Genomic DNA, 57,671 nt, shown 5'->3' on the forward strand with positions numbered 1-57,671 from the left:
CGTGCTGGAAGAAGGCAACAAGGACGATTGGTTCTCCTCCCCCTTCATCGTCAAGCTCAGCATTGTCGCCTTTGTTTTTCTGGGAGCCTTTATCTTTATCGAGCTCAAGGTGAAGAAGCCGCTCGTGAAGCTCCGGCTGCTGACGCAGCGTAATTTTGGCATCGGTGTGCTCGTCAACGTCCTGGTCGGCGTTGCACTCTTCGGCACTGTCTACATCCTCCCGCAATATCTTGGACAAGTGCAGCGCTACAACGCCGAGCAGATCGGTAATGTGCTTGCCTGGACCGGTTTACCGCAACTCTTGCTCATCCCGCTGGTGCCAGTCCTGATGAAGCGCTTCGATGCCCGCTATATCGGCTTTCTCGGTATCTCGATCTTCGCCATCAGTTGCTTCATGAATGTCATGCTTTCGGCCGACAATGCCGGTGACCAGTTCTGGGTACCCAATATCGTGCGCGCCATCGGCCAGGCTCTCGTCTTGACACCGATTACCGCCATTACGACGGCCGGTATCGCTGCCGCGGACGCTGCCGCCGCCTCGGGCCTCACCAACATGCTGCGCAACCTTGGGGGCGCTGTCGGAACGGCCTCTCTTGGCACGATCCTGACCAAGCGCGAGCAATTTCACTCCAACATCATCGGTCAGTCGGTCACTCTTGCTCGCGATGAAGTTCGTGATCGCATTACGACCTTGACCGGCTACTTCATCCAGCACGGTGTTGCCGATCCCACTGTTGCGACCCACAAGGCGGTCATTGCACTTGGCCAGATCGTCCGACGGCAGGCTCTCATTCTCGGCTTCGGTGATACTTTCGCCGTGATCGGCATCGTTCTTTCCGCCGCAGCGGTCGCGCTGCTCTTTACGCGCAAACCGCAAGCCGGCGGTGGTGCAGGCGCCCATTGATCGCGCGCGTCCATCTGGTCGCCACGCTATCCCCTTCAATACGCTCACCGATCCCCTATCGGTGAGCGTTTCGGGCTCTTTCATCCAATAGATCTCGTTCCGCTTGCCGGCAGGGCTGCGCCCCGACTTCGTCGTGCCATCCGACCAACGTGCGGGAGAGCCGGCCGGTGCGGGATGACGTTTTGAGAGGCTGACTATCGTTTTCGATAACTCCCGCCTGTGCAGCGACCATCCTAGATTCGCATCTGTGGCCGGACGCGAGTGAGCGTCCTCCAGAGCGATTAGGAGTAACGACAATGACGAATACCAAGGGAACTGCCGTCGTCACGGGCGCGTCGACCGGCATTGGAGCTGTTTATGCAGAGCGCCTTGCGACGCGCGGCTATGATCTCGTTCTGGTCGCACGAAGTGCGGATAAGCTCGGCCAGGTCGCTGATCGAATTCGCGCCAGGACAGGCCGACAGGTGGATATCCTTCCCGCCGATCTTGCCGATACCGCAGACCTCGCGAATGTCGAGGATTTCTTGAAGACGACGCCGGATATTACCTTGCTGGTCAACAATGCCGGTCTTGGCGGCGCCTTGCGGCTTGTCGAGTCCGATATCGAACAGATGACCGCGATGATCTCGCTTAATGTGACGGCGTTGACGCGATTGACTTACGCGATCGTGCCGGAATTCATCGCGCGAGGATCAGGCACGATCATCAACATTGCGTCGATCGTCGCAGTCAATCCCGAACTGCTCAACGGCGTCTATGGCGGCACGAAAGCGTTTGTTGTCGCCTTCAGCCAAAATCTCCGGCACGAGCTGCAAGGGACAGGTGTTCATGTTCAGGTGGTCCTTCCAGGCGCGACCGCCACCGACTTCTGGGCGATCGCCGGCCGTCCGGTCGAATTGCTTCCAAGTGCGATCGTCATGAGCGGTGAAGATCTGGTCGATGCGGCACTCGTCGGGCTTGATCGCGGCGAGTTTGCTACCATCCCCTCGCTTCAGGAGGGCGAGCTGTTCGATGCTTACGAGGCGGCGCGCCAAGCCATGGCCGGCAAGCTGTCCACCTCCAAGCCGGCAGCCCGCTATCGCGTCTCAACCCCATAGTTGATGGCGTGGCGAAAAGCGCGGAAGGGGCGTCGACGCATCAAGGCGCCGTGAAGTTGGCAAATCTGCCTGCAATGATCGAAGCTCCAGAAATGGGGTCTTCTGTCCCTCCTGCCCCGAAGGGGTTATTGTAAGCGAGTGGGGCTTCATGGGGGATAGCATGGACCGTCTTGATGCGATGCAAGTGCTGCTGGCAGTCGTTGACGCCGGCAGCCTTTCTGCGGGAAGCCGAAAGCTCAACGCACCGCTGCCAAGCGTGAGCCGTAAGGTAGCGGAGCTTGAGCGCTTTCTCGGTACGAACTTGTTGATCCGCACCAGCCGGAATATTCAGTTGACCGATGCGGGCCGTGACTATGTGGAGGCGGCCCGGCAGATCGTGGCCCAGATCAAGGAAGCCGAGCTTCGAGCCTCGGGCGAATATGAGGTTCCGAGAGGCGAGCTTGCGATCACGATGCCGTTGCTCTTCGGCCAGCAACAGGTAATGCCGCTCGCGCTCGATTTTCTTTGCGAGCACCCTGAAATCACACTGAATGTCCTGTCCGTCGATCGTGTAGTTCATCTCGTGGATGAGCATGTCGATATCGGTGTCCGCCTGGGCCGCCTCGTCGATAGTTCGTTCTATGCGGTCAAGGTAGGTGACTTTCGTCTCGTGACCTATGCCAGCCCCTCCTACCTCGCTCGCAAAGGTCTACCCAGAAAGCCCGAAGATCTTGCCAGTCACGACGCTGCCGTGTTTGGTGCAATCGAGACAGCATCGTGGATCTATGATCTTGACGGGCGAAAGGTCCAGGCAGCGCCGAATATCCGAATCCGTGCCAATACCAGTACGGCTGCCATCGAGGCTGCTGTGCGTGGTATTGGTATTGCGCGGGCGCCGAGCTATCAAGCACTGGACGAACTACGAACCGGCGCATTGGTTCGCATCCTGGACGATCACGACAACAAGACCTTTCCGGTGCATCTGGTCTATGCGCGCCAAGGTCTGCTCCCATTGAAGGTGCGGGCCTTTCTGGACTGGATGGTCCCCCGCATGCGTGAGGCGTTGCGGCAGCTCGAGGATATCAAGCCGGTGGGGAGAGAGTGAATTCCTGTCGCCCATATGCGTTGTTGCATGGCACGACCGTGCAGAGCCATCGTCACCGCACGTGAGGCAAAGCAGACAAGCCTGCGATCGCAATGACCGCAGGCCTGATATTGTACTATGGTTCGGATTTCTAGCTGGTATCAGCGCAGCGATCGGAAGGCAGCGCGCATTTCGCTCGTGAACGCGGCCGGTTGTTCCCAGGCGGCGAAGTGGCCACCCTTGTCGAGGCGATTGTAGTGGATGAGGTTCGGGTAGGCGCGTTCGGCCCAGCTTCTAGGCGCTGGATAGAGTTCATCTGGGAAGACGCTCACCGCGACCGGCAGCGTGACGCCTTTGGGCGCGAAGAAGGCGAGCTTGCTTTCCCAGTAGAGGCGTGCCGATGAAATGGCAGTTCCGGTCAACCAATAGAGCGACACATTGTCGATCAGGTCTTCCTTCGAAAGTCCCTCCTGGCCGCCGTCGAAGACGCGAGTGATCAATTCCATGCTGCGCGCATCATGGTCGAACATCCACGAGGCAAGCCCGATCGGCGAATCGGCGAGTGCGTAGAGCGTCTGCGGACGCTTTGCCATCTCGATGGCATAGCCCAGGCCATTCTTGTAGAAATAGTCGAGCTGGTTATAGGCCTGGAGCTCTTCCGACGAAATGTCATCCGGCGCACCAGCGCCTGCAGCGAGCGCCTTGGCAATATCGTCCGGCACTGTTGCCGGCATGTTCGTGTGGATGGCGATCAGGCCGGAAGGCTTGAGCAGCGCCAGTTGTTCGGTCACCGCATTGCCCCAATCACCGCCTTGAGCAACGTAACGCGTATAGCCGAGGCGCTCCATCAGGACGGACCATGCCTTGGCGATGCGGATTGGATCCCAGCCAAGTTCGGTCGGTTTGCCCGAAAAGCCGTGTCCCGGCAAAGAGGGGATCACCACGTCGAAGGCGTCGGCTCCGGTGCCGCCATGGCGGGTAGGATCGGCCAGTGGGTCGATGACCTTGAGCTGTTCGAAAATCGACCCTGGCCAACCATGCGTGATGATCATCGGCAATGCGTTCGGGTGTTTCGATCTCACATGGATGAAGTGGATGTCGACACCATCGATCTCGGTGATGAAATTGGGCAGCTTGTTCAGAGAGTCTTCGGCCTTGCGCCAATCGTATTCATTCGCCCAATAATCGGCGACTGCTTTCATGGTCGCAAGCTTTAGACCTTGCGACGTATCGTCGACCGTCTCGCGGTCGGGCCAGCGCATTGCCTTTACGCGTTGCTTCATATCCGCAAGCGCAGCCTCGGATATGGCGACTTTAAACGGGCGCACCGCCGAATTGTCCGGGGCGATAGTGCTGGTTGCCGACGCAATACGAGGAAGGCTAAGGGCGGCAGCGCCGATCAGCGACGCGGCAACGAACTTGCGTCGGCCGACCTCTGTGCTGATGATTGACATCTTATTTCTCCTTTCAGGCGACCGTGACATGGGCATCAATGCCGCCCCGTGTCATTTTCGAGTAAGGGCAGATCGCATCAGCCGAGCTGACGAGTGATTGAGCCACGTCCGGATGGAGGCCGGGCAGGCTTACGTTGAGCCTTGCGACGAGATGGAAGCCTTCTCTGTCATCGAGGTTCAAATCGACTTCGGCGTCTACTGCTGTGCCATCCGGCAGTTCAATGCCAGCCTGGCTGGCAGCGCGCGCCAATGCCCCCTCGAAGCAGGCCGACCAACCGGCTGCGAAAAGTTGCTCGGGATTGGTGCCGGGGCGTTTGGTACCCGGGGTTGCGAGTTCGACCTCGAGTTGGCCATCCGAGCTTCGGGCTGCCCCGTCGCGGCCGCCGATTGTGTGAACGTAAGCAGTGTAAAGGGTCTTGCTGGTCATCGTTTCAATCCTCACTTGAGTTGCCGTGTTCCGGCCGACATCGACGCGCTTTTGTATGCACAGGGCTACATCGGACCTCGTGGTGATATCGGCCTGCTTCAATGCGATAAGCCTCTCAACTCGGATTTGACCGGCGGGCATCGCATCGATGTCAATCTAAGCGCTCCCAAATGCTGTAATCAGACCACAAGACTGGGAGGTTACATCTCATTTTCAGAGAGGATATTGATCTCGAATGAGGGCGGTTCGAAATAAATTGTCATGCGGCAAGCATAACAGTTGCGATTGACGCTAACCGTGCAGAGGTAGGCTGTTGGCCGTTGCGGGACAGTTTATTTCATCTTGGGCCAGGTAGGCATTGCTCTCATCTGCTGGCGGAGATCGGGTCCATTCGAAATTCGCAGCCATCGGCTTGCGGCGTTCGATCTCAAAGCACGTCGTGGACGCTAAATGAGGAGAGCGATGTTCCACGCGGAATGCAATGCCACGGCAATGACCCCCGCGAGGATCAGCACGGTGGCGAATACCAGGAAGCGGATGGGAGCAATTCTGTTACCAATGGTCATTGTGGCAAGGCCCGATCAAACCGAAGAAGGTTCGGCGTCTTTGTCGGTGGTTTTCGTGCAGGGCGGCATAGAAGCGGTCGACAGACAATCAGCTTTTAGATCCACGTGGCGGGCCGCCACGAGACACTGCGACTTTTGCCGGCCTGAGGGGACGGGTTCCTATGGTGTAGCCAGGCTCGGCCACCATCGTGACTGTGCCGTGGGGAATGCTCGGATCTTCCGTTTCGAACATTGCTTCGTGAAAATTGGGATCAAATGCTTCGCCGGCGGGACTAAGCTTGATGACGCCGTGCTTTTCCAGCGTGCGCAACAGCTCCTTTTCGGTAAGTTCAACGCCTTCTATCAGCGTCCGTACAGGCCCATTACCGTGACCAATTTCCTCTGGAATGCTGCTGATTGCACGCTCGAGGTTGTCGGCCACCTTTGTGATGTCGCGGGCGAATTGGGTGACAGCATATTGCCGCGCATCGTTTACATCGCGTTCGGCACGTCGGCGCACATTTTCCGTCTCCGCCAAAGCACGAAGAAGGCGATCTTGAAGGCTTTTATTATCTGCCTCCAGACGTTCCAGTTTTTCGGACATGGCCATTCCGAGGGGCGGTTCGTCGGTAGCAGCAGCCTCCTGGCTGTTGTTTCCTTCGACGGGGTTGTTCGGCGAATGCGGGTCTTTCGAGGCATTTGCCGATTTTTCGTGAGGTTGCCGTTTCTCGTTGCTCATCTCGATGTCCTGTCACGATTTGTCACTGGAGGCTGGGAACGAAACATGCGCCTTGAATGTAGGGATGGGAGAACTCATGGTACTGTTCCGAGCTGACAGGCAAAGCCGATCAGTGTCATGCCCTGGAACATCAGGTCGATCGCCAAAAGCAAGCCAAGGAGCCAGATACTGTTGACGGGCCACCCGACCAGGAAAATCAATCCTGCAAGGGCAGTCACCGCACCGGATGCGATGATCCAGCCCCAGCCTTTTGTCCACCTCGCGCGAATGCCAATAAGCAGTCGGAGCGCGCCAGACGATAAGGTGAGCACCGCAAGCAGCAAGGTGAGGATCACGGAGGCGAGCGCAGGATTGGCGAAGGCGGTTGCACCGGCTATTGCATAGAATAAGCCACTGATGAGCCACAGCAAAAAACCACCCCACGTCCTGACGCTGAAAGCATGCAGAACCTGCAATGTCCCAGCCATGGTCATAAGGATGCCGACGTAGAAGACAGCGGTAATCGTTGCATAGAACAGGTTGCCGGCAGCAATGGCGCCGAGGGCGACAAAGACGACACCGAGGAAGAGGAACCAGCCCCACTTCCTGTGCGCATTGGCAAATGTCTCCCGCCGGGCGGGAATCACGTTGATCGACGTCATCTGCAGCCTCCTTCGCCCGACTCGGCGGCAAGGATTTCGAATCCGGCTCCAGGTTGCCGAGCGAGCATTCTTCCGAGCTCATATTGGAAGAAGGCAATGAGCGTGCCAATTGGAATGACGTTTAAAAACAGTACGTTGCTTCAGCGACACAGAACGCAATGGACATATTGTCCGAACTTGCGGGGACAACATGTCGTATAAACCAATGGTAATAATCAGGATGAAGTTCTCGGTGGCGATCGAAGGAGATGGTTGATCTGGGCATCCCAGCCCTATGGCGGCGTAGCTGAAAACAGGTAATTGCCGAACCGTTTCCTGCGAGCTCTTTCGAATTGCTCAAGCGTCTGCGGTTTGACAAATAAAGCAACGACCTCGGGATGTGCTAAGCGGACCTTTTCCTCGATCGAAGCTACGCATTCCTCAATCTGCTCGGTGAATAAAGTAGGATCGAATTCAATACTCAGTGCCACCATCGCCTGATCGGGAGCGAGCTGGGCCGTCAGTGCGCTGTTTGCGTGCACAACGCCACGTTGTTCCTGTGCAATATTGCAAATGGCCTCGACCAGCGCCGGGGTTGCCCGTTCTCCTATGAGCAGGCTTTTGCTCTCGATCGCCAAAAGGATCGCCGTTATCGCCAGAACAATGCCGATCAGAATAGATGCTACTCCATCCAGCACCGGCATTTGAAGCTTTTCGGCCGCGGCAATCCCGGTCATGGCAATGGCAATACCGATCAGGGCGGCGCTGTCTTCGAACAGCACCATAAATGCAGGTGGATCCTTGCTTTGGCGGAATGCTTTCCAGAAGCCGAGGTTGCCGCGGGCCTTTGCGAAGGCCCGCCAGCCGACAACCCAGGACGCGCTCTCGAACATGAAAGAAAGGGCCAGAACGATGTAGCTGATCTGTGCATGTTCAATTGGTTGCGGATCCAGCACATGCCGTATGCCTTGGTAGATCGAAACGCCTGCGCCTAACGCAAACAGCAGCAGTGCGACAATGAAACTCCAGAAATAGAGTTCACGGCCGAAGCCGAGGGGATGGACGAGGTCTGGCCTTCGAACGGCACGATGATATCCATAGAGAATAAGCCCTTCGTTTCCGCAATCGACGACTGAGTGCACAGCCTCGCTGAACATCGCGGCGCTGCCGGTCGCTACGGCAGCAACGAGCTTCGTTATTGCGACTGCGATGTTGCCTGCCAATGCGGCATATACGGCTGTTCGGGCGGTATGTCGCCCCTGCACGCGCGGATCGGAAATCGCTGCGGACACCGCCGTCTCCTATGAAAAAGTTGACGCCAGCAAAATCACATTAACCGATCGAATGGCATTAATCCATGTCACGGAATGCATGTCCGGCTGCGGCTACCCCTTCGATGACACTCGGCGGCAGAAGATCCGCCGCGTCGGTGCCGTCAAAAATCCACTCCTTTGGATCGGCAAAGTCTGGAAGACTTGCTCCGGCGCGCACGTAGAGGCCGATGGCAGGCTTTTTTTCGTTGATGTAAAGATCGTATTCTTGCATGGGGAATCTCCTCTGCAACCCAACTCAGAACTCACGCAAATCTGCTCCCGGCCTAAATCTTGCCAATGGTAAAGAGTAGTGTCGGCCAAGTAGATTGTGCAACGAGACTGAAGCAACGGTCGTGCCAGTTCTAAAAGGTCAGCATAACCAATCGGCTATGACTACAAGAGCTTTGACTCCCGACATTATGTCGGTTGGATTTTGGACAAAATGTCCACGCCGGCGAGCATGTTTGTAAGATTGTTCTCGTTTATCCGGAGTGTTGGATTGGAAGCCGGTCTCTTTTCCAATTCAATGCACGCGATGGGGTCGTGACGATTGCAAGATGCCGGTGTGATGACGGACATTTTGTCCGATCGGTGCAAGACATCCTGTCTGAGAAGTTCGTCAAATTTCCTATAAGTAATTGATATTTATGAATATCGAAAACTGGCACGACGGTTGCAGCTGCCTTTCGGCAGTACCAGTTCGTTGCCCGATGTCATGGCGGTGGCAGGGTCCCTTCCGGACGGTCGCCGTTGCTTCTTGAGGAATGGTGGCATGGGCGAGCTGGCACAGGGGTGATCCCGGACGGATGCTGTGCGGGGCGCGAACATCAAATCCGCGAAGGAAACAGAGGAGTAATACGGTGAGTAAAGTTATCGGAATCGATCTGGGTACGACCAACTCCTGCGTTGCTGTGATGGACGGCAAGAACACGCGAATTATCGAGAACTCGGAAGGTGCGCGAACGACGCCCTCGATCGTTGCCTTCACTAGCGATGGCGAACGCCTGGTTGGCCAGCCTGCGCGCAGACAAGCGGTCACCAACCCCACAAACACGATTTTCGCCGTGAAGCGTCTCATCGGTCGTCGTTACGATGACCCGACGGTCGAAAAGGATAAGGGCCTTGTTCCTTATAAGATCGTCAAGGCGGGCAATGGCGACGCTTGGGTCGAGGCGGAAGGCAAGAGCTACTCACCGTCCCAGATTTCGGCCTTCATCCTGCAGAAAATGAAGGAAACCGCCGAAGCGAACCTCGGAGAGAAGGTGACGCAGGCGGTCATCACGGTTCCTGCCTATTTCAATGATGCGCAACGGCAGGCCACCAAGGATGCCGGCAAAATCGCGGGGCTTGAGGTTCTGCGTATCATCAACGAGCCGACAGCCGCAGCGCTAGCATATGGGCTTGAGAAGAAGAAGCAAGCGAAGATTGCTGTCTATGACCTTGGCGGCGGCACCTTCGACATTTCGATCCTCGACATCGGAGATGGCGTCTTCGAGGTGAAGTCGACGAATGGCGACACGTTCCTCGGCGGCGAAGATTTCGATATGCGTCTTGTCGAATATCTCTGCTCGGAGTTCAAGAAAGAGCAGGGCATCGACCTGAAGACCGACAAGCTCGCGCTGCAGCGTCTGAAAGAGGCTGCCGAAAAGGCGAAGATCGAACTTTCGACGACAACTCAGACCGAAATCAACCTTCCTTTCATCACCGCCGACGCCACCGGACCCAAGCATCTGCAGGTCAAAATTACGCGCGCCAAGTTCGAGTCCCTGGTTGAAGATCTCGTGCAGCGAACAATCGAACCATGCCTCAGCGCCCTGAAAGACGCCGGTCTGACGGCGAAGGAAGTGAGCGAGGTTGTGCTGGTCGGCGGCATGACCAGAATGCCGAAAATCCAGGAGGTCGTCGAAAAGATCTTCGGCAAGGAGCCTCATAAGGGCGTGAACCCTGATGAGGTGGTCGCCGTCGGTGCCGCGATTCAGGCGGGTGTGTTGCAGGGTGACGTCAAGGACGTCCTGCTTCTCGACGTCACGCCACTGTCGCTCGGGCTGGAAACCTTGGGCGGCGTCTTTACGCGTCTCATCGAGCGCAACACGACCGTCCCCGCGCGCAAGAGCCAGATATTCTCCACCGCTGAGGACAACCAGAACGCGGTGACGATCCGCGTTTTCCAGGGGGAGCGGGAACTGGCTGCCGACAACAAGCTCCTCGGCCAGTTCGATCTGATGGGAATCCCGCCGGCACCGCGTGGCACTCCTCAGATCGAGGTCACCTTCGATATCGATGCCAACGGTATCGTCAACGTCTCAGCCAAGGATAAGGGGACCGGCAAGGAACAGAACATCCAGATCCAAGCCTCCGGCGGTCTTTCCGAAGCCGATATCGAAAGAATGGTCAAGGATGCCGAAACCCATGCGAGCGAGGACAAGAAGCGCCGGGAAACCATCGAGGCCAAAAATGCCGGCGATGCTCTTATTCACGAAACGGAGAAAACTTTGGCCGAGCACGGCGCAAAGATTGCGGATGCCGATCGCCGGACGATCGAAGATGCCGTGTCGAATCTCCGTGAAGCATTGAAAGGCAATGACGGCGACGCGATAACAGCCAAGGTCAATGCGCTTCAGCAGGCCAGCATGAAATTAGCCGAGGCGGTTTATTCGCAACCTCAGCAATCTGAAACAGCTTCACCGGCTTCGGGAAATGATGATGTCGTCGATGCTGAATTCACCGAGCTCGACGACGATCAGAAGAAAGCGAATTGAGATCGATGGGGCGGAGCTTGGCAATCCGTCCCCCGATCGTCTCGCGCATAATCGCGGGCGAGATCCGGCCATCAGGTGCTGCGTCTGGCCGGACTTGCAGTGATTTTCCCGCGGGGGATGACTGGGGCCGTCTCTTCTTCATTCCTGTTCCGCCTCGCGTGAGGCAGCATGGATGTCCGACGGAACTCTCAGTCGAAAAAATGGGCAACTCAATCATATCCGGAGTAAGACGTGAAAAATCCTTATGAGGTTCTTGGGGTCAGTCCCACCGCCTCCGCATCGGATATTCAGTCCGCATATCGCAAGCTTGCAAAAAAGCTGCATCCTGACCTGAACCCCGGCGATAAATCTGCGGAAGACAAGTTCAAGGAAGTTGCCGCCGCTTATGATCTGGTCGGTGATGCGGACAAGCGAAAGCGCTTCGATGCCGGCGAGATCGATGAGAGCGGTGCGGAACGGCCGCAACATCATTATTACAGGGATTTCGCGCATTCCGACGATGGTCACCCCTATATGAATACATCCGGCTTTGCGGACTTCATGGAGTCCGACGATGCTTTCGCGGACCTGCTGAGGCGCAGTCAACGCAGCCGGGCAAACCGCCGCGGCGAAGATCTACATTACACGCTGCCCATATCGTTCGTTGAATCGATCACTGGCGCTAGCAAGCGCCTAACGCTGCCGGGCGAGGGCACCCTTGATGTCACCATCCCGGCTGGCCTCGTCGACGGCAAGATCCTTCGTCTCAAGGGCAAAGGTGCTCCCGGCGCGGGGAAGGGCGGGCCTGGCGACGCTCTCATTCAGGTCGAAGTTCTACCCGATCCCCGCTTCGAGCGCGATGGGGACAACATATCGATAGAATTGCCGATTTCGCTCAACGAGGCCGTGCTCGGCGGGAAGATACGCGTGCCGACACCAACCGGCGACGTGTCCATGTCGATCCCAAAAGGATCGAACACGGGGACAACGCTGCGCCTTCGCGGCAAGGGTGCTCCGCAGCGGGGAGGAGGACATGGCGATGAATTCGTCAAGCTCAAGATTGTCCTACCCAAGCACACTGATCCAGAGCTTGAGACCTTCGTGTCGAACTGGTCGGGCGGAAGAGACTTCAACCCACGCGAGGACAGGTCATGATCATCACGAAGACGGAGTTTCTCACACAGTCGGGTCTCAAAGTGAAAACACTGGAACTATGGATCGAGCAGGAATGGGTCATACCACAGGACACACCGTCCGGGCCGGGTTTCTCGGATGCCGATATCGCCCGGGTCCATCTCATTCGCGACCTGACGGAAAAGGTCGGCGCGAACGATGCTGGGGTCGACGTCATCCTGCATCTGCTCGACCAGCTACACGGCATGCGGCGTGCTTTTGAACAGTTGCAATCTAATCTGAAGGATACACTACCCTGAGGCGTGGGTTGAAACAGTTGACAGCCCCTCCAGAGCGAGATGCTTTAGTGGCATGGCAATGCGCAATCGTCGATACAATAGCATCCAGGAGTGACGGTGATGTCTGAGCAAGAGTCCAACGATATATCGGAACGCGTCAAGAATCCCGAGTTCGGACCGTGGCTCGCTCAAGCTTCGATCCTCGTCGTCGACGACGAACCGGGCATGAGAAATTTCCTGCTCAAGACCCTTGGTCCTCGCTGCAAGATTATTGAAGAGGCTGCGAATGCGGCCGAAGCGTCCCACAAGCTCGACCAGCAGCATTTCGATGTCGTGATCCTCGACAACATCATGCCGAACATGAACGGCCTCGACTGGCTGGCCGAACAGCGCGCCGCTGGTTTCTTCGCAGATGTTATTCTGATGACGGCTTACGCTGATCTCGACACGGCCATAAATGCGGTTCGCGTCGGCGTGGTCGATTTCGTTCTGAAACCTTTCAGATCGAACCAGTTGTTAAATTCGATTGCCCGTTGCCTCGATCGCAGCCGGTTGCAGCGCGAGAATGACGTTTTGCGGCATCAACTGAATTTTTCGGCCCATCAAGTCTATCTTCGAAACAATATTATCGGGCAATCGCCCGCCATCGAGAAAGTGCGGGCGATGATTGCCCGAGTTGCTCCAATATCGACGTCAGTCCTGCTGACTGGACCGTCCGGGACTGGCAAGGAAGTGGCTGCACGTTCCATACATTCCCTTTCAGATCGTACCGACAAGCTGTTCGTACCGATCAATTGCGGGGCCATTCCAGCCGACATGATCGAGAGCGAACTGTTCGGCCATTTGAAGGGAGCGTTTACAAGTGCCAACCGCACGCGCGAGGGCCTGTTCATGCATGCACAAGGCGGCACGATCTTCCTCGACGAAATCGCCGAGATGCCATACTTGCTCCAGAGCAAGTTGCTGCGGGTATTGGAAGATCGGCGCGTTCGACCGATTGGCTCGGAGCGCGAGCTTCCGTTCGACGCCAGGTTTATCTTCGCAACGAATGCCGATTTGGAGAGCCGCGTTGCAGCGGGTGCCTTCCGTGCGGACCTTTATTTCCGCATCAACGTCGTCCAGATTCAACTGCCGCCGTTGAAGGACCGCGGCAATGACGTTTTGGAACTGGCAGGGCTGTTCATGCGCGAAGTCGCACAGCAGGTCGGTATGCCGGCAGTGGAGATCGATGAACACGTTCGATCCTATCTTTTGAGATATGATTGGCCGGGCAACATAAGAGAGCTACGGAACTTCATCGAAAGGGCCGTTATTCTCGGGAGTTTTCCCGAGGAGGCGGAAAGGTCTCCTTTGGTCCCTGCACGAGCCGGTGGGCAGAGCTTGGCGGAAATCGAAAAGCGTCATATTCTGGCTGTGCTGCGAGAGGTTGGCGGCGATCGCGAAGAGGCCGCTCGACGGCTTGGGATTTCTCGCAAGACGATCGATCGGAAATGCGTAAGCTGGAATGGGTGAGGGAACGAGCGAGATTTCAAACCGCAAGGCATCGGTCCGTTATCGCCTTCTGGCAATCGCCCTCGTGCCGATGCTTGTTATCCTGCCCATATTGCTGGGCATCACAATCTATCGCTGGAACGAACGATTTGACGCGTTGGCGATCTCCAAGGTCAATGATGACCTGACGATCGCCCATTTTTACATCGACAGAATGCTGGCGGTGACGGAAGAGCGTCTTGCCGCAGTCAGCCAATCTGCACGCTTTCGGGATCTCACCGCAGGTGGACATGTCTCTACTAGTGATCTCAATGCTTTCCTGAATGAGACAGCCAATGATCGCGGCCTGGATTTCCTTTATCTCATCGACAACTCGGGCAATGTCGTCGCCAGTAGCCGTCCGCTCGCCAATGCCTTGCCTCGCTGGGACTGGCCCGTCGTCAAGGCAGCTCTTGATGGCAAGTCATCAGCCGGTTTCGATGTCTTCGACCAGAATGAACTCTCCGCGCTGACACCAGAGCTTGCCGAGCGGGCGCGGATCGCGCTTGTGCAACCGGGTTCCGATTCCGCTATTCAACAGGAAAGCCGGGGTCTTGTTCTTCATTCCGCCACTGAGGCGACCTGGGAGAATGGGAAGCGTGGCGCATTGGTTGCCGGCGTGCTTCTGAACAAGAACACCTCGTTTATCGATACCATCAACAGATTGATTTATAACGAAGCCAGCCTGCCCGTGGACAGCCGCGGGACTGCGACCGTGTTCCTTTCGGATGTCCGGATCAGCACCAATGTGGATCTTTTCGAAGGACGACGCGCGATCGGAACCCGCGTTTCGCCGGAGGTAGGCGAAGCGGTCCTCAAATACGGGAAGACCTGGAGAGAACAGGCCTTTGTCGTCAATGACTGGTATATCTCAGCCTATCAACCGTTGCTGGATACCTACAATCGTCGCGTTGGGATGCTCTATGTCGGTTTCCTGCAGAAGCCGTTTACCGATGCGAAAAGAGAAACGCTGATCGCGATCGTCATCGCCTTCGGCGTGGCGGTCGCAGCGACCGTACCCTTGTTCCTTGTCTGGACGACCAACATCTTCCGACCGCTGGAGCGCATGACCCGGACGATCAGCGCGGTCGAAACCGGCGACCTTACCGCGCGAACTGGCCTGCCGAAAATGAAAGACGAAATCGGTCAGGTCGCATCGGAACTGGACCGATTGCTCGATCAGGTTCAGGAGCGTGATGCGGAATTGCGGCTATGGAACACGGAACTCAATCAGCGTGTAGAAGAGCGCGCCCGCGCACTGCAGATGGCGAACGAGCAGCTCGAGACGACAACAAAGCAGCTGATCATGTCGGAAAAGCTCGCAGCGATCGGTGAAATTACGGCCGGCGTCGCTCATGAGATCAACAATCCCATTGCCGTGATCCAGGGCAATCTCGAAGTCATTCAGAGTATCGTCGGAGACGAGGCTGACAAGGCCAAAGGCGAGTTCAAGCTGATCGACCAGCAACTTATGCGCATCAGCGAGATGGTCACCAATCTCCTCAAATTTTCGAAGCCTCAGGAATATGCGGGGGTTCTGGAGCGATACAATCCCGCCGATGTCATCACCGACACCCTACCGCTCGTACGGCACCTTCTGAAGAAAACCACCATCGTGATAGAGCGAGAGGACGGCGCATCCCGGCTCATTGCAATGCCCCGCAGCGAACTTCAGCAAGTCATGATCAATCTGATCGTCAATGCGTTCCATGCCATGCCTCAAGGAGGCAAGCTTATTCTTCGCACCGTCGATTCCGATGTGGATCGTACGCCGGGTATAGCGGTCGAAGTCTCGGACACCGGCAGTGGCATGGAACCGGATGTCGTCAACAGAATTTTCGACGCGTTTTTTACGACCAAGCGCCGTGAAGGCACAGGTTTGGGCCTTTCCATCTGCCAGATGCTTGTGACGCGCCAGGGCGGCACAATTGCGGTTACCAGCAAACCCGGCGAGGGAACGACCTTTACGGTCTGGCTCCCGGAAGCCGCCTGAGACAGCCCTGACGGCGGACAAATAGTCCTCTATCGGACGACAGTTTGTCCGCAACCGGTACCGCTTGTCGCTGTGACCCATTGAAAAGGCTTGGAAACCACAAGTGGCACGATTGTTGCGGCGTCGTTTCGCGAGCCGCCAATCCAGCCGTGTGACGGAGAGCGATCGGGCCGGTGACATTCAACGCAAACCGAACCCTGGAGGTCCGCAATGACCGCCGTATCGACCGAACAGCTTTCGAAAGACATGCAAGCCTCGGCACAAAAGCTCGAAGAGGCCGGGCTAATCCCGCAATCGCAGGACCAGCCGCTGAACGCCAATGATCTGCTCTTTTATTTGACGCAGACATCCATGCCGATGGCCGACCTTCTGCAGCAACACGGTCTTTTTCTCGATGATCGGGGATTGAATTACGATCTCACGCAATTCGGCGCGATCGGCCAGATCGCCAACAAGGTGATCGCGGAACGACAGGCGGGCTATCTGGAGGGCGTCTGGAAGCAGCTTGATCTCTCAACCGATGAGGATATGGATTCAAACGGGACTTATATCCTGACGGCTCTTGCGGCGCTTGAAATTCTGTATGGCCCGCCGGCGGTCTAGGCAACAGGCAGCGACGAAAGACAATTTGTCCTGCCCAAGCCGACACATTGTCTTCTCCAGCGTTGTTTCTGGCGATCAAGCTATTGATTTTCAATATTTTTAGCATCTGGCACGATGGTTGCTCCAGTGTTCCGTGCCCGCGCGGAATGGTTTGGAACGAGGGAGAGAGTTGTGTCCGATCTGATCGTTATCGTTTACCCGACCGAAGACAAAGCCGAAGCCATAAGGCAGAAGCTCGTGAACCTTCAGAAGGAATATTTGATCGAGCTTTCCGACGCCGTGATCGCCGTCAAACAGGAAAATGGCAGGGTCAAGCTCATTCAATTGATGAACACGACGGCAGTCGGCGCCATTTCCGGCGGCTTCTGGGGGCTGTTGATCGGGTCCATCTTTCTCATGCCGCTCCTTGGCGCGTCGATCGGCGCCGCTTCCGGCGCATTTGGCGGCGCATTGACCGATTACGGCATCAATGACGGCTTCATGAGGGAGCTCGCAACAAATCTGAAGCCGGAGAACGCCGCGCTGTTCCTGCTGATCCGCAAGATGACCGCCGACAAGGTTCTCGACGAACTCAAGGGCACCGGTGGAACCGTCCTTAGAACATCGCTGGATCACACGAAGGAACAGGCGCTGCGCGACGCGCTGGCGGCATCCCCCGGCTTTGGGCAGCCGGCGCCCGCCGAGACTTCTTCGCACAACTGATGCTGACCTGTTTCAGCCGTCCAATCACCGTTGCAGAAGGTGGCCAAAATGAACGTCGAAAAATTCACGGACCGCGCGAAGGGCTTCATACAGTCGGCGCAATCGCTCGCCATGCGCGAGGGAAATCCGCAATTTAACAGCCTGCACCTCCTGAAAGTATTGCTTGATGATAATGAAGGTCTCGTTTCCGGCCTCATTGATCGTTCCGGAGGCAACTCCCGCACCGTACTCGGCGCGACCGAAGACGCGCTGGCAAAATTGCCGAAGGTCTCGGGTTCCGGAGCGGGGCAGGTCTATATGGCTTCCGAACTTGCCCGCATATTCGATGCTTCGGAAAAGATCGCGGAAAAAGCCGGCGATAGCTTCGTGACCGTAGAGCGTCTGTTCCAGTCATTGGTCGAGGATCGCAACAGTGATGCGGGCAAGGTTCTCTCCGATACCGGGGTAAATCTTCAGGCGATTACGGCGGCGATCAGCGCGCTACGCAAGGGACGAACCGCCGACAATGCCTCGGCAGAGAACGCTTACGATGCCTTGAAAAAATACGCCCGCGACCTGACCAAGGCTGCGCGGGACGGAAAACTGGACCCTGTGATCGGCCGGGACGAGGAGATCCGGCGCACAGTCCAGGTTTTGTCACGCCGGACCAAGAACAATCCTGTCCTGATCGGCGAGCCGGGTGTCGGCAAGACTGCGATCGTCGAGGGGCTGGCGCTTCGTATCGTCAATGGTGACGTGCCCGAAAGCCTGCATAACAAGAAGCTTCTGGCGCTCGACCTCGGCGCTCTGATTGCTGGGGCGAAGTACAGGGGTGAGTTCGAGGAGCGGCTGAAGGCCGTTCTGCAGGAGGTGACGTCGGCAGAGGGCGGCATCATCCTGTTCATCGATGAAATGCATACTCTGATCGGTGCGGGTAAGACAGATGGCGCCATGGACGCGTCCAATCTGCTGAAGCCGGCGCTGGCGCGTGGTGAATTGCACTGCGTCGGTGCGACCACGCTCGATGAATACCGCAAGCACGTCGAGAAGGACCCTGCGCTGGCGCGGCGCTTCCAGCCGGTCTTCGTGCCGGAGCCGAGCGTGGAGGATACGATCTCGATCCTGCGCGGCCTGAAGGAGAAATACGAGCTGCATCATGGCGTGCGGATTTCGGATGCAGCGCTGGTGGCGGCGGCCACCCTGTCCAATCGCTACATCACGGATCGCTTCCTGCCCGACAAGGCGATCGATCTCGTCGACGAAGCCGCGGCGCGCCTGAAGATGCAAGTCGATTCGAAACCGGAAGAGCTGGACACGATCGACCGTGACGTCATTCGGCTGAAGATCGAGCAGGAGGCGCTGAAAAAGGAGAATGACAAAGGATCGAAGGCTCGGCTCCACGCGCTGGAAAAGGAACTGGCCGATCTGGAAAAGAAATCGGCCGACCTGACATCCAAATGGCAGGCGGAAAAGGGCAAGCTTTCCGATGCGCAGAAGATCAAGAGCGAGCTTGAGCAATACCGCACCGAGCTTGCGAATGCCCAGCGCAAAGGCGAGTTCCAGCGCGCGGGCGAGCTTTCCTACAGCACTATCCCGGAACTGGAAAAGAAGCTTGCTGCCATCGAGGCGAGCGAAACCTCCTCGATCAGCGAGACGGTGACCGCCGACAGCATCGCCCAAGTCGTATCGCGGTGGACCGGCGTGCCGGTCACCAAGATGCTGGAGGGTGAAAAGGACAAGCTGCTTCACATGGAGGAAAAGCTCGGCGAGCGGGTCGTCGGCCAGGCGCAGGCCGTGCGCGCGGTATCGACCGCCGTGCGCCGTGCCCGTGCCGGCCTGCAAGATCCCAATCGTCCGATCGGCTCCTTCATGTTCCTGGGGCCGACCGGCGTCGGCAAGACCGAACTTGCCAAGGCTCTTGCGGAATTCCTCTTCGATGACGAAACCGCGATGGTTCGCATCGATATGTCCGAATTCATGGAGAAGCACTCGGTTTCGCGGCTGATCGGCGCGCCTCCCGGTTATGTCGGCTATGACGAAGGCGGCGTATTGACCGAAGCCGTTCGCCGGCGCCCCTACCAGGTCGTTCTCTTCGACGAAATCGAGAAGGCGCATCCGGATGTTTTCAACGTCCTGCTGCAGGTGCTTGACGATGGGCGGCTGACCGACGGCCAGGGCCGGACGGTCGATTTCCGCAACACGCTGATCATCATGACGTCGAATATCGGCGCCGAATATTTGGTCAACCAGCCGGAGGGTGAAAAGACGAGCGTGGTGCGCGAAGAGGTCATGGCGATGGTTCGCGTCCATTTCCGTCCGGAATTCCTCAATCGCATCGATGCGATCATCCTGTTTCATCGTCTCCAGAAGACCGAGATGGGCCGTATCGTCGATATTCAGTTCGCGCGCCTCAAGAAGCTTCTCAGCGACCGAAAAATCAGCCTGTCGCTCGACACGAAGGCGCAGAACTGGCTTGCCGAAAAGGGGTGGGACCCGGCCTTTGGCGCGCGCCCGCTGAAACGGGCCATCCAGCGTTACGTCCAGGACCCGCTCGCCGAACTGCTTCTGGGCGGAGAGGTTCACGATGACTCGACCGTGAAGCTCTCGGTCGGAAAAGACGCGCTCACCTTCAACGGCAAGGCCGTCAAGATACTGGACGACGAAGACGAATAGGCGCCGCGGTCGACCGCGTAGCCCACCCCTTGCCAACCATATCGCTGATCCCAGTGCAGTTGCCTTGGGGTCCCAGTTCAGCAGCAAAGGAGAAGAAACATGACGGGCCATAAGATCAAAGAGGGCATGGAAGTGATCGGCGCCGATGGCGTCCACGTCGGAACTGTCGACCGCGTCGAAGGCAATCGCATCAAGCTCATCAAGAGCGACAGCGGCGACGCGTTTCACAAGGGCCAGCATCATCATTATATCGAACTCGGTTTCGTTGCCGGTGTCGAAGGCGATAAGGTTCGCCTTTCCGCCAATGCCGATATCGCTGTCACGCTCGAAGAGGAGCGGTCCGGCCGTCCCGTGCCGGAGGATGAGTGATCGCGGCTTTTAATCGATTGCCTCGTGGCGGCTGCCCGGGGCGATTGATCTCAATGAGGCACGCTTGAAATATTGCAGGACTATTTTGGTGGGTAGCCTATTCGTGAGGACTATCTCATTGTCGAGGGCGTGGCCTTGCCGGCACAAGCGCGCGCTCCTACAAATTGAGGTAGAAATCCCAAGACCAAAACTGTGTGCGGCAATATCATTCCTCACCCGCATGCCAGGCGCGACATTTGAAAGATTTAACGGACGGATTATGGCGGCAGACGAAACAAAACCAACCCCACAGCCTGTTGTTGCTCGCCTCACGCGCGCGGCGATTTTTCTGGTTCTGACCATCAATCCCGGCCCGGACAACGAAAGAGCCGTACGATCGCTTTGCGCCGATCTTGGCGGACTGCTTCGCGCGGTTGGGTTCCGCGATCTGGAGGGCAGGTTGTCCTGTGTCATGGGTTTCGGGTCCGAAGCATGGGATCGCCTGTTTCATGGACCGAGGCCGAAAGATCTGCATCCTTTCAAGGAAATTCAGGGTGTACACCATGCTGTTTCCACGCCGGGCGACGTCCTCTTTCACATTCGCGCGGCCCGCATGGATCTTTGTTTCGAGCTCGCGATGGAGATTATGTCGCGGCTTGGCGAAGCGGTGGCAACCGCGGATCAGGTTCAGGGCTTCAACTATTTCGACGATCGCGATCTCATCGGTTTCGTCGACGGGACGGAAAACCCGGTCGATCAGGCAGCGATCGACGCGGCGATCATCGCCGACGAAGACCCGGCCTTTGCCGGCGGCAGCTATGTGATCGTCCAGAAATACCTGCACGACCTGAACAAATGGAATGCGATACCTGTCGAAGTGCAGGAGGGTATCGTTGGCCGCAAGAAATTCTCCAACGTCGAGCTCGATGACAGCGTCAAACCGAGCTACGCGCATAATGCGCTGACGACGATCGTCGAGAACGGCGAGGAGCTCGATATCGTCAGGGATAATATGCCCTTTGGCGATGTCGGGAAGGGCGAATTCGGGACCTATTTCATCGGCTACGCCCGATCCCCGGCGCGTATGGAACAGATGCTCGTCAATATGTTCGTCGGTCGACCACCGGGAAACTACGATCGCCTGCTTGACGTCAGCCAGGCGATTACCGGCAGCCTCTTCTTCGTTCCGTCGGCAACCTTTCTTGACAATGTCGAGCCCGACGCAGCCCCTGCACCGGTTGCCGAAGCTGAATCTGCCTCCACAGATCAATCGGACAATACGAACTCCGCTCCCCGGAATGAAAACACGGACGGCTCCCTCGGGATCGGTTCCTTAAAGAAAGAGGTTTGACATGGACAATCTTCACAGGAAACTCGCTCCGATCTCGAACAAGGCCTGGGAGCAGATCGAGGAAGAGGCGAGAAGGACGCTCAAGCGTCACCTGGCCGCACGGCGTGTGGTGGATGTCGACGGGCCGAAGGGCGCCGAATTTTCCGCCGCCGGCACGGGGCACCTTAAACAGGTCGATAGCCTAGGCGAGGGTGTCCAGGCTTCCTTGCGCGACGTCAAGGCGGTTGTCGAACTTCGCGTTCCTTTCGAACTTTCGCGGTCCGCGATCGACGATGTTGAGCGCGGATCAGAGGATTCCGACTGGTCGCCGGTCAAGGAAGCCGCACGCAAGCTGGCCTTTAGCGAAGACCGCGCCGTCTTCGAAGGCTTTGCTGCGGCCGGGATCCAGGGAATTCGTGAGGCCAGCAGCAATCCCGCCCTGAACCTTCCTTCGAGCCTCAAGAACTATCCCGATGTCGTTGCGAAGGCTGTCAGCCAGCTGCGTCTCGCGGGGGTCCAGGGTCCTTATGCCCTGGTTCTTGGTGAAGAAGAATATACCGCGGCAAGCGGCGGCAGTGACGAAGGCTATCCGGTGTTCCATCATATCGAAAAGGTTGTCGATGGAGGGATCATCTGGGCGCCTGCAATCAAGGGCGGCTTCGTCCTAACGACCAGGGGCGGGGACTTCTCGCTCGATCTCGGCCAGGACATCTCCATCGGCTATCTCAGCCATTCGGCGACGACAGTCGAACTCTATTTCCAGGAAAGCTTTACCTTCCGGATGCTGACCGCCGAAGCGGCGGTTGCTTTACTGCCTGCGCAAGCTCAGCTCGATAAGAGCGTGTAGGTTACTGGTAAGGGTGGATGCGACCATGGACAGCGGCTTGCCTCATCTCGGGTTTTGCGGGGCAAGCTATCCGTGCTCAATGGATTTTCGCGAGACAGAAAACGGTGCCCGACGCGCAAGCCGGATATACCGGCCGCCGCCGCTACCCCAAGCCATGCAGGGTGGCATGCATCCGCAGTCTTCAAATCGTCAGAGAAGGATCGATTTCACCGGCACAGGCATTTCCGGGAGATCTTCCTCTCCCAAGGCCTCTCTCAAGGTAATTTCGATCGACTTGGCGATCGCAGCAATCGGCAGGTCATTGGGCATGGTTCCGAATGGCATCTCCAGCTCGTCCCCAAGCGCATCCAGCCCGAAAAACGTGTAGGCGATAATGCCGGCGGCCAGCGGTGTAATTGGTCCCAGCATATTGGCGAGACCGAAGGGCAGGAGGAAGCAGAAGAGGTAAGCGGTTCTGTGAAGCAGAAGCGTGTAACCGAACGGAACCGGCGTGTTGCGAAGACGCTCGCAGCCGGCGATACCTTCGTTCATTCCCGAGATCGTGCGGTCGAGGATGCTGAACTCGATGTCAGTGACGTAGCCTTTGGCTGAAAGACCGGCGAGACAATCGCCCATCAATTGCAGGATATAGTTGGGCGCATTGGATGCTCTAAGAAGCCTAGCTCTTTCTTCATTCGAGAGCAGAGTTTCAACGTTGTCGCCTAGCCGATCTCCATAACGCAGGTGGCGCACAAGATCCTCGACCAGGACGATGTTCAGCCGGATCAGCCTTTCGCGCTCTTTGGCTGCCTGATCGCCACTCGGCAGCAAGATGATAGTCTGACGCGCCAGATCACGGCTGTGGGCAAGAAGATGGCCCCAGAGCCTTCGCCCTTCCCACCAGCGATCGTAGCAGGCGTTGTTGCGAAACCCGAGAAAAATGGAAAGCGTCAGGCCGATCAGGTAGAATGGCGCCCCGTCGACCAGCGGAACGAGCGTAGGGTGTCGCGTGTGCGCCCAGACGACGATCGCCGACATGAACATGACGATGAGGACGCGGGGATAGATGCGTCTGATCACCGATCCTCGAATCTCGAAGAAGAGACGGAGCAGGTTCGGAGTTTCCCGGACGATCATGTTTCACCTGATTGCTGTGGCATTGCGTTTCGCGGCGATGAGGAACGACGTCACGGTAGCAAGGGTGAGCGAAACTGCTTCATCTGGCCTCTCACGCCAGGTTCACTTCGCAAGAAGCGTACCATTTCGCGCAGACAGCATTGTCAAAGGCTTAGCAGGGAGAACCCACCGCAAAATGGACAAATTGTCCCTGGGAGTGAGACAAATTGTCCATGGAAAACAATGAGATAACGTGTTCTACTGGCCATAGTGATACAGCGGCGGAGTGTGGGCTATGAGTGACAAGAAAGCAGAATATAAAACCTATCACCATCCGGCGGGTGGATGGGGTGCCGCGGCTGCGACAGCGAAGGTGCTGCTGGAGCAAAGTGTCGTGACCAAGGGGTCGCGAGCGCTCCTTGCCATGAACCAGCCTGGTGGTTTCAAATGTCCAAGCTGCGCCTTCCCGGATGCCGACTGCAAGAAGACGCTCGAATTCTGCGAAAACGGTGCCAAGGCTCTGGCGCATGAAGCGACCAAATTCCGGGTCACACGGGAATTCTTTGCCAAGCACACCGTCTCCGAGCTCATGGAACAGTCGGACTACTGGCTCGAGATGCAGGGCCGTTTGACGGAGCCGATGCGCTACGACGCCGCGACAGACAAATATGTGCCCTGCGACTGGGACGCCGCGTTCGCAACGATTGGCAAGCATCTGAGATCGCTTGAGAGCCCGCATCAGGCCGAATTTTATACCTCCGGGCGCACGCCGAACGAAGCAGCCTTCCTCTACGCCATTTTTATCCGGGCGTTCGGCACCAACAATTTCCCCGACTGTTCCAATATGTGCCATGAGCCCACCAGCCGCGGTCTGCCGCCTGCGATCGGCGTCGGGAAGGGCACGGTGATCCTTGAGGATTTCGAACATGCCGAGGCGATCTTCGTCATCGGCCAGAACACCGGCACGAACTCGCCGCGCATGATGACGAATCTGGTCGAGGCACGAAAGCGCGGCGTTCCGATCGTCGCCGTCAATCCCATGCCGGAACGTGCGCTGATACGCTTCACCGAACCTCAGGACATGATCCAGATGGCGACCTTCGGCTCCACGCCGATCGCCAGCGAATTCGTCCACATGAAGATCGGCGGAGACCTCGCTTTCCTCAAAGGCATCATGCGCGTGATGTTCGAGCGCGAGGCCAAGGGCGAAACGATCCTCGACCATGACTTCATCGCCAAGCACACGGTTGGTCTCGACGCCATTCGCGACGAGGTGATGACCCATGATTGGCCCGAACTCGTCGCGGCGTCGGGGCTGGATGAAGACCAGATCCGCCGTTGCGCCGAAATCTATATCCGTTCGCGGGCAACGATGATCTGCTACGGCATGGGGCTCACTCAGCATCAGGACGGGTCGCGTCTGTTACAACAGGTCGCAAATCTGTTGCTGCTGAAAGGCAATTTCGGAAAGCCGGGAGCGGGGATTTCACCGATCCGCGGACACTCGAATGTTCAGGGCGATCGCACCGTCGGGATCGATGAGAAGCCGACGCAGGACTATCTCGACAAAGTCCGAGACGTTTTCGGCTTCGAACCGCCCCGCGAGCACGGCCATCATACGGTCGAAACCGTGGAGGCAATGGAGAATGGGACCGCCAAAGTCTTCATCGGCATGGGTGGGAACTTCGTTCGCGCAATCCCTGACACAGAGCGATCCTACGCGGCAATGCGTAATCTGGCGCTGACCGTCGGCATCACCACCAAGCTCAATCGCGGCCACATCGTCCATGGGAAGGAAGCGCTCATATTGCCGGTCATCGCCAGATCCGAGTGGATCCGTACGTCGGCCGGCGAACAGTTCGTAACAATTGAGGACTCCATGTCGAACGTAACGGCCTCGCGTGGCGTGCTGACTCCGGCCAGCGAGCATCTGAAGCCGGAGGTGGAGATTGTCTGCCGCATGGCCATGGCGACTCTTCCCGACAGCAAGATCCCGTGGGCGAGCTATATCGAGGACTATAACCTGATCCGTGACAAGATCGCGGCCGTCTATCCCGAAATCTATACCGACTTCAATGAGAAGATCAAAAATCCCAAGGGCTTCCACCTGGACGTTCCGCCGCGCCGGCTTGTCTGGCCGACACCGAACGGCAAGGCGAACTTTCTTCTGCTGCCTGGCCTGGAAGTGAATGCACCGGTCGCGGACCCGGCTATGCTGAGGCTTGCGACTGTGCGCTCGCACGACCAGTTCAACACGACCATCTATAGCTACAATGATCGCTATCGCGGCGTCTATAATGATCGTATGGTCCTGTTCATGAACGAGGACGATCGGAAGCAACGCAACCTCGAAGCGGGCGCACGCGTCTCTTTGGAGACGATCACCGAAGACGGCGTGCAGCGTCGGGTCGATGGTCTCACGGTGCTGGACTATCCGATGCCGCGCGGTTCGGTTGCCGGCTATTACCCGGAGCTCAACCCACTTCTTCCGCTCGAATATTACGACAAGATCAGCGGCACTCCAGCAGCAAAGTCCATCCCTGTCAGGGTACTGGCGGCATAAGAAAGAAAGCGCCAGCAACAGTCACTTTCGAACCGATCTTAGCCAGGGAGACGGACGTTGTTTGAGAACCTAGACGCGGTCATTTTAGCGAGAGCCCAGTTCGCATTCACTGTCTCGTTCCATTTCATGTTTCCGGCCTTTTCGATCGGGCTTGCGAGTTTCCTCATGGTGCTCGAGGCGCTCTGGCTGAAAACGGGAGACGGCGTCTACGCCAATCTCTATCGCTACTGGCTGAAAATCTTCGCTGTTGTCTTCGGCATGGGCGTGGTCTCCGGCGTGGTCATGTCCTACCAGTTTGGCACGAACTGGTCCGTATTCTCTCAAAAGGCGGGGCCTATCATCGGCCCGCTGATGGCCTACGAAGTGCTCACGGCATTCTTCCTCGAGGCCGGATTTCTGGGAGTGATGCTCTTTGGAATAAACAAGGTCGGCAAAGGGTTACACTTCTTTGCCACGTGCATGGTGGCGCTCGGCACGCTCATTTCGGCAACGTGGATCCTCTCGGCCAACAGTTGGATGCACACGCCGACCGGCTTTGAGATCAACGCGAACGGACAGCTCGTGCCGGCGGGGTCCTGGCTGGCGATCATATTCAATCCTAGTTTCCCCTATCGCCTCGTGCATACGGTACTGGCAGCCTATCTGACGACGGCCTTTGTCGTCGGGGGTGTCGGAGCGTGGCATCTGCTCAAGGATCATTCCAATCGCGGGGCCAGGAAGATGTTCTCGATGGCGATGTGGATGGCAGCGGTCGTCACGCCGATCCAGATTTTCGCCGGCGACGCACACGGTCTCAACACGCTGGAGCATCAGCCGGCTAAGATCCTCGCAATGGAAGGTCACTATGAAGCACATGCCGAGGGCGCTCCGCTGATCCTCTTCGGTCTGCCGAGCAATGAGGAAGCGCGGGTACGTTACGAGATTGCCATTCCGCATCTCGGATCGCTGATCCTCAAGCATGATCCTTTCGCACCGATGCAGGGACTGAACGACTTTCCGCGTGATCAGTGGCCACCCGCTCCTATCATCTTCTGGTCATTCCGCATCATGGTGGCTCTCGGATTTGCGATGCTCGGCATCGGCCTGTGGAGCCTTCTCGCCCGTTACAGACGGAAGCTCTACGAATGGGTGTGGTTGCATCGCGCCGCCGTGTGCATGGGGCCGGCGGGATTTGTTGCCGTAATCGCGGGATGGGTCACGACCGAGGTCGGCCGTCAGCCCTTCACCGTCTACGGTCTGTTGCGCACCGCGGACTCCCATTCGCCGCTTGCTGCCCCCGCCATCGCGGTTTCGCTTCTGGCCTTTGTGATCGTTTACTTTTTTGCCTTCGGATCGGGCATTTTCTATCTACTGCGGCTGATGTCCAAGCCGCCGGAACCGCATGAAAGCGAGCCGCCCCAGGTGCCGCAGCGCGCAGCCGGCATCACGCCCGCCCCAAGTCTCGGCGCCGCGCTGCCTTTGGAGGATTGATCATGACCGAATATTTGGATCTCACCATCGTCTGGGCCATGATCATCGGTTTCGCGGTCTTTGCCTATGTCGTCATGGATGGTTTCGATCTTGGGATCGGCATATTGTTCCCGACATTTGCGGTGGGCGATGAGCGCGATCAGGCGATGAACTCGATCGCGCCCGTCTGGGACGGCAACGAGACATGGCTTGTGCTTGGGGGTGGTGCGCTCTTTGCGGCCTTCCCGCTCGCCTATGCGATCATTCTGCCCGCCACCTATCCGCTTGTCATCGCCATGTTGCTGGGATTGGTGTTTCGAGGCGTAGCCTTCGAGTTTCGCTGGCGTCATCCCCGGCATAGAGCATTCTGGGATGCTGCCTTTTCCCTCGGGTCCTTGGTCGCTGCGTTTTCGCAGGGCATCATGCTGGGTGCCATCCTGCAAGGGGTCCATGTCGAAAATCAGGCCTATGCCGGCGGGTGGCTCGACTGGCTGAGCCCTTTCAGTCTCCTCACGGGTGTCGCGCTCGTGATCGGATATGCCCTGCTCGGGGCCTCGTGGCTGGTCTGGAAGACAGAAAGCACCAGCTTGGCCCATGCCCGCAAACTGGCCTTCTGGCTCGGTATCGCAACGCTTGTTTCTCTCGCGGCGGTGAGCATTGCCACTCCCTTTCTCACCTACGACTACTGGCGCCGCTGGTTCGCTATGCCGGGCGTGCTGCTGACGGCGCAGGTTCCGCTTCTCGTCATGATTTCCGCCGCACTATTTTTCTGGAGCCTCAAACGCGGCATGGAGCGGGTACCGTTTGTCATGGCGCTGGCGATCTTCCTGCTGGGATTTGCCGGGCTCGGTATCAGCATCTATCCCTACATCGTGCCGCGATCGGTAACGATATGGGATGCGGCTGCGCCACCGCAAAGCCAGTGGTTCATGCTGGTCGGGGCGATGATCATCATCCCGATCATCCTGATCTACACGGCTTGGGCCTATTGGGTTTTCCGCGGCAAGGCGGGCGTGCACGGATATCACTGATGCCGGCTGAAACCTCTTCGATCTGGAAGCGCCTTGGGTGGATGATCGCGATCTGGGCTGCCAGCGTGATGTCCCTGGCTATCGTCGCGTTCCTGCTTCGGCTCATCCTGAAAACCGGTAGCTGACCTGTGTGGCAGTTGGCCGGATTCTTGTGAAAGTGTTTGCGTGTGGACGACGATTTGAAGGGCATTGTAAACTTAAGGAAACACGGACATTGATGTGAGATGACGGGCCATGACGAACCGTGATCTGCTCTATCGCCGCCACCGCTTTCCCGCCGAAATCATCGCGCACGCCGTCTGGCTCTATTTCCGTTTCCCTCTCAGTCTGCGAATGTTCGAGGGACATGATGGCGGCATGTGAGATCATCGTCTCGCATCAAACGGTCCGGCTGTGGGCAGAGAAATTCGGACGTCGTTTTGCCAACGAGATCGCCGTCGTTCGTCCAGACGTCTTCGCGCCGACCGCAGTCAACAAGCTGGCGCGTCGACGAAACCTATGTGAAGGTTCGCGGGCAATGGACGTACTTATACCGAGCCGTCGACAAATTCGGCAACACGATCGATTTCTATCTGTCGCCCACCCGGAACGCCAAAGCAGCGAAGCGCTTTCTTGGCAAAGCCTTAAATGGTTTGAAGGATTGGGAAATGCCGGCTGTCATCAACACCGACAAGGCCCCGACCTACGGCATCGCGATTTCAGCACTGAAGGCCGAAGGCAAATGCCCGGAAGAGCTGGTGCATCGGCAGATCAAATACCTGAACAATGTCGTAGAGGCCGATCACGGCAAACTGAAACAGTTGATCAAACCGGTGAGAGGATTCAAAACGCTGAAAACGGCCTATGCGACAATCAAAGGTTTTGAGGTCATGCTCGCCTTGCGCAAGGGTCAGGCATCCATCTTCAATCTGGGCGGCGACATCTGTGGAGAAGCTCGCATCGTTGAACGCAGTTATTCTGTCCTGAATGTGCGCTCCCCGAGCGGGTTATCAAAACCCTCCTCGACGCAACGTTGCTTTGCCCGAAAATTCTGCAGTCGCCGGCTCCCAGCGCAGCTATGGCGCGGCTTGGCCGTAAGAGGAATCTTTACAAAATCTCCTTCTACGTTGCCACGACGGGACATTTATCAGCTATGGAGGATATGCTTTTGCGCGCGTCCAGACGGCAGCTCCACTACGCCGGCTTGCTCGATAAGGATCGGCGCGAGGAGCAAACGCATTATGATACGACCGGTGATGACCTTATTTCGCGGCGGCGGCTCCGGGACGTGATCTTGTTCGAAAGCCTTGGCTAAGAGTCGTTGGAGATGCTGGTGCGCGAGCTGCAGTCGCATAGGCTGGAACCGGGTGAGAAACTCTTTGAGGAGGGACAAGCGGATAAGACGTTGTACTTAGTGGTCTCGGGCGTAATCGAGGTCTCGCGCTTGCGGGACGGCGTACCCGAAACGCTCGGCTGCATCGGCGCTGGCGCCTATATCGGAGAGATCGGCCTTCTTACCGGCGCCCAACATGTAGCGACCGCGCGCACCCATTGCGTGGTTTATAGGTTGCCGCATCAGGCGATCGCGCCGCTCTTCGACCAGAATGCCGATCTGGTCGCGGCTTTCGATAAATCAGCGCGAAAGGGCCTCGATATTCTGCATCTGGAGGTTGTGGCCAGGGCCGCACCGGAAATCGGCGCGCCGGGCCAGTTGGCGGTCCGTATCCGGAATTTTTTCAGGTTTGGCGCGGGGCGATCACGATCGTTCGGCCTAGCAAGGCGGTTTACCGCGGGAGCCGGACGGTCATGCCGGGCTCCAGGCCACTGTCGCCACCGGTGGGATCGAGCCGTAGCCAGAAACTGTTGAGATCGTGATCCCCGACCGCTCGGGCTGCCCGCCAGGTGGCAAATTCGCCAAGCGGCCGGAGTTCGGTGACGCGGGCTTCGATGGTGCCGTTGCTCGTCTTCAGGGCGACGGTTTTGCCGATTGTCATATCCTTCAAGGCATCTTCGCGTAGCGTGAAGGCAAACCATCTTTGGCCCGCCGGCTCGATCGTCATCACGGGTGCGCCGGGGGACAGAGCTTCTCCAAGTTCGGCGACCTGAATGACAACGGTGGCATCGGCCGGCGCCGTCAGCTGCGTCTTGTCGAAGGCAATCTGTGCCTCATTGACCGCTGCCTGAGCCGCCGCCACCCGGGCGTCGGCAAGCGCGAGCTCCTCCTTCGTCGGGCCGGCGCGTGCGGCAGTCAATTGGGCGCGTTTGAGGTCGAGATCAGCCTGCGCCTTTTGAAGTTCCGCCGCGGTCTCATCGAGTACCTGGCGGCTGCCGGAGCCCTTCGCAACAAGCGCGGCTGCGCGCGTGTTCTGTTGTTGAGCAAGCAGGAGGTTTGCCTCGGCTGTCTTCACCGATTGCTCGGCGATGGCCACTTCTTCCGAGCGAACGCCGGCATAGATGTGGTCGCGGTTCGCCTTGGCGCTGGCGGCGGCTGCCTTGGCTTCTCCCAGCGCCGCGGCCAGTTCCGGGCTATCCACCGTCGCCAGCAAGTCGCCTCGCTTGATATGCTGACCCGGCAGGACGGCAACGCTGAGCAGGCGGCCGCCGACCTCAGGCGCGATGCGGATCTCGGTACGCTGGACCATGCCGGGCGCTGCATTGTCGGTTGCGCTAGAGTCGCCGGAGAAGGTGGCCGCCCCGCTGCCAAGCGCCGCCACGACAAGCGATGCCATCAGCAGAGGCGTGCGGAAGACGGGTCGACGAAACATCCTAGCTTTCATTCTTGCCTCCTTCGTGCCTCGTTGCCCACCATGCAGAAGCCATGGCGAACGTCGCGTAAACGATCGCCAGCGCCCAGAGAGCCAGCCAATTGCTGCGCACGTCTGTCAGCGATGCGCCCATCTGGTTGACGCGCACTAGGCCGTCGATCGCGGAAGTGCTTGGCAGCACTTGGCTTGCGATGCGGATCGACCGTGGGATTGCCTCGAGCGGCCAGGCCACGCCCACCTGGAAAAACAGCGGCAGGCTGATGGCGATGAAGAGCAGCACCGCCGTCTCACGTCGAGTGAACCACGATCCGACGAATTGCCCTAGGAAGCTCACCGCAAGGATGAAGGGGACGGCGAGCGCCAGCATGTCCAGAAGCCCCCCGTTTGTCGAAAACCCGTAAATGCGCGGCAGTATAATAAGGTAGAGCGCGAAACCGGGCAGCACGAGCAGGAGATGCGCGAGCGCCTGACCGAACACTGCCGCGGGTCGGCCGCGAGCGTGCCGGGACGCTCTTCCTCCCTGTTCGAAGGCAACGCCGCCGAGCGTGGCCGAGCCCATCAGCAAGGTCTGCTGCAGGATCAGGACGAAGGCGGCCGGCACGACGTAGCTGGCATAGCCGCCAGTGGGGTTGAACAGCGGTTGATTGAGGATTTCGACCGGCGAGTTCCTGACGAGAGCGGCCCGAAACAGACTCCCATCGTCCCTCGCGCTGCCGGCCGCGACGTCCGCCGACACGGTCGCCGCTGCCTCCGTTATACCCTGCAGTGTGCGATTGTAGAGCAGGAAGTAGGCGGAATCGACATAGATTGGCAGCCGGGCTCCCGCGCCTTTCAAAACCTCCCGCTCCGTGCCCTCCGGGATCCCGACGATGCCGAACACTTCGCGCCGGGCGAGTGCGGCCTGAGCGGCCTCCAGCGTATTCGGACGAGCAGCCACTTGCGTCGCCTCGTCGGCGTCGATCATTTGGATGAGAGATCGGCTTAGGTTCGTCGTGTCGTCGTCGACGACTGCCACGGGGATTTTGCGGACCAGTTGTCCGAGATAGGGCTGGGGGTAGAATACGCCGTAGATGATCGGCGCCAGCACGATAAGTCCGAAGACGGCGCTGTCGCCAAGCACGCGCTTATATTCGGCTACGAATGCTCCGACGACGCCGGGACGCGCGATGGGCTGTGTCGCGGCCGGCTCCGGATGACGGACGGGAGCGCGCGCAATGACGTTCAGCCGCAGCCAGGACAGCGCGAAATAGACGGTAGCGAGGGCGGCAAGCGCCATGAACGGACGCACGGAATCGTAGGCGGGCACGCCGCGAGCGGCCTGATCGAACAGGATCTGGATATACCAGCGAAGCGGCAGCATATCGCCCCAGACCCGCGCAAAACCGCCCATCGCAAGAACCGGGAAGCCAACGCCGGCAAAGCCGAATGCGGGTGAGCAGATGATGCCGGTCAACGACAGGCCGAGCGGGAGGTTTCTGACGAGCAACTGGAGCAGCGCCCCAAGCGACAGATAAGCGATGACGAGGAGAAGGGCAGAGGCGCCCATCAGGACGACATCGCCACGAAAGGGGATCTGATTGAGGCCGTGGATGATGCCGAGTCCCACGACCATCATCAGGACAAAGATCCCAAAATAGGGTGCGAGCTTGCCGACCAGCGCGGTGAGGGGATTGCCGCCCGCAGCATCCAGCCACGCCTGCACGCTGCGCGATCCGAATTCGGAACCGACGGCATAGCCGCCCGCGATCGCCGTCAATACATGCAGCACCGTCGGCAGGATGGCGCGCAGCAAAAACTGCACATAATTGAGCGCCGGATTGGTCAGCACATATTGCTCGGTGATGAGCGGCCCAGGATGGTATCCGCCTCCGCCCGCTTGTTTCGGCAGTGCTGCGGCGGCCGCCGCGATCGACGCCTGCAATCCGCCCGATGCGATATTGCCCGGCGAGAAATACTGCTTGTTGTAGAAGATCACGATCTGCGGGCGTTTAGCCGCGTAAATATCGCGTTCGAAGTTCTCCGGAATATAGACTGCCGCGATCGCGGCACCCGAGCGGATCGAGTGCATGGCGCCGTCAAGATCGGAGGACCGGTGCGCCACCGCGACGGACGGCGCAGCATCGATGGATTGGATGAAGCGCAGCGATGTGTCGGAATGGTCCATGTCGACCACATCGACGCTGAGATTTCGGACCACCGCATTGCTGAACGTTGTGGTCAGGATGGAAAAGGCGATCAGGGGAACGGCGAGCACAAGCAGCAGCGCCACCCGGTCGCGTCGGATCCACGTCACCTCGCGCGAGACAACTGCAAGCAGACCCGGGGTTGCGTGCTGAGACATCAGCGTACACTGCTCCATTGCAGATAGGCACTCATGCCGGGACGAAGTTCTGGGATTTTATCGGTCGGATAGGCCCGCACTTCGAAGGTGCGGAGGTCGAAATCGCCGGTCGCACGCGTCGCACGCCAGCCGGAATACTCGCCGCGGGTCGCGATGGTCCTGATCTCGACCGACACCAGCCGATCGCCGAGGGCGGGGATGCGGACATCAAGCTTGTCGCCCACCTTCAGGCCCTTCACGAGATCTTCGCGCAGATCGAAGCTTAGCCAGACATCGCTGAGGTCCACCAACGAGAGAAGGGGCACCCCAGGCGATACGAATTCGCCGATTTCGCCGCCCACCTGGTAGACCTGCGATCCGACGGGCGCCGTCACCGTCATCTCGTTGACCTGAGTATTAAGGGTGGCGACCGCCGCTGCGGCCTTGCCCACTTCGGCTTGGGCGACGCCACGTTCTTCCTTGGTGTAGCCCGCAACAGCCTCGTCATAGGCAAGCTTGGCTTGTTCGAGGCCGCGTCTTGCCACATCGAGCGACGCCGTTGCCTCATTCAACGTCTGCATGGAGGCGACGCCTTTGGTGGTCAGTTCGTTCGTACGGTTGTAAGTCTGCTGGGCGAGTACCAGATTGGCCTCCGCCGCGGCGATTGCCGCCTTGCGCTGCGCGACGACTTCCTGGCGGATGCCGGCGTCTATACGGGCGAGCTCGGCTATGGCGACCGCTTTCGCCGCTTCAGCCTGTTTCAGCTTGCTGATGATTTGAGGATTGTCGATCTTCACCAGCACTTGGCCGGCGGCAACGTTCTGACCGCGATCCACCGGTCGCTCACCAATGCGACCTTCGACACGGGCAGCGATGTCGATGCGCGTGGCATTCGCTTCTCCCTGCACCAGCAAGGGCTGAGGCTGAACGAGGTACCATAGCGATAAGCCGACGATTGCCGCTACGGTCACGGTGACGATGAGGACGGCAGCGCGAGACGAACCGGTCGGTGGTGGCAATGTTTTTTTTGCCTCGTACTTCTGATCCCCCGGCGATTGCATCAGCTCGTTCATTACGACGTCCTCCGCTGACCAAGTGCAGTCTATTTTACACTCTACTAGTCTGGGCTTGCTCCGTGAAGCAGTTTCACCTGAGGCTGCTGCCCGTTTATTCACGGATACCGAGTAATAGCGAAAATCGGGACAAAACAGGTCACTACAGTGGGTAGGCGAGCGCGGGGCGAGAGAGAGACCAATTACCGTTTGCGCATGCAACGGCGCCGCATTGGCAACAACTCGCCTTAACCCAGCGTACGAGGAGTACCATCAGGGTCGGTTAAATTATTGTGCGATAGAATGGATCACCAAAATTGCCGGAACGACGATGCCGGACAACTGCTCAATGTGTAATCGATCTTCGCCACACTTCGGGAGACGTACCCACGGCTGTGGCAAAGACGCGGGACAAATGTTCGGAATTGGCGAACCGGCATTCCAGTCGCTGCCGCGAACGTTATTTTGTTGCTCAATATTTCCACCACCAAGAATTTTGTAAACCAACGTTTCCTGTGCGGAAAATTCCGTATTGGCGCCGCAAAGCCCTTCTTTTCAGGGAATTGATAGTTTGTATAAGGTTTGAGAAAACGGAATTAAGCCCATGAACGCGAACTCTACGCCAGATATTCTGATCGTCGATGATGACCATGAGATACGTTCGCTCCTGAGCCGGTATCTCGGGGAGCAGGGGTTCCGTGTGGCGGCGGCGAGCGACCTTCGCGGATGCAACGACGCGATGAACCGCCGCCGGCCTGACCTGCTCGTGCTGGATGTCATGCTTCCCGATGGATCCGGCCTCGATCTCTGCCGTGATTTGCGAAACCGCCGTCCAAGGGTTCCCGTCATCCTGCTGACCGCCCTGAAAGAGGACATAGATCGTATCCTCGGTCTTGAGATCGGTGCCGATGATTATCTCGGCAAACCGTTCAATCCGCGTGAGCTGGCTGCGCGCATCCGCGCCGTATTGCGCCGCATGAACGAGGATTCGTCGGCGGAGCCCGAGCAGAGGCGCTATCAGTTCGCGGATATGATGCTTGATCCGCAACTTCGTCGGGTGAGCCGGGATAACGGCGAGGTCATTGCGCTGACGGGTGCGGAATTCGATCTTCTCAAGGCGTTTCTCGAGCGCGCCGGCCGGCTGCTGTCGCGCGATCAGCTGCTCGACTTGACGCAGGGACGTGATCGCGACCCTGCCGATCGCTCGATCGATGTCCTGATGAGCCGGCTGCGGCGCAAGCTGGGGGAAACGACGGAAGATCCCATTTTCAGAACGATCCGCAACGGCGGCTATCAGCTCGTCGTCCCGGTGACGGCTATCAAAGGCGATTCATGAGGTCACTTGGCGCGCGCCTGGCACTACTCCTGCTGACAGCCATCGTCCTGGTCGTCATTTCGTCATCTTTCGTGGCAAGCCTTGTCATGCAAGGGCCGCGACCAGACATGATGATTGATGGGACGGCCCGGCAGCTTGCCGTTCTCGCGACCTTCGCGGAGAAGGATCGCGCCATGGCGGAATCGGCAGGGCTGATCATTGCTCCCATGCCAGCCGGCGACCCGACTGACGAAGAGCTCTCTCACCTTCTCGCCGAGGCGCTGCTTCGCATTTCCGGCATGCGGGAGGCAATCATATCGCACCGGTCGACGGGCGCGTTGATCGCGTCATTGAAGCTCTCCGACGGCAACTGGCTGGTCATGCCGATGGCGCCGCATGGCCCGCCTCCGGACGGCTGGAAGATTCTTGTGGGCTGGCTCGGCCTCATCATCATCGGCAGCGTGCTCGTTTCCATCTTTGCCGCTTCCAAGATCATGAAGCCGCTACGTCTGTTGGAACAGGCGGTAGTGGCAGTCAATCCCGACGGCACGCTGCCGCACATACCCGTAAGCGGCCCGGGCGAAATTCGTGCCACTGCGCAAGCGCTCAACAGCCTCTCGGCGAGAGTGAAGGCTGCCACGGAAAGCCGGATGCGGCTTGTCGCCGCTGCTGGACATGATCTGCGAACGCCGATGACCCGAATGCGGTTGCGTGCCGAGTTCATCCGAGACGAGGAAGAGCGGCGCAAATGGCTTGCCGATCTGGAGGAGCTGGACAGGATCGCCGATAGCGCCATCGGCCTCGTTCGCGAAGAGATTTCCCAGGACAGCCTGGGGCAGGTCCGGCTCGACAGAGTCGTCGAAGGTATCGTCACAGAACTTAAGGCGATCGACATGATCGTCAAGAGCGGCGATTTGGAGCAGGCGACAATCTGCGCGGGGCCGCTGGCGATTACACGCGCGTTGCGCAACCTGCTCATCAATGCCGCGACACATGGCCAGTCGGCGACGGTGACGGTCACGCATCTTGGCAACCGGGCCGTCGTGAGGATTATCGATACCGGTCCCGGCATCCCCGAGGATCGATTGGATCAGGTGTTCGAACCCTTTTTCCGAATCGATATCGCAAGGCAAAGATCCTTCCCCGGCGCTGGCCTCGGCATGGCTATCGCGCACGAAATCGTCACCCGATTCGAAGGCGAAATCACCGTGCGAAACCGCCAGCCGCGGGGGCTGGAGCAAGTCGTGTCATTCAAGAGCGCCGAAGCGAAGGCCGCAGGCTGATCAAGCAGAAAAGACCGAACGGATCAGAGGTATGCAAATTCGGCCACGCTCCAGGCTAGCGGTTGGGTAAGGACCCGACTTTGCCTCAAAACAGGATTTACTTGCGTAGGATTTTCGAAAATTCTATGAACGACAGTATTTGCAGTAAGCTCATAGAACTTACCAAATAATTTTTTCCCGATAGAAAAGCCGAGACACCAAAATTCGCCAAAATGCCCTGTTTCAGCAATATTCCGAAATGTTCTGAGCGCCAACTAATGTAAAATTGTTGCCGATCAGCAGCTTGGCTCGAGCAGGCTTTGATCGCCCCGCATACCCGGCTTCGCCATGACGCCCCCAACACGAATGGCGAAGCCGGATTGCTTTCCGGGAACGCCACCGAAATTTTATCCAGGACAATCAGTCTCTTGAGAGTGCCGTCACGGGATCGAGCAGGGAAGCGTTGCGCGCCGGCAGGTAGCCGAACGTAAGGCCGATGGCGCAGGAGCAGGTGAAGGCGAGGATGATTGAACCCGCTGAATAGACCAAAGTAAAATTGGATCCGAAATAATTGAACGCGGCACCGAAGCTAAGTGCCGTTGCAATGCCGAAAGCGCCGCCGAGCAGACAAACCAGCACGGCTTCAATGAGAAATTGCTGCAGGATGTCCTGGCGTCTTGCGCCGACTGCCATGCGCACGCCGATTTCGGCAACGCGTTCGGATACCGAGACGAGCATGATGTTCATGACGCCGATACCGCCGACCAGCAGCGAGATGACGGCGATGGACGAGATAAGCAGAGTCATCGTCCGAATGGTGCTCGTGATCGTCTGACGGATGTCGTCGGTGTTGAGGATGAAGAAATCCCTGATGCCATGTCGACGTTCCAGAAATTGCGTCACAGCCGCCTCGGCCGTCGCGCTATCGGCGTCATCAGCAACGCGTACGGTGACGCTGCGCAACGACATGTCGCCGAGGAAGCGGGCTTGTACGCCGGTATAAGGAAGGTAGACCGAAAGATTGTCGCTGGAGCCGAAGCCTCCCTGCTGCGCGGCGATAACACCGATGACGCGCACGGGGACCTTGCCAACGAAGATCGTCTGCCCGATCGGGCTGAGGCCTTTGTCCGCAAACAGCGACGTCGCTGTATTCTGATCGATTACCGCATCCTGCGTCATTCCTCGGACTCCGTCGGAATCAAACAGCCGGCCCGCGACCAGTTTCGATCCTTTCACCGAAAAATAAGCGTCGCCGACGCCGTTGATCAAAGCATTTGCCTCCGTCGCACCGAAGCGCATTGTATTGCTGGTAGAAACGGTCGGTGTTACGGCGGCGACATAGGTGAGCTTTGCCAGTGCATCGGCATCGGCAACCACCAAAGTCTTTATACGTCCGGACCGGGTATCGCCGAAGCTCTTGCCGGGAAAGATCTCCAGCGTGTTCGTGCCGAGGCTGTTGATATTTGCCAGGACCTTTCGCTGCGATCCCTCGCCGAGCGCTATGACGCTGACGACCGAAGCAATGCCGATAATAATTCCAAGCATGGTCAGGAAGGTACGCAGCTGATGTGCTTGCAGGGCAAGCATCGCCATCCGGAACGCTTCGAGTAGCCGACCCGTCATTTCACCCCAGCCCGACTTGCCGGCGCGGGTCTCGGCAAGGGAGGCTTGGGGTTGCGCCGTGTCGTTTCGCGTCCGTCGGTCGGCGACTATGCGGCCGTCGGAAATTTCGACGATGCGGTCAGCGCGCGAAGCGACATTCATGTCGTGAGTGACGATGACGACCGTACGCCCCTCGGCATGCAGTTCGCCGAGAATGCGGAGCACCTCTTCACCGCTCTGCCGGTCGAGTGCACCGGTCGGCTCGTCGGCAAGAATGACATTGCCATTATTCATCAAGGCGCGCGCAATCGAGACGCGCTGCTGCTGGCCACCGGAAAGCTGACCCGGCCGATGGCTGCCGCGCTCGCCCATGCCGAGACGTTCAAGCAGTGCGATAGCACGTTCACGTCTCGTCTCGCCCGGCCGCCCGGCATAGATCGCCGGTACCTCAATGTTGCCGATTGCCGTCAATTCCGAAAGCAGATGGTAGCGCTGGAAGATGAAACCGAAATGTTCTCGCCGCAGCCGGGACAGGGCGTCGCTGTCGAGGCTATGCGTATGCACGCCAGCGATCGCGTAGGTGCCGCCGGTAGGGCGATCGAGCAGGCCGATGATGTTCATCAGGGTCGATTTTCCGGAGCCGGAAGGCCCGACGATGGCAACCATCTCGCCTTCGGTTATCGCCAGATCGACATCCTGTAACACCGCGATAGTGCGATCACCAGACTGGTATTCGCGCCGCACGCGCCGCAATTCGATGATGGGGGAGGGCACGACTTAGAATCCCATGGGCGGCGGCGGGCCGCCATTGTTGCTGCTGCTCGGCGTCGTCCTGGCGCTCGCCTCGCCGATAACGACATTCTCACCCTCCGATAGGCCGGACCGGATCTCGGCGGAGACATTGTTGTTGAGGCCGACGGTGACCTTGCGCTGGTTTCGCTTACCATCGTCGCCCAGCGTCTGAACGACATAGGAACCGTCCGCCGACCTGACGCCCAATGCGGAGGAGGGGATGGTGAGCACATTCTTAGCCTCGCCGAGCACGACGTGAACTTCGGCCGACATGTAGGTTCGGAAATAATTCTCGCGGTTGGGCACGGCGAAGACGCCGTTGTAGTAGATCGCCGAGGATGACGACGACGATGTCGTGCTGCTGCTGGAAGACGAAGTGGTGGTCGAGGAGGTGACGCTGCTGTCACTGGTGATCGATTCCGGTGCCGGTTCGATCGATTGCAGCGTGGCGTCATGGCGCGTGCCGGGATCACCCATAATGGTGAAATAGAGAGGCTGCCCGGCCTTGACCTTGATGACATCGGCTTCCGATATTTCGGTGCGAACGATCATCGTATCAAGCTGCCCCAGAATGATGATGGTCGGCGCCGATTGCGCCGCATTGACCGTCTGGCCCTGCTGGTTGACGATGGCAAGCACGGTGCCGTCCATCGGCGCCGTGATGCGCGTATAGGAAAGATTGGCGCGCGCCGTTTCGACCGCAACTTCGGCCGAGGTGATCTGCGCATCGAGAGCCGCGATCTGGGCGGTGATCTTCTTGACGCTCGCTTCCGCGCTATCAAGGTCGGCCTTGGAGCCTGCCTGACTGCGGAATACCGTCTGCTGGCGGACGAGCGTGAGCTGTGCGTTCGCAAAATCGGCCTCGCTTTCCTGACGCTGTGCCTTGACGTTTGCGAGGGAGGCCTGCGCGGTCTTCAGGTCGTTGCTTTGCGTGGTCGAGTCGATTTCGGCAACCAGCGCATCCTTCTTCACCGTATCGCCGAGCTTGACGTGAAGCGCGGTAATCCGCCCGGAGACCTGTGCACCGACGGCAACCAGTTTGGTCGGCTTGAATGTGCCGGAGGCGAGGACCGCCTCCTCGACATTGCCGCGCGTCACCGGCGCGGTGATGGCGGATGATGTCTGCCGGTCGAAGTAGCCGTGCCAGAAGAGGACGCCGCCCATGATCGCAAGTCCGAGCACGCCTGCGAGCGCTGGACGTGCCGGCTTGATGCGCCGGCGTGACGGAGACTTTGTCGGTGCTAGATTTTCGGCGCGCTTCGGATCGATGGTCGTTGGCGCTTCGCGATCTAAGATGTTCAGCATGGGACTACTTGGCCATCGTCAGGTGCGGGCCGGTATTGGTATCGACCACCGCAGGTTTGGAAACATCGACCTGCCCGTCCCAGCCTCCGCCGAACGCCTTGTTGAGCGAGATATAATCGGTGGCGATCGAAGCCTTGCTTTGAATGACGGCCTCCTCGGCGCTATAGAGCGAACGTTCCGCATCGAGCACATCGAGGAAATCCGTAACGCCCGCCTGGTTCAGCGTGCGCGAGAGATCCGACGCACGGCGATAGGAGCTGCTGGAAGAAACGAGCTTGGCATATTTCAGCCGCTCCTGAGTGAGTGACACGACTGCGTTTTCGACATCTTCCATGGCCGAAAGCACGGCCGACTGAAAGGCGATGAAATATTGATCCCGCTCCGCTTTAGCGACTTCGACGGCGGCCTTCAGCTGGCCGCCCTGGAAGATCGGCACTGTCAGTGACGGGCCGAACGTCCATCCGATGGAGGACCTCTTCGCCAGATCGCCGATATTGGCGGCCGACGAAGAAATGTCGCCCGTTAGCGAAATGGACGGATAGCGATTGGCTTCAGCCTGACCGATCTTCGCCGTGTATTGTGCAAGTTGCCGCTCTGCGAGACGGACGTCCGGACGAGACGTCAGGATATCGGCTGGAATACCGGTCGAGATATTCATCCTGGGGCTCGGAATGGGGCCGCCCGTCCTGAGCGTGTCCTCAAGCGTGGCCGGCGGTTTGCCCAGCAGCACACTCAGGCGATGGACCGCTTCCGCATAGGAGATTTCATAGGTCGGAATATCCGACTCGGTGCTGCTGGCGAGAGCATCTGCCTTGGCCGAGTCGACGCCGGTGGCGCTACCTGCCAGATACTCCGTACGCGTCAGGGCTGCGCTCTTGCGTTGGGATACGGCGGTGCGCTTGGCAAGATCGCGCAGCGCCTGGTATTCGCGCGCCTGAACATAGTAGGACGCGACATCGCCGATCAATGTGAGCATGGTGTCGCGTAGCTGCTCGTCGGCAGCGTTGACACTATATTTTGCTGCCTCGGCGGCGCGCTTGTGGCCGCCGAAGAGATCGAGCTCCCAACTGGCGTCGAAACCGCCGTTATAAAGCGTGGAGAAGATCGCGTCGGTGGTGCCGCTTGATGCGGCCGACGTGCGTGTTCGCGTCCCCGAACCAGTTCCCTGGAGGCTCGGCAGCAATGCGCCTTTCTGCTCGCGGTAGGTGGCGCGCGCTTCACGGATTTTTGCCTTGGCCGTCGCCACATCCAGGTTGTTGGCCATTGCCTCGTCGATCAGCGCATCAAGTGTCGGATCCTTGAGTTGCTTCCACCATTGAGACAATTCCGGCGCCTTCGAAGGCTTCGTTCTGGCTTTACTGCCCCAATGAGACGGCATTGCAAGGTCGGGTGTCCGGTAATCCGGGCCGACGACGCAGCTTGTCAGCGTCCCGGCAAGTGCGGCGGATATGGCTATATTTGGCAAGCTTTTGCTTGCACGCGAACATGTCGACAAGACTTTTATTCCTGCTCAATTGGTCTTTGCGCGGGCTTGCCGATCCTCGTGCGGGCGACGGAGCCCGCGGAAGGCAATTGGCTTCTCCCGCCGAAAGGGCGGATCTGGCACGCGAGAGGTCCGGGAACGCCGGGCGGGGCGCTCCCGGACCATTCAGCCCCATAGGGGCTACTCCTTCCAACCGACGAGGGCGTCCGGGGGGATCTCGATCGATTGGAGGCGGAGAGGAAATAGTCTGGATCGGCTAAGCAGTGGGTTTCCCAGACCGAACCTCTATCGCGGTCAGCGGAATGCAGGAGGGGTGGGAACGAGAGATCGTTCGGCATTTTCAAGCTTTGCAAGCTGATCCGTGGTCAAAACCGTGCGAAGAGCGGTAGCTTTGTCCTTGAGGGCAGTCGCCTTGGCGGCACGATCAAGAACGCGCTCGGCGATACGCTCGCCGAAGAGCTCAGTCGGCTTATCGTCGTCGTGGTCTGGCTGCTGCGCGGCGTCGTCATTCACGGGCGGCGGGCCAGGGGGGCGATGCTTTGGGAAGGCCAGAAAATCGGTAAGCGCGTTGGTATAATCCCTCCAGGCATCAAGCTGAGTGCTGCGAACGCCGATCAGGGTTTCCATCGCCGACAACTTGCCCGCCAGTTCCAGGGCCGGATTCGACGGATGAGGGAAGCCATGCGGCGGCAGGGGCATGTCTTCGCCAAAGGCCATCATCGGCCCTTGGGGAGGTGGACCGGGGAAGCCCCAACCTTCCGGCGGCATATGAGCCGGCGGGCGCGGCGATGCCATCTCGGCGACCGGTGGGGTCTGAGCGTCTGTGATAACTGCCGGCTCGCTGGCGAGTGCCGAAGCGGCGATGCCGCCGATAGCCGTTATCAATAAAGTTGCGACGATATACCGTTGCCTCATAATCAGTGCCTTCATTACGATTTACTGATGCTGAGGCTAGCGGGGCCATGTGAACGCCATACGTCCTGATATTTCTGAACATTTCGCGGCGGGGGAATGTTGTGAATGAAGTTTGCCGGAAGCTTGACGGCAACATTCCATTACAACTTTTCTTGAGGCCCCGCGTATTTATTGTTAGGAAATCAATGAAGGTGCGGACCTTGGCCGAGAGATATTTGCGGCTCGGATATACCGCGTAAAGTGTGCTATTGAAGCCGAGCACGATTTCCGAAAGCATCAGTCTATCGCGCGCAACCACTTACCTTTTCGGTCTGCATCCAGCGGGGCATGCAAGCGCCAATCGCGCCGCCCTGAGGCGAAGCTGGATCAGCTTCGGCGTGGCGGAAGTTCCATAAATCGTACTATGCCGGATCGGATGCCTAAGTCGTTGATAATGTGGGATACGACACGAAAGCAGTGGTTCTAATCCCTTCACATCATTACGGGTCCGATTTTGTTGACTACAGGTCATGATCTTTAAAAGAGGCATTGCAGCCAAGTGCGGGACGACTGCTTTGCGCCTCCATTTCGGACAGCGGGCGGTTCGAGGGACCGCCTGGAAGCTGCCATTCCGCTCCTCGTATCGCCTCGTCAGCGTCGGGTTTAGTCCTTCGCGCACCACACAGAGCAAAGGTCTCAGGCACATCTTCCAGGGCGCCGCGTTGGTCAGGTAGCTTGGCTTCTAATCGTTGCGGGCGGGCGCGACGTGCGGTGTCTCTTCGAGATCACAATACCAGTCGATAATCTAAGCGAGGCAGACAATGGGCATCCGGGATCGGCGTGCGCAATCGTTGCGATGAACGCAATAATGTAGAAAGAATTACTGCAATTGTTATCGTCAGTGAGCGGCGACAATATCCGGACATCAGACGAACAAAGCGCCGCCTGAGCTACCATGTCGGTAGCAAATGATGCTTCCATCAAAGCGAATGAAGGAACCACGGAAATGACTACTATTACCACCAGGGACGGCGCGGAAATCTTCTACAAGGACTGGGGATCCAAAGATGCGCAGCCGATCGTTTTCCACCATGGCTGGCCATTGTCGTCCGACGATTGGGATGCTCAGATGCTTTTCTTCCTCTCCAAGGGCTATCGCGTTGTTGCGCATGATCGCCGCGGCCATGGTCGTTCCTCTCAAGTAGCCGACGGTCATGACATGGACCACTATGCGGCAGATGCCTTCGCGGTTGTGGAGCACCTTGACTTGAAAAACGCGGTTCATATCGGCCATTCAACGGGCGGCGGTGAGGTTGCACGCTATGTCGCCAAGCACGGTCAGAAAGCGAGTCGCGTCGCCAAGGCGGTTCTTGTTTCGGCCGTTCCGCCGCTGATGCTGCGGACTGCCGATAACCCGGAAGGTTTGCCAATGGAGGTCTTCGACGGGTTTCGCTCGGCGCTCGCGGAAAACCGTGCCCAGTTTTTCCGCGATGTCCCAGCCGGTCCGTTCTACGGGTTCAATCGCGATGGCACAAAGGTTCAGGAAGGTGTGATTCAGAACTGGTGGCGTCAGGGCATGATGCGCGGGGCCAAAGCCCATTACGATGGCATCAAGGCATTTTCAGAAACGGACCAGACCGAAGATCTAAAGGCGATCAGCGTTCCAACGCTGGTTCTGCACGGTGAAGACGACCAGATCGTTCCAATCGCAGACTCTGCCCATAAGGCGATCAAGCTTCTGAGAAACGGCACACTCAAGACTTATCCCGGCCTCTCGCACGGCATGTTGACTGTCAATGCCGACCTGCTCAATGCAGACCTGCTGGCGTTCATTCAGTCCTAACCCGATAGGTGACCGCGGTGGAAACTTGCCGCGGCCATTGCACGAAAACCTTGTCGTGAAGCGAGGCATGCGATGATGAAGCTGACACCAGAACTTGTTGCACTAACCATCAGGGATGTCCGTGACGACGGCCCGGAGCCGGGGTGGACGCCGCTCTCGCAAGCAGAGCTTGACGAGCTGGTCCGGCAAATCGAAAGCGAGGCGGGCGATGATCCTCTTTTTGTATTTGCCTATGGGTCGCTTATCTGGAACCCTGAATTCGAACCAGCCGGCCGAGAGCGCGCCACCATACATGGGTGGCACAGGTCGTTCTCTCTGAAGATCGAGCGCTGGCGGGCAACCAGTGACCAGCCTGGACTGATGATGGTCCTTGAGCGTGGCGGCCAATGCAACGGCGTAGTCTTTGAATTATCAGCTGATCGGCGACAAGAAGATTTGCGCGCGGTCGTAGCTCGCGAGATCAAGTATCGCGAGGTCATGGACATGGTTCGATGGCTCCCGGTGCGAACCAAGGCGGGCGTTCGCAAAGCTCTCACATTTTGGGCAAGCACGAAACGTGTTGGTCTGACAAGGCCACTCCCGGCAGAGCAGGCATCTTTGTTCATTGCGAGAGCCTGTGGGCAAGGCGGCTCCTGTGCCGAGTATCTTCACAAGACGATCGTCGATCTTCGCGCCGAAGGCATCCGTGACCGCAACCTGTGGCGTATGCAGTCTTTGGTCGCCGAAGAAATAGTTGACCTACACGGCAAGTAAGAGCCCGCACGTCGTGTCGCACGCTGACGAGGAGTAGCCACTCTAGCCTAGCGGCATCATGTGAGCTGCAACCTGCTCTTCGAAAAACTTCGAAAACGAGGCAATGCGGGGTGGCAGTGCCTGATAGGGTGGATAGTAAAGCGTCAGCCAGAGATCGGCCGGCGCCCATCCGCGCAGTACGTGAACCAGACGACCGGTTCTCAGGTGCTCCGAAACATGGAAGCCCGGCAGCATCGCCACGCCCGCTCCATCGGCGGCCATGTCCGCAAGAACTTCGCCATTATTGGCGCTGAACGCCCGGCCTGCAGAGATTGTCATACTCGACACGCCATCCGACAGCACCCAGTTCTCGCCGCGGCTTTCGTCGCTATAGGCAAGGCAATCATCGGACGTCAACTCGCTCGGATGCTGCATTTCGGCATACCGACTTGCCGGTGCTGCGACGAGAATGCGGGGAACTACACGGATCTTGCGCCAGATCGTGAACTTGTCGGACGGTTGGGACGAGATGCGAATTGCCAGGTCGTAGTCATCGTCCACAATGTTCACGAGCCCGTCGGACAAGGAAATCTCAAAGCTGATTTTCGGGTTAAGTCGCCGAAATCCGGAAAGGATTGGTGGCAATACCGCCTTGCCGAACCAGGTTGGCGCGCTGATCCGCAGGCATCCCTGGTCGGCCTTATGAGCATTGCGAACGTCTTTGCGGGCATTTTCGAGCGCCTCGACAGCCGGCTTGATCTGTGCGGCGAACACCGCCCCATCGGTCGTCAGCGATACCTGACGAGTGGTGCGTACAAAAAGCTGCACACCAAGATCGTCTTCGAGCGCTGCGATTGCTCTTGTGACAGCCGCCGGGGTCAGGTCAAGCTCGCGGGCAGCCTGCGCAAAATTGCGCTTTTCAGCAGCCAGCAGAAACGTTTTCAGGACCTTATAGTCATTCATCTCATTATTTCACGAATTGCAATTCATCATCATCGACTATTGCAAACAAGATTCGTAATCAACGGCGCTCGGGAATGTGTCGATCCGCGGAACGGCTTAAACCGGCCTGGCAAGAACTGCCATGCCGGCTCTTGCCGATGGTTGGCGGTGAGGGAAGGCCACTTGCTAAATGCCGTTGACCTTCTAGACGCTGGCTATGCGACCGACACAGATGACCCTAAGAAGGGTTATTGCGAGTATGGAAACCACTTGCAATCAAGATCGATTGGTCTCTTGTGTGCCGTTCAAGTGGGTTCGGGCGATTGATTATTGCGACGCGAGCGGTGCATGGACTTCGGCAATATATCCGCCGGGAAACCGGAGGATCGCAGCCTGCCGCTTGTCCGATTGGTAAGGCTGAACCAGCACGGTCGCGCCAGAGGCGGTTGCCTTCGCGATGGTCGCGCTCAGATCCTTCACCTCGTAGCCGGTTGTCTCATAGCCATAGGGGTAGGGAAGATGCCCATCGGTCACAAGGACCGTCATGTTGCCGAAGTCCGATACGACGCGGACGCGGCGGTAGGTATCATTCGGGCGGCCGATCTCTATGCCAGGCGCTTGGCTGCCGTCCGAGACAACCTCTCCGTGTGAAAAGGCGAGAAAGTCATGAACGAAGGCATCGACGGAGTCCTTCGATATATAGACCCTGTTTTCCGGAACTGTGTCGAACTTTACATAATGCGGAGCTTCGGTGTGCCAATAAAGCTGCATGTTGATGCCGCCCGGCCATTGGATGATGGCATCGCGGCCGATCGGATCGGGGAAGGGGTCGACAATGACCGAGGCACCAGCATTCCTTGCTTGGCGGATCGCTTCGTCCATATCCGTCACGAGATAGCCGGTGCGCTCAAGTCCGAAGGGGTAGGGGATCGGTGTCTTGAACCCAAAAAGTGACACCGCTCCAACGGGAGTTCGGACAAGCTGCGAGGTTGTGCTGCTCGGGGTTGGAGTGACCGTGGTGACGACCTGTTTGGTCGACGCGCCGCCGAAGGTGGCGACGAAACTACTTGCAAAGGCATCCACATCAACCACTGGGACATAGACATGGGTGGTGTCGTACTGGCCCCCCACCGCTACGCTACGGTCGGTCGCGTGGACTTGCGCAATAGAGGCAGCCAGCAGCGTTGCGGTGGCGGCAGTAAAAAAGAATTTCGATCCAATTGATGGGGAGGTCATTGATATATCCTGACGATTTATAAGGGCAGTTTGATAGGGCTCGTTCCAGATAGCGTTTGTGAGGTTATAATGATGCCGGCTCCAACCGCCGGCAATTGCAACAATTATCTCGAATGCGTTGTCGAAACTGCAATAATTGGTGGCTGCCAAAGAAGCGCGCCGCCCTTCAAAGATTGGCCCGTGGATGGGATGGCTTAAGATTGCGTGTTTCCAGATGCATCCATCATGCCGAGCAGGCATGGTTTTAAAGCCTGAAAAGATATTGACGGGCAAAGGATCTGCGCTGCCGCAGACTGCGAATTGGACAGATCTCAGGAGATGGTGGATTTGAGATACGGGTGCATTGGAGAGAGGCATTCGATACTTTTGCGAAGTTGCTTTAGAAGCATAACTATCTGATCTATCGAGTTTCTTGTATAGGAACTGCGCGTTCATATCCCATCAAGAGCAGCCCATAGCTCATCGAGGGATCATGCCCCATTGCGTGGAAACACAGCACACTCAACTGATGGCAGCGGACCACCAACATTCATCAGCTTAGCGACAGCCTAATCACTGCAAACTAAAAACGTAATTTTCCCCGGCAAGGCTGTGAACTACACCGGACGTCACAATCCGCACACAGCCCTTAAGGGAAAAGGACGCAAGCAATGGCAGTTGAAACCGTGGACACTCTCGTTGTTGGTGCTGGGCAAGCCGGCATTGCAATGAGTGAACACCTGGGCAAGGCCGGTGTGTCCCACCTAGTCCTCGAGCGTAGCCGTATAGCCGAGCGCTGGCGCTCGGAGCGTTGGGACTCGCTAGTTGCCAACGGCCCCGCTTGGCATGATCGCTTCCCCGGAATGGAATTTCCCGATCTCGATCCGGATGGCTTCCCGGCAAAGGATGCCGTTGCCGACTATTTCGAGGCCTATGCCAGGCAGATCGATGCTCCTATCCGCTGCGGCGTAGAAGTCAGGAGCGTCGAAAGGCATGTCGGACGGCCCGGCTTCCGGATCGAAACCTCGCAAGGCGTGATCGATGCACAGAACGTTGTTGCGGCAACCGGTGCTTTCCAAGTGCCTGTCGTTCCCGACCTGATCGCGAATGCTCCCGGTATTACGCAGATGCATTCGACCAAGTACCGTAATCCCGGCCAGCTCGCCGAAGGAGCTGTTCTCGTCATCGGCGCCGGTTCTTCCGGAACCCAGATTGCCGAGGAGCTTATGCTTTCCGGCCGCAAAGTCTATCTTTCCGTCGGCCCGCATGATCGCCCGCCGCGTGCCTATCGTGGCCGCGATTTCTGTTGGTGGCTGGGCGTTCTGGGGAAGTGGGATATGGAAACACCCGGTCCGGGCACCGAACATGTGACGATCGCCGTCAGCGGTGCGCGGGGCGGCCACACGATCGATTTCCGCCGTCTCGCCGGAAAGGGCATGATCCTGCTCGGCCGCACAATCGGCTTTGACGGAACAAACCTTAGCTTTTCCGACGATCTTGCCACCAACCTGGATCGCGGCGATGCCAACTACATGGCGCTGCTTGACGAGGCGGATGCCTATGCTGCGAAGAACGGCATCGACCTGCCGGAAGATCCCGAAGCGCGCCGTTTCGAACCGCAGCCGGCTTGCGTCGTGAATCCGATCCTCAACCTCGACTTTGCCCAGGCCGGCATCACGACGATCATCTGGGCCACGGGCTTCTCCTCGGACTACAGCTGGCTGAAACTGGATGTCTTCGACGAACGGGGTCGTCCGAAACACCAGCGCGGTGTTTCGGCTGAGCGCGGCATCTATTTCCTCGGGTTGCCATGGCAGTCACGCCGCGGATCTAGCTTCATTTGGGGCGTGTGGCATGACGCGAAGCATATCGCCGACCGCATCTCGACTCAGCGCAAGTACAACGAATACCGGCCTTCGAACCAGAAAGCTGATTAAGGCACCCCCCAGGATCCAGCGATAAAGTTCTCCCGATTCAAGGAATTCAACATGGCCCATACACGCATCCGCAAGTTCAATACCAAGGATACCTATCCGGAGCAGAAGCTGGATAACGACCTTTGCCAGACGGTTGTCGCCAAGGGCACGATGGTGTTCGTCCGTGGCCAGATCGGTCAGGATCTCGATACCTCCGCCAGCGTTGCCATCGGTGATGTCACCGGTCAGACCGAACAAGCCATGGCCAACATCAAAATGCTTCTTCAGGAGGCCGGCTCGTCGCTCGATCACATCTGCAAGATAACGATCTACATCGTCGATCCGCGTTATCGCGAGGCCGTCTATCGCGTTGTCGGCAAGTGGCTGAAGGGCGTCTTCCCCGTCTCGACGGGAATTGTCGTCTCCGCGCTTGCCCGTCCCGAATGGCTTGTCGAAGTCGACGCCATTGCCGTCATTCCCGAATAAGGTTTTGTGAGTCCATGACCTTTTCCATCGCCGCCCGCTGCGCCAAGACCGGCATGTTCGGTATCGCCATCTCCTCCTCCTCTCCGGCAGTCGCCGCGCGCTGCTCGCATGCCCGAGCTGGCGCCGGGGTGGTGGCTAGCCAGAACATTACGGATCCCAGCCTTGGCATTTCGGGCCTGGAGATGCTGGGAATGGGGGCGACGGCGGAAGAAGCGCTTGGCCGGCTGGTGGCATCGACCCCCTTTGCCGACTATCGGCAGTTGGCAATCGTCGATGCACGTGGACACGTCGCCGGTCACTCCGGCGAGCGTACGCTCGGAGTCCATGCGATGGCGAAGGGCGAGGGCTGCATCGCCGCCGGCAATCTTCTGGCGAATACCGATGTCGCGCAGCGCATGGTCGCCGCATTCGAGATATCCCCTGGCGATCTTCCTTCCAGGCTGCTGAAGGCACTTGCCGCTGGGCTTGAAGCAGGCGGCGAGGCGGGCCCCGTTCGCTCGGCGGGACTGAAGGTTGTCCGCAACGTTGCCTGGCCAATCGTCGATCTCCGCGTAGACTGGCATGATCAGCCGATCGAGGCCCTCCAGGATCTTTGGGCGGTTTATGAGCCGCAAATGGAAGACTACGTTAAGCGGGCGCTCGACCCCAACGCCGCCCCATCCTTTGGGGTGCCGGGCGATGAATAATGCGATCGCCCGCTGCTTGTTCTTCCAGCTAGCAGAGATATTATGAGGCTATGAGATACACGCTCCGCCAGATCGAATATTTCATTGCGACTGCGGAGACAGGAAGTATCACCCTCGCATCCGAGCGACTGAATATTTCCCAACCATCGATTTCGACGGCCATTACCCATCTGGAAACGGAACTGCAGACGCAGCTCTTCGTGCGCCACCATGCAAAAGGTCTTTCGCTGACGCCGGCAGGCCGCCTCATGCTGGCCGAAGCCAAGCAACTGGTCGAGCAGGCCGAAAATATCTACACGGTCGCCTCCGAGGTGAACGAAAAGATCCGCGGCCAGCTTTCGCTCGGGTGTATGGTGACGCTCGCTTCGATGATCATGCCTGAACTTTCGCACTCCTTCACCACCGCTTTTCCGGAAACTCGCATTATTCAGACAGTCAGCGATCACGAAGAGCTGCTGGGGAAGCTGCAGCGTGCGGAAATCGATGTTGCGATCAGTTATGACCTCCTCATCACGGACGATTTCGAATTTACGCCGCTTGCAACGCTGCCTCCACACATCCTCGTTGGAGAATCGCATCCGTTGGCGCGCTACCCGTCTGTCAGCTTGGACGAATTGGCCGATTATCCGCTCATTCTGTTGGATCTGCCCATCAGTCGCGAATATTTCTTAGGTCTCTTTGCGAAATCGGGCGTTGAACCCTCTATCGCCATGCGCTCCGCCTACCAGGACGTCATTCGCACGATGGTGGCGAATGGCTACGGCTATACGATCGCAAATGTTCGGCCTCGGTCGCAATTGGCAATGGACGGCCGGACGGTCGTGCGTGTGCCGATATCCGGCAACCAAAAACCGATGGTCATCGGAGTCCTTACCCTAAAGCAAAATCGCAAGCCTCGATTGATCGAGATGTTCGAGCAGCATTGCAAGTCGTGTGTGTCCGACTCCTACATACCTGGGATGGTCGCCCCGGTCATGGAACGCCGCAAGGTGTCAACGTGATAGGGCTGCCAAGCTTTTGATGAAGCGTCGCCTCGGAAATGCATTATTTCTCTGAGACCGGGCGAGTGCAATGATCGCTCGACGCAAAGATTTCCGGCCATCACCTACCATCGCGCGCTAACCGGGCGCGTCCTTCGTAGTGCCGGCACATAGTCACTTTGGAGACATGACGTGAATTCAGACAAGCTTATGAACGGCGACTTCGCGGCACTGATTGCCGAAATGACCAATGAGGAGAAGGTCGCCCTTTTAGCCGGGCACCGCATGTGGAAGACGAAGGCAATCGAGCGCCTCGGCATCCCAAACATCGTCATGACCGATGGCACTTATGGTGTTCGCTACTCGATCCACCAGATCGATAACGAAGAAGCCGGTGGCGTCGACTTCTCGGCCTTCCTGAATGTCGTCGGCCAGCGGGCCAGCCATGTTGAGGTGGCTTGGGGCGCCATGAAGCAAGCCACCTGCTTCCCGAACGGGTCTAGCCTCGGCTGCTCCTGGGATGTCGATCTTGCCCATGAGCTTGGCACTGCGCTCGCCATGGAATGCCAGGAGTTTGGCGTGCATCTATTGCTCGGCCCCGGCATCAATATCCGCCGCACACCGCTCGGCGGCCGTTCTTACGAATATTACGGTGAGGATCCGGTCATCAGCGGTGATTTCGCAGCCGGCGTCATCAACGGCTTACAGGAAAACGGTGTCGGTGGATCGCTGAAGCACTTTGCCTGCAACAATTCTGAAGTCGAGCGCACCTCGATGGATTCGGTCGTCGATGAACGCGCTCTGCGGGAAATTTATCTCAAGGGCTTCGAGCGCGCGATCGAGAAGAGCAACCCGTGGACGGTTATGAGCTCCTACAACCGCCTGAACGGGGTTCAGGCCGCTGAAGATCACTGGCTGCTGACCAAGGTGCTGCGCGAGGAGTGGGGCTATGAAGGCCTCGTCGTCTCCGACTGGCACGGCATCAAGGATCGCCCGGCCTCCCTGACGGCAGGCAATGATCTCGACATGCCGGAAAGCGAAACCCGCAAGAGCGACCTGCTCGAAGCCATCGAGACCGGTAAGGTCGACATGGCCGTGGTGGACGAAGCCTGCGCCCGCGTCCTGGCGTTGGTGCGTGCCGGCAAGCTCGGCGAGCGCCGCGATACCGTGTTCGACCGCGATGCCCACCACAAGCTCGCCCGTCGCATGGCGGGCGAATCCATGGTTCTCCTGAAGAATGACGATCAACTGCTGCCGATCACGCCCGCCAAGGTCAAGCGGATGGTCGTCATCGGCGAAGGTGCCGGCGTTCCGGTCATTCAGGGCTCGGGCTGCGCGACCACCACGCCGACACTTGTCGATGTGCCGATCGACGAGATTGTCAAGTTGGCCGGCGATGCCATCAAGGTCGAGCAGTACCGCGGCACGAGCGAAGTCGAGAGTGAGCGCGCGGCACTCATTGCCGAGGCTGTCGAGGGCGCACGGGGCGCCGACGTGGTTGTCATCTTTGTTTGCACAGAGAATGGTTACGACGGCGAGGGCTCTGACCGCACGACGCTCGACCTCGCACCGGGTCACGATGCGCTGGTCAGCGCCGTTGCTGTCGTCAACCCCAATGTCGTCGTTGCCATCGCCAGCCCTGACGCAGTCGTCATGCCGTGGGTTCCGGAAGTGAAGGCGATCGTCGAGATGTTCTTTTCCGGCCAGGCGACCGGCGGCGGTATCGCCGACATTCTCTTTGGGGTCGTCAATCCCTCCGGCAAGCTGACGACAACCTTCCCGAAGCGCATGCAGGACATGCCTTCCTATCTCAGCTACCCCGGCGAGAACGGTCGCCACTACTACAGCGAAGGCATCCATGTCGGATATCGCTGGTATGATGCGCGCGAGATCGAGCCGCAATACCCCTTCGGCTTCGGCCTAAGCTATACGAACTTCGCTTATTCCGATCTGAAATTGGATCGGTCGGCGCTGAATGTCGGCGAAGAGGTGGTCGCGAGCTTCACTGTGACCAACACCGGCGCCGCCGCCGGCAAGGAAGCGGCCCAGCTCTATGTGCGCTACGGCAAGCCGCGGCTGCAGCGTCCGAAGCGCGAACTGAAGTCCTTTGCCAAGGTGCATTTGGCGCCGGGCGAATCGAAGCGGGTGTCGCTCACGATCCCGGCTGCGGATTTCGCGCTCTATGATTCCGGCAAGGGGCGCTGGATCCTCGATGACGATGCCGTGCAGATCGAAATCGGTTCGTCCTCGCGCGACATTCATCTGGCAGCGCCACTGCAAATCCGCTCGCGCGCCTCGCGGCATCGTGAAGTGAAGTGGGATACGCAGCCCGTCTTTATCCTCGCCAATCCGATCGCACGGGCCAAGTTCAATCGGTTCCTCCAGAAGCACCTGTCGATCGACGAGGGTGAGGCGGACCGGATGCTCGAACATTGCGGCAACTCGTTCTTCGGCATGTTTACGACTTTCGACCGGCGCTTCCGCCAGGCCTTCCCGAAGGGTGATATCGCGGCACTGCTCGCCGATATCAATCAGACAATGGCTGATGAAGAGACGATGGCCCGCTGAGGGCCGTCAAAGACAGAGAATAATGGAGGCTCGCCGCGATGCGGGCCTTCGTCCGTTTTGGGAGTGTCATTTCTTGAATACGCTTGACCTGCTTGATCGTCTTGTCGCCTTCCCCACCGTTAGTGCTGATAGCAACCTGCCGCTGATCGATTTTGTCCAAACCTATCTCCGCGACCGCGGTTTCGAGTGCCGGTTTGTTGCTGACCAGATTGGCAAAAAGGCGAACCTGTTTGCCAGCATCGGCCCCCGGCAGGATGACGGCATTGTTCTTTCCGGCCACACCGATGTGGTGCCGGTCGCAACGCAAGCATGGACCTCCGACCCTTTCCGGCTGACGCGCCGCGGCTCTCGGCTCCATGGCCGTGGCTCGACGGACATGAAGGGGTTTCTTGCAAGTGCGCTATCCGCTGCCGACCGCATCGATGGCAAGCTATTGAAGCGGCCATTGCATCTCGCCTTCTCCCACGATGAGGAGATCGGCTGCGTCGGCGTGCGCTCCCTGCTCGATATCCTGGCTAAGGAACAGTTCAGGGCTTCGCTTTGCATTGTCGGAGAGCCGACATCGATGGCGATCGCGCTCGGCCACAAAGGGAAGATGGCCGCGCAGGCTCGGCTCAGAGGCGAGGCAGGCCATTCTTCGCTGGCACCGCGTTTCGTCAACGCCATTCATCTGGCTTGCGATTTCGTCGGTACTCTGCGGAGTGTACAGCAGGAGATTGCTGAAAATGGCCGTAGCGACGCCGATTACGACATAGCTTACACGACGGTTCACGCGGGCAAAATCGTCGGCGGCGAAGTTCTCAATATCGTCGCCGATCACGCTTCGGTCGATTTCGAGATCCGCCACCTCGCCGAAGATAATGCGGACGACATCATGGCCCGCATCCGTGCTGTCGCCGCTTGCGGAACTGAGATCGAAGTACGCAATGCCTATCCGGGGCTGTCCACCTCAGCCCAGAGCCCTGCTACCGCCTTCGCTCGTCGTCTTCTCGGTCAGACTCCGACCACGAAAGTATCCTTCGGCACCGAGGCTGGGCTATTTGCAACGAGACTGGGACTGGAAACGGTCGTTATCGGCCCCGGCAACATGGATCAGGGTCATCAACCCGACGAATATATCGAGGAAGCCGAACTGCACCTCTGCGACGCCATGATGGATCGTCTGATCGGCGAACTCTGCTAGGTGCCGAGAGGCAGCCGCCGCATCCGGCGGCTGCGACTGCGCCCTAAAGGCGCTGTTCACTTTCCCTCGAGAAGATCGATGCAATGCTCGGATTGAAAGCGAGGCGTACTTCGCCGCCCAGCCCACGGGCCTTGGCTGCCGGCAGTCGGACCGACAGCTTTTGGTCTCCCACGGCAAACCATACCAGGGTATCGGCGCCCATAGGTTCGACGAATGTGACCGGTGCAAACAGGGTCGGCAGTGTCGTTCGGTCGTCGGCGAGATGGATGTCCTCCGGACGGAAGCCGATGACTATCGCCTGGCCGCTGACGGCAGGTTGACGGAACGGATATGCATCAATCGGCAGCTGATAGTCGCCGAAGACTGCCATTGGCTCGCCATCTTCGATCCTGATGCGGGCCGAGAGAAGGTTCATGCTCGGCGAGCCCACGAAGCCGGCGACAAACAGCGTTTCCGGCTTCTCGTAGAGTTCATCCGGCGTCGCATATTGCTCAATCTTGCCGCCCTTCATGACAGCGACACGTGTCGCCAGCGTCATGGCTTCGATCTGATCGTGCGTGACGTAGACGATCGTGCTGCGCAATTCCTGGTGCAGCCTCTTGATTTCCAGGCGCATCTCCGTGCGCAGCTTTGCATCGAGGTTCGAGAGAGGCTCGTCGAACAGGCAGATAGGGCTTCGGCGTACAAGCGCCCGCCCGATCGCCACGCGCTGACGCTGCCCGCCTGAGAGCTGCGAGGGGCGGCGGTCGAGAAGAGGCGTCAATTGCAGGAGGTTCGCGGCCCATTCGACGCGCTTGGCGATCTCGGCCTTGGCGACTTTGTTGACCCGCAGGCCGAAGCCAAGGTTCTTGCGCACCGTCATGGTAGGATAGAGCGCGTAGGACTGGAAGACCATCGACATGTTGCGACGACTTGAATCGACGTTCGTGACATCCTGGTCGCCGGCGACAATCCTGCCGGTATCGAGGTCCTCGAGGCCGGCAATAACATTGAGCAAGGTGGATTTGCCGCATCCGGAGGAGCCCAAGAGCACGATGAACTCGCCGCTGGCGACCTGGAGGTTGATATCGCGCAGGATATGCTGTGGTCCGAAGGACTTGTTCGCGTCGATAACGGAGATCTGTGTCATTGCATTAGCCCTTCACTGCGCCGGCGGCGAGACCGCGCGCAAAATAGCGTCCGGAAAGAATGTAAATGAGAAGTGGCGGCAGCGCGGTCAGGAAAGTCGCGGCCATGTTCACATTGTATTCTTTGACGCCGGTCGTTGTGTTGACGATGTTGTTCAGCTGCACCGTGATCGGCAGGTGGTCTCGCCCGGCAAAGATCAGGCCCAACAGGAAGTCGTTCCAGATACCAGTCGCCTGCATGATGATGGCTACGACCAGCACGTTGACCGACATAGGCAGCATGATCTCGAAGAAGATCGTGAAGAAGCCCGCTCCATCCATCTTGGCTGCCTTCGAAAGCTCCGGCGGAACGCCCTGATAGAAGTTGAAGAACAGCAGTGCCATGTAGGGCAGACCGAAGATGATATGGATCAGGATGATGCCCGGCAGCGTGCCGTAGAGCCCAATGCTGCTAAAGATACGTACCATCGGATAAAGTATGACCTGATAGGGTATGAAGGCGCCCAGCATCAGCGACAGCAGGATGACGCGGCTGAGCTTCGATTGCCACTGCGAGAGGGCAAAGCCGGTCAGAGCGCCGAACAGGATCGAGAAGATCACGCCCGGGACGACAATCTCGACGGAATTCCAGAAATTTCCGTGGATGCCGTTGCACTCGATACCGGTGCAGGCCGTCATCCATGCCTTCGACCAGGCATCGAAATTGAGGCTCTGGGGCAGGGTGAAGATGTTGCCTGTACGGAGCTCGTCTGCGGTTTTCAACGATGTT

At 58.3% G+C, this 57,671-nt stretch carries 48 protein-coding genes and 2 pseudogenes (2 of these 50 only partly in view); 31 read left to right on the forward strand and 19 right to left on the reverse strand.

The genetic code is table 11. The features are described 5' to 3' along the window. The 3 genes from AC13RE_RS11210 to AC13RE_RS11220 form a co-directional block, all read left to right on the forward strand. Positions 1–904, forward strand: partial view of an MDR family MFS transporter gene (locus tag AC13RE_RS11210; RefSeq protein ID WP_488562963.1) — the 3' portion only. Its footprint begins 680 nt before the window's first position; only the last 904 of its 1,584 coding nucleotides appear in the window; its start codon lies off the left edge, out of view; the stop codon is at positions 902–904. A gap of 296 nt (positions 905–1,200) precedes the next feature. Next, positions 1,201–2,001, forward strand: a complete 801-nt coding sequence (locus AC13RE_RS11215; RefSeq protein WP_488562964.1) for an SDR family NAD(P)-dependent oxidoreductase — start codon at positions 1,201–1,203, stop codon at positions 1,999–2,001. 160 nt (positions 2,002–2,161) lie between these two features. Further along, positions 2,162–3,085, forward strand: a complete 924-nt coding sequence (locus tag AC13RE_RS11220; RefSeq protein ID WP_488562965.1) for a LysR family transcriptional regulator — start codon at positions 2,162–2,164, stop codon at positions 3,083–3,085. A 140-nt stretch (positions 3,086–3,225) separates the two neighbouring features. Here the strand turns inward: AC13RE_RS11220 and AC13RE_RS11225 are convergent, their stop codons facing one another. From AC13RE_RS11225 to AC13RE_RS11250, 6 genes are all read right to left on the reverse strand, one after another. Further along, a complete protein-coding gene (locus tag AC13RE_RS11225; protein ID WP_488562966.1) occupies positions 3,226–4,518 on the reverse strand; it encodes an epoxide hydrolase family protein in 1,293 nt (430 codons plus the stop codon). 13 nt (positions 4,519–4,531) lie between these two features. Continuing rightward, positions 4,532–4,945, reverse strand: a complete 414-nt coding sequence (locus AC13RE_RS11230; protein ID WP_488484697.1) for an organic hydroperoxide resistance protein — start codon at positions 4,943–4,945, stop codon at positions 4,532–4,534. Positions 4,946–5,599: 654 nt separating this feature from the next. Then, positions 5,600–6,229 carry a nucleotide exchange factor GrpE gene (grpE, locus tag AC13RE_RS11235; RefSeq protein WP_488562967.1) on the reverse strand — a complete coding sequence of 210 codons (630 nt, stop codon included), beginning with the start codon at positions 6,227–6,229 and terminating at the stop codon, positions 5,600–5,602. 74 nt (positions 6,230–6,303) lie between these two features. Then, positions 6,304–6,870, reverse strand: a complete 567-nt coding sequence (locus AC13RE_RS11240; protein ID WP_488562968.1) for an HdeD family acid-resistance protein — start codon at positions 6,868–6,870, stop codon at positions 6,304–6,306. A gap of 272 nt (positions 6,871–7,142) precedes the next feature. Continuing rightward, complete coding sequence (locus AC13RE_RS11245) at positions 7,143–8,141, reverse strand: cation diffusion facilitator family transporter (RefSeq protein ID WP_488562969.1); 999 nt, start codon at positions 8,139–8,141, stop codon at positions 7,143–7,145. Between the two features lie 58 nt (positions 8,142–8,199). Beyond that, complete coding sequence (locus tag AC13RE_RS11250) at positions 8,200–8,394, reverse strand: hypothetical protein (protein WP_112400194.1); 195 nt, start codon at positions 8,392–8,394, stop codon at positions 8,200–8,202. 574 nt (positions 8,395–8,968) lie between these two features. Here AC13RE_RS11250 and dnaK point away from each other — a divergent pair. From dnaK to AC13RE_RS11305, 11 genes are all read left to right on the forward strand, one after another. After that, entirely contained in the window at positions 8,969–10,921 is a 1,953-nt protein-coding gene (gene dnaK, locus AC13RE_RS11255; protein ID WP_488563143.1) for a molecular chaperone DnaK, read from the forward strand. Positions 10,922–11,152: 231 nt separating this feature from the next. Then, positions 11,153–12,055 (forward strand): DnaJ C-terminal domain-containing protein, encoded by a 903-nt coding sequence (locus AC13RE_RS11260; protein WP_488562970.1) that lies wholly within the window; start codon positions 11,153–11,155, stop codon positions 12,053–12,055. Beyond that, entirely contained in the window at positions 12,052–12,333 is a 282-nt protein-coding gene (locus tag AC13RE_RS11265; RefSeq protein WP_488562971.1) for a chaperone modulator CbpM, read from the forward strand. The genes AC13RE_RS11260 and AC13RE_RS11265 overlap by 4 nt, the downstream gene beginning before the upstream one ends. A 99-nt stretch (positions 12,334–12,432) precedes the next feature. Further along, entirely contained in the window at positions 12,433–13,824 is a 1,392-nt protein-coding gene (locus AC13RE_RS11270) for a sigma-54-dependent transcriptional regulator (protein ID WP_488562972.1), read from the forward strand. Next, positions 13,817–15,835, forward strand: a complete 2,019-nt coding sequence (locus AC13RE_RS11275; protein ID WP_488562973.1) for a sensor histidine kinase — start codon at positions 13,817–13,819, stop codon at positions 15,833–15,835. The genes AC13RE_RS11270 and AC13RE_RS11275 overlap by 8 nt, the downstream gene beginning before the upstream one ends. A 210-nt stretch (positions 15,836–16,045) precedes the next feature. Beyond that, a complete protein-coding gene (locus AC13RE_RS11280) occupies positions 16,046–16,438 on the forward strand; it encodes a hypothetical protein (protein WP_488562974.1) in 393 nt (130 codons plus the stop codon). A 171-nt stretch (positions 16,439–16,609) separates the two neighbouring features. Further along, positions 16,610–17,140: a DUF1269 domain-containing protein gene (locus tag AC13RE_RS11285; protein WP_488562975.1), complete on the forward strand. Its 531-nt coding sequence runs from the start codon at positions 16,610–16,612 to the stop codon at positions 17,138–17,140. A gap of 48 nt (positions 17,141–17,188) precedes the next feature. After that, a complete protein-coding gene (gene clpB, locus AC13RE_RS11290; RefSeq protein ID WP_488562976.1) occupies positions 17,189–19,792 on the forward strand; it encodes an ATP-dependent chaperone ClpB in 2,604 nt (867 codons plus the stop codon). A gap of 99 nt (positions 19,793–19,891) precedes the next feature. Continuing rightward, a complete protein-coding gene (locus tag AC13RE_RS11295) occupies positions 19,892–20,161 on the forward strand; it encodes a DUF2171 domain-containing protein (protein WP_488562977.1) in 270 nt (89 codons plus the stop codon). Positions 20,162–20,420: 259 nt separating this feature from the next. Further along, the gene (locus AC13RE_RS11300; protein ID WP_132720921.1) at positions 20,421–21,491 is read left to right on the forward strand and encodes a Dyp-type peroxidase; all 1,071 of its coding nucleotides are present in this window, start codon (positions 20,421–20,423) and stop codon (positions 21,489–21,491) included. Position 21,492: 1 nt separating this feature from the next. Next, a complete protein-coding gene (locus AC13RE_RS11305; protein WP_488562978.1) occupies positions 21,493–22,317 on the forward strand; it encodes a family 1 encapsulin nanocompartment shell protein in 825 nt (274 codons plus the stop codon). Between the two features lie 189 nt (positions 22,318–22,506). Here the strand turns inward: AC13RE_RS11305 and AC13RE_RS11310 are convergent, their stop codons facing one another. Next, on the reverse strand, positions 22,507–23,433 hold the full coding sequence (locus AC13RE_RS11310) for a bestrophin family protein (protein ID WP_488562979.1): 927 nt from the start codon (positions 23,431–23,433) through the stop codon (positions 22,507–22,509). A 274-nt stretch (positions 23,434–23,707) separates the two neighbouring features. Here AC13RE_RS11310 and AC13RE_RS11315 point away from each other — a divergent pair, with 274 nt between their 5' ends. From AC13RE_RS11315 to AC13RE_RS11345, 7 genes and pseudogenes are all read left to right on the forward strand, one after another. Beyond that, positions 23,708–25,975 carry an FdhF/YdeP family oxidoreductase gene (locus tag AC13RE_RS11315; protein ID WP_488562980.1) on the forward strand — a complete coding sequence of 756 codons (2,268 nt, stop codon included), beginning with the start codon at positions 23,708–23,710 and terminating at the stop codon, positions 25,973–25,975. Between the two features lie 57 nt (positions 25,976–26,032). After that, positions 26,033–27,445, forward strand: a complete 1,413-nt coding sequence (locus AC13RE_RS11320) for a cytochrome ubiquinol oxidase subunit I (protein ID WP_488562981.1) — start codon at positions 26,033–26,035, stop codon at positions 27,443–27,445. 2 nt (positions 27,446–27,447) lie between these two features. Beyond that, positions 27,448–28,455, forward strand: a complete 1,008-nt coding sequence (cydB, locus tag AC13RE_RS11325) for a cytochrome d ubiquinol oxidase subunit II (RefSeq protein ID WP_488562982.1) — start codon at positions 27,448–27,450, stop codon at positions 28,453–28,455. Further along, positions 28,455–28,580, forward strand: a complete 126-nt coding sequence (locus tag AC13RE_RS11330) for a DUF2474 domain-containing protein (RefSeq protein WP_488562983.1) — start codon at positions 28,455–28,457, stop codon at positions 28,578–28,580. The genes cydB and AC13RE_RS11330 overlap by 1 nt, the downstream gene beginning before the upstream one ends. Positions 28,581–28,689: 109 nt before the next feature. Continuing rightward, the gene (locus AC13RE_RS11335; RefSeq protein ID WP_488562984.1) at positions 28,690–28,818 is read left to right on the forward strand and encodes a hypothetical protein; all 129 of its coding nucleotides are present in this window, start codon (positions 28,690–28,692) and stop codon (positions 28,816–28,818) included. 92 nt (positions 28,819–28,910) lie between these two features. After that, a pseudogene (locus tag AC13RE_RS11340) lies at positions 28,911–29,417 on the forward strand (IS6 family transposase); the annotation flags it as partial. A gap of 344 nt (positions 29,418–29,761) precedes the next feature. Continuing rightward, positions 29,762–30,301, forward strand: coding sequence for a cyclic nucleotide-binding domain-containing protein (locus tag AC13RE_RS11345; RefSeq protein ID WP_488562985.1), 540 nt, complete (start codon positions 29,762–29,764; stop codon positions 30,299–30,301). Here AC13RE_RS11345 and AC13RE_RS11350 read toward each other — a convergent pair. The 3 genes from AC13RE_RS11350 to AC13RE_RS11360 are packed head-to-tail and all read right to left on the reverse strand — an operon-like array spanning position 30,219 to position 34,592. Then, entirely contained in the window at positions 30,219–31,211 is a 993-nt protein-coding gene (locus tag AC13RE_RS11350; RefSeq protein WP_488562986.1) for an HlyD family secretion protein, read from the reverse strand. The genes AC13RE_RS11345 and AC13RE_RS11350 overlap by 83 nt on opposite strands. Continuing rightward, on the reverse strand, positions 31,201–33,540 hold the full coding sequence (locus AC13RE_RS11355) for an ABC transporter permease (RefSeq protein ID WP_488562987.1): 2,340 nt from the start codon (positions 33,538–33,540) through the stop codon (positions 31,201–31,203). Before AC13RE_RS11355 ends, AC13RE_RS11350 begins: the two co-directional genes overlap by 11 nt. Beyond that, the gene (locus AC13RE_RS11360) at positions 33,540–34,592 is read right to left on the reverse strand and encodes an HlyD family secretion protein (protein ID WP_488484746.1); all 1,053 of its coding nucleotides are present in this window, start codon (positions 34,590–34,592) and stop codon (positions 33,540–33,542) included. The genes AC13RE_RS11355 and AC13RE_RS11360 overlap by 1 nt, the downstream gene beginning before the upstream one ends. A 583-nt stretch (positions 34,593–35,175) precedes the next feature. Here AC13RE_RS11360 and AC13RE_RS11365 point away from each other — a divergent pair. Next, positions 35,176–35,907 carry a response regulator gene (locus AC13RE_RS11365; protein WP_488562988.1) on the forward strand — a complete coding sequence of 244 codons (732 nt, stop codon included), beginning with the start codon at positions 35,176–35,178 and terminating at the stop codon, positions 35,905–35,907. Further along, positions 35,904–37,169, forward strand: coding sequence for an ATP-binding protein (locus AC13RE_RS11370; protein WP_488562989.1), 1,266 nt, complete (start codon positions 35,904–35,906; stop codon positions 37,167–37,169). The genes AC13RE_RS11365 and AC13RE_RS11370 overlap by 4 nt, the downstream gene beginning before the upstream one ends. A 399-nt stretch (positions 37,170–37,568) precedes the next feature. Here the strand turns inward: AC13RE_RS11370 and AC13RE_RS11375 are convergent, their stop codons facing one another. The 5 genes and pseudogenes from AC13RE_RS11375 to AC13RE_RS11395 all read right to left on the reverse strand — a co-directional run. After that, complete coding sequence (locus tag AC13RE_RS11375) at positions 37,569–39,524, reverse strand: MacB family efflux pump subunit (protein ID WP_488562990.1); 1,956 nt, start codon at positions 39,522–39,524, stop codon at positions 37,569–37,571. 3 nt (positions 39,525–39,527) lie between these two features. Next, positions 39,528–40,847, reverse strand: coding sequence for an efflux RND transporter periplasmic adaptor subunit (locus AC13RE_RS11380; protein ID WP_488562991.1), 1,320 nt, complete (start codon positions 40,845–40,847; stop codon positions 39,528–39,530). A gap of 4 nt (positions 40,848–40,851) precedes the next feature. Next, positions 40,852–42,312: an efflux transporter outer membrane subunit gene (locus AC13RE_RS11385; protein WP_488562992.1), complete on the reverse strand. Its 1,461-nt coding sequence runs from the start codon at positions 42,310–42,312 to the stop codon at positions 40,852–40,854. A 312-nt stretch (positions 42,313–42,624) separates the two neighbouring features. Next, the gene (locus AC13RE_RS11390; RefSeq protein WP_488563144.1) at positions 42,625–43,245 is read right to left on the reverse strand and encodes a hypothetical protein; all 621 of its coding nucleotides are present in this window, start codon (positions 43,243–43,245) and stop codon (positions 42,625–42,627) included. Positions 43,246–43,408: 163 nt separating this feature from the next. Next, a pseudogene (locus AC13RE_RS11395) lies at positions 43,409–43,504 on the reverse strand (LysR family transcriptional regulator); the annotation flags it as partial. A 726-nt stretch (positions 43,505–44,230) separates the two neighbouring features. Here AC13RE_RS11395 and AC13RE_RS11400 point away from each other — a divergent pair. Together AC13RE_RS11400 and AC13RE_RS11405 are read left to right on the forward strand one after the other, a co-directional pair. Beyond that, positions 44,231–45,067 (forward strand): alpha/beta fold hydrolase, encoded by an 837-nt coding sequence (locus AC13RE_RS11400; RefSeq protein ID WP_488563145.1) that lies wholly within the window; start codon positions 44,231–44,233, stop codon positions 45,065–45,067. 75 nt (positions 45,068–45,142) lie between these two features. Next, positions 45,143–45,820, forward strand: coding sequence for a gamma-glutamylcyclotransferase (locus AC13RE_RS11405; protein ID WP_488563146.1), 678 nt, complete (start codon positions 45,143–45,145; stop codon positions 45,818–45,820). Between the two features lie 42 nt (positions 45,821–45,862). On the opposite strand, the gene AC13RE_RS11410 is transcribed toward AC13RE_RS11405, so the two are convergent. Then, the gene (locus tag AC13RE_RS11410; RefSeq protein WP_488562993.1) at positions 45,863–46,762 is read right to left on the reverse strand and encodes a LysR family transcriptional regulator; all 900 of its coding nucleotides are present in this window, start codon (positions 46,760–46,762) and stop codon (positions 45,863–45,865) included. A 306-nt stretch (positions 46,763–47,068) separates the two neighbouring features. After that, positions 47,069–47,977, reverse strand: a complete 909-nt coding sequence (locus AC13RE_RS11415) for a glyoxalase (protein ID WP_488563147.1) — start codon at positions 47,975–47,977, stop codon at positions 47,069–47,071. Between the two features lie 650 nt (positions 47,978–48,627). On the opposite strand from AC13RE_RS11415, the gene AC13RE_RS11420 reads away from it, so the two are divergent. From AC13RE_RS11420 to argE, 6 genes are all read left to right on the forward strand, one after another. After that, on the forward strand, positions 48,628–49,893 hold the full coding sequence (locus tag AC13RE_RS11420; protein ID WP_488562994.1) for a flavin-containing monooxygenase: 1,266 nt from the start codon (positions 48,628–48,630) through the stop codon (positions 49,891–49,893). A 51-nt stretch (positions 49,894–49,944) separates the two neighbouring features. Then, complete coding sequence (locus AC13RE_RS11425; RefSeq protein WP_488562995.1) at positions 49,945–50,358, forward strand: RidA family protein; 414 nt, start codon at positions 49,945–49,947, stop codon at positions 50,356–50,358. Between the two features lie 14 nt (positions 50,359–50,372). Next, on the forward strand, positions 50,373–51,044 hold the full coding sequence (locus AC13RE_RS11430; protein ID WP_488562996.1) for a DUF1028 domain-containing protein: 672 nt from the start codon (positions 50,373–50,375) through the stop codon (positions 51,042–51,044). A 50-nt stretch (positions 51,045–51,094) separates the two neighbouring features. Beyond that, on the forward strand, positions 51,095–52,045 hold the full coding sequence (locus AC13RE_RS11435; RefSeq protein WP_488562997.1) for a LysR family transcriptional regulator: 951 nt from the start codon (positions 51,095–51,097) through the stop codon (positions 52,043–52,045). A gap of 189 nt (positions 52,046–52,234) precedes the next feature. After that, the gene (locus tag AC13RE_RS11440; RefSeq protein ID WP_488563148.1) at positions 52,235–54,592 is read left to right on the forward strand and encodes a beta-glucosidase family protein; all 2,358 of its coding nucleotides are present in this window, start codon (positions 52,235–52,237) and stop codon (positions 54,590–54,592) included. Between the two features lie 73 nt (positions 54,593–54,665). Continuing rightward, positions 54,666–55,775, forward strand: a complete 1,110-nt coding sequence (gene argE, locus AC13RE_RS11445; protein ID WP_488562998.1) for an acetylornithine deacetylase — start codon at positions 54,666–54,668, stop codon at positions 55,773–55,775. Positions 55,776–55,818: 43 nt separating this feature from the next. Here the strand turns inward: argE and AC13RE_RS11450 are convergent, their stop codons facing one another. Both AC13RE_RS11450 and AC13RE_RS11455 read right to left on the reverse strand, forming a co-directional pair. Beyond that, complete coding sequence (locus tag AC13RE_RS11450; RefSeq protein ID WP_488562999.1) at positions 55,819–56,904, reverse strand: ABC transporter ATP-binding protein; 1,086 nt, start codon at positions 56,902–56,904, stop codon at positions 55,819–55,821. A gap of 4 nt (positions 56,905–56,908) precedes the next feature. After that, positions 56,909–57,671: the 3' portion of a carbohydrate ABC transporter permease gene (locus AC13RE_RS11455; protein ID WP_488563000.1), read on the reverse strand. It continues 149 nt past the right edge of the window; 763 of the gene's 912 nt are visible here — the last part of the coding sequence; its start codon lies beyond the right edge, outside the window; the stop codon is at positions 56,909–56,911.

The organism is Martinezella sp. CNPSo 3959, assembly GCF_057784355.1.

What these genes read in the sequence shown, in the direction of transcription:
- AC13RE_RS11420 (WP_488562994.1), top strand. Translation starts at nt 48,628, where the DNA reads ATGGCAGTTGAAACCGTGGACACTCTCGTTGTTGGTGCTGGGCAAGCC.
- AC13RE_RS11215 (WP_488562964.1), top strand. Translation starts at nt 1,201, where the DNA reads ATGACGAATACCAAGGGAACTGCCGTCGTCACGGGCGCGTCGACCGGC.
- AC13RE_RS11415 (WP_488563147.1), bottom strand. Translation starts at nt 47,977, where the DNA reads ATGACCTCCCCATCAATTGGATCGAAATTCTTTTTTACTGCCGCCACC.
- AC13RE_RS11390 (WP_488563144.1), bottom strand. Translation starts at nt 43,245, where the DNA reads ATGAGGCAACGGTATATCGTCGCAACTTTATTGATAACGGCTATCGGC.
- AC13RE_RS11310 (WP_488562979.1), bottom strand. Translation starts at nt 23,433, where the DNA reads ATGATCGTCCGGGAAACTCCGAACCTGCTCCGTCTCTTCTTCGAGATT.
- AC13RE_RS11265 (WP_488562971.1), top strand. Translation starts at nt 12,052, where the DNA reads ATGATCATCACGAAGACGGAGTTTCTCACACAGTCGGGTCTCAAAGTG.
- AC13RE_RS11360 (WP_488484746.1), bottom strand. Translation starts at nt 34,592, where the DNA reads ATGAACGAGCTGATGCAATCGCCGGGGGATCAGAAGTACGAGGCAAAA.
- AC13RE_RS11270 (WP_488562972.1), top strand. Translation starts at nt 12,433, where the DNA reads ATGTCTGAGCAAGAGTCCAACGATATATCGGAACGCGTCAAGAATCCC.
- AC13RE_RS11355 (WP_488562987.1), bottom strand. Translation starts at nt 33,540, where the DNA reads ATGTCTCAGCACGCAACCCCGGGTCTGCTTGCAGTTGTCTCGCGCGAG.
- AC13RE_RS11330 (WP_488562983.1), top strand. Translation starts at nt 28,455, where the DNA reads ATGCCGGCTGAAACCTCTTCGATCTGGAAGCGCCTTGGGTGGATGATC.
- AC13RE_RS11335 (WP_488562984.1), top strand. Translation starts at nt 28,690, where the DNA reads ATGACGAACCGTGATCTGCTCTATCGCCGCCACCGCTTTCCCGCCGAA.
- AC13RE_RS11430 (WP_488562996.1), top strand. Translation starts at nt 50,373, where the DNA reads ATGACCTTTTCCATCGCCGCCCGCTGCGCCAAGACCGGCATGTTCGGT.
- AC13RE_RS11370 (WP_488562989.1), top strand. Translation starts at nt 35,904, where the DNA reads ATGAGGTCACTTGGCGCGCGCCTGGCACTACTCCTGCTGACAGCCATC.
- AC13RE_RS11350 (WP_488562986.1), bottom strand. Translation starts at nt 31,211, where the DNA reads ATGAAAGCTAGGATGTTTCGTCGACCCGTCTTCCGCACGCCTCTGCTG.
- AC13RE_RS11275 (WP_488562973.1), top strand. Translation starts at nt 13,817, where the DNA reads ATGGGTGAGGGAACGAGCGAGATTTCAAACCGCAAGGCATCGGTCCGT.
- AC13RE_RS11315 (WP_488562980.1), top strand. Translation starts at nt 23,708, where the DNA reads ATGAGTGACAAGAAAGCAGAATATAAAACCTATCACCATCCGGCGGGT.
- cydB (WP_488562982.1), top strand. Translation starts at nt 27,448, where the DNA reads ATGACCGAATATTTGGATCTCACCATCGTCTGGGCCATGATCATCGGT.
- AC13RE_RS11225 (WP_488562966.1), bottom strand. Translation starts at nt 4,518, where the DNA reads ATGTCAATCATCAGCACAGAGGTCGGCCGACGCAAGTTCGTTGCCGCG.
- AC13RE_RS11380 (WP_488562991.1), bottom strand. Translation starts at nt 40,847, where the DNA reads ATGCTGAACATCTTAGATCGCGAAGCGCCAACGACCATCGATCCGAAG.
- AC13RE_RS11425 (WP_488562995.1), top strand. Translation starts at nt 49,945, where the DNA reads ATGGCCCATACACGCATCCGCAAGTTCAATACCAAGGATACCTATCCG.
- AC13RE_RS11240 (WP_488562968.1), bottom strand. Translation starts at nt 6,870, where the DNA reads ATGACGTCGATCAACGTGATTCCCGCCCGGCGGGAGACATTTGCCAAT.
- AC13RE_RS11280 (WP_488562974.1), top strand. Translation starts at nt 16,046, where the DNA reads ATGACCGCCGTATCGACCGAACAGCTTTCGAAAGACATGCAAGCCTCG.
- AC13RE_RS11435 (WP_488562997.1), top strand. Translation starts at nt 51,095, where the DNA reads ATGAGATACACGCTCCGCCAGATCGAATATTTCATTGCGACTGCGGAG.
- AC13RE_RS11220 (WP_488562965.1), top strand. Translation starts at nt 2,162, where the DNA reads ATGGACCGTCTTGATGCGATGCAAGTGCTGCTGGCAGTCGTTGACGCC.
- clpB (WP_488562976.1), top strand. Translation starts at nt 17,189, where the DNA reads ATGAACGTCGAAAAATTCACGGACCGCGCGAAGGGCTTCATACAGTCG.
- AC13RE_RS11440 (WP_488563148.1), top strand. Translation starts at nt 52,235, where the DNA reads ATGAACGGCGACTTCGCGGCACTGATTGCCGAAATGACCAATGAGGAG.
- dnaK (WP_488563143.1), top strand. Translation starts at nt 8,969, where the DNA reads ATGCTGTGCGGGGCGCGAACATCAAATCCGCGAAGGAAACAGAGGAGT.
- AC13RE_RS11300 (WP_132720921.1), top strand. Translation starts at nt 20,421, where the DNA reads ATGGCGGCAGACGAAACAAAACCAACCCCACAGCCTGTTGTTGCTCGC.
- AC13RE_RS11400 (WP_488563145.1), top strand. Translation starts at nt 44,231, where the DNA reads ATGACTACTATTACCACCAGGGACGGCGCGGAAATCTTCTACAAGGAC.
- AC13RE_RS11405 (WP_488563146.1), top strand. Translation starts at nt 45,143, where the DNA reads ATGAAGCTGACACCAGAACTTGTTGCACTAACCATCAGGGATGTCCGT.
- AC13RE_RS11230 (WP_488484697.1), bottom strand. Translation starts at nt 4,945, where the DNA reads ATGACCAGCAAGACCCTTTACACTGCTTACGTTCACACAATCGGCGGC.
- AC13RE_RS11295 (WP_488562977.1), top strand. Translation starts at nt 19,892, where the DNA reads ATGACGGGCCATAAGATCAAAGAGGGCATGGAAGTGATCGGCGCCGAT.
- AC13RE_RS11410 (WP_488562993.1), bottom strand. Translation starts at nt 46,762, where the DNA reads ATGAATGACTATAAGGTCCTGAAAACGTTTCTGCTGGCTGCTGAAAAG.
- AC13RE_RS11365 (WP_488562988.1), top strand. Translation starts at nt 35,176, where the DNA reads ATGAACGCGAACTCTACGCCAGATATTCTGATCGTCGATGATGACCAT.
- AC13RE_RS11250 (WP_112400194.1), bottom strand. Translation starts at nt 8,394, where the DNA reads ATGCAAGAATACGATCTTTACATCAACGAAAAAAAGCCTGCCATCGGC.
- AC13RE_RS11345 (WP_488562985.1), top strand. Translation starts at nt 29,762, where the DNA reads ATGCTGGTGCGCGAGCTGCAGTCGCATAGGCTGGAACCGGGTGAGAAA.
- AC13RE_RS11305 (WP_488562978.1), top strand. Translation starts at nt 21,493, where the DNA reads ATGGACAATCTTCACAGGAAACTCGCTCCGATCTCGAACAAGGCCTGG.
- AC13RE_RS11450 (WP_488562999.1), bottom strand. Translation starts at nt 56,904, where the DNA reads ATGACACAGATCTCCGTTATCGACGCGAACAAGTCCTTCGGACCACAG.
- grpE (WP_488562967.1), bottom strand. Translation starts at nt 6,229, where the DNA reads ATGAGCAACGAGAAACGGCAACCTCACGAAAAATCGGCAAATGCCTCG.